This is a genomic window from Phocaeicola sp. HCN-40430, from assembly GCF_037890285.1.
Classification (GTDB): domain Bacteria; phylum Bacteroidota; class Bacteroidia; order Bacteroidales; family Bacteroidaceae; genus Phocaeicola; species Phocaeicola acetigenes.
On sequence record NZ_JBBKBS010000021.1, the window covers coordinates 1 to 57671 of the forward strand.

General features: G+C 41.1%; 38 protein-coding genes and 4 tRNA genes (1 of these 42 running past the window's edge). 21 read left to right on the forward strand and 21 right to left on the reverse strand.

Features of this window, described 5'->3' with window-relative positions:
* Positions 1–51 precede the first annotated feature (51 nt).
* Positions 52–125: transfer RNA gene (locus WKU26_RS09570), tRNA-Met, on the reverse strand.
* A gap of 55 nt (positions 126–180) precedes the next feature.
* Positions 181–254: transfer RNA gene (locus WKU26_RS09575), tRNA-Met, on the reverse strand.
* 261 nt (positions 255–515) lie between these two features.
* Here WKU26_RS09575 and WKU26_RS09580 point away from each other — a divergent pair.
* The 5 genes from WKU26_RS09580 (at position 516) to WKU26_RS09600 (ending at position 6188) form a co-directional block, all read left to right on the forward strand.
* The gene (locus WKU26_RS09580) at positions 516–896 is read left to right on the forward strand and encodes an START-like domain-containing protein (protein ID WP_269877713.1); all 381 of its coding nucleotides are present in this window, start codon (positions 516–518) and stop codon (positions 894–896) included.
* 81 nt (positions 897–977) lie between these two features.
* Positions 978–2876: an LptF/LptG family permease gene (locus WKU26_RS09585; protein WP_340321817.1), complete on the forward strand. Its 1899-nt coding sequence runs from the start codon at positions 978–980 to the stop codon at positions 2874–2876.
* A 7-nt stretch (positions 2877–2883) separates the two neighbouring features.
* Entirely contained in the window at positions 2884–4098 is a 1215-nt protein-coding gene (locus WKU26_RS09590) for a bifunctional 3,4-dihydroxy-2-butanone-4-phosphate synthase/GTP cyclohydrolase II (protein WP_340321818.1), read from the forward strand.
* A 107-nt stretch (positions 4099–4205) separates the two neighbouring features.
* Positions 4206–4907, forward strand: a complete 702-nt coding sequence (locus WKU26_RS09595; protein ID WP_340321819.1) for a Bax inhibitor-1/YccA family protein — start codon at positions 4206–4208, stop codon at positions 4905–4907.
* A gap of 87 nt (positions 4908–4994) precedes the next feature.
* Complete coding sequence (locus tag WKU26_RS09600) at positions 4995–6188, forward strand: pyridoxal phosphate-dependent aminotransferase (RefSeq protein WP_340321821.1); 1194 nt, start codon at positions 4995–4997, stop codon at positions 6186–6188.
* A gap of 155 nt (positions 6189–6343) precedes the next feature.
* On the opposite strand, the gene WKU26_RS09605 is transcribed toward WKU26_RS09600, so the two are convergent.
* The 12 genes from WKU26_RS09605 to WKU26_RS09660 form a co-directional block, all read right to left on the reverse strand.
* A complete protein-coding gene (locus tag WKU26_RS09605) occupies positions 6344–7156 on the reverse strand; it encodes a DUF134 domain-containing protein (RefSeq protein ID WP_340321822.1) in 813 nt (270 codons plus the stop codon).
* 57 nt (positions 7157–7213) lie between these two features.
* Positions 7214–8164, reverse strand: coding sequence for a hypothetical protein (locus WKU26_RS09610; protein WP_340321823.1), 951 nt, complete (start codon positions 8162–8164; stop codon positions 7214–7216).
* 6 nt (positions 8165–8170) lie between these two features.
* Positions 8171–9997, reverse strand: coding sequence for a peptidase U32 family protein (locus WKU26_RS09615; protein WP_340321824.1), 1827 nt, complete (start codon positions 9995–9997; stop codon positions 8171–8173).
* Positions 9997–10920, reverse strand: a complete 924-nt coding sequence (metA, locus tag WKU26_RS09620; protein ID WP_340321825.1) for a homoserine O-acetyltransferase MetA — start codon at positions 10918–10920, stop codon at positions 9997–9999. Before metA ends, WKU26_RS09615 begins: the two co-directional genes overlap by 1 nt.
* A gap of 68 nt (positions 10921–10988) precedes the next feature.
* Positions 10989–12686: a phosphoethanolamine transferase gene (locus WKU26_RS09625; protein ID WP_340321826.1), complete on the reverse strand. Its 1698-nt coding sequence runs from the start codon at positions 12684–12686 to the stop codon at positions 10989–10991.
* Positions 12673–13869 carry a BamA/TamA family outer membrane protein gene (locus WKU26_RS09630; RefSeq protein ID WP_340321827.1) on the reverse strand — a complete coding sequence of 399 codons (1197 nt, stop codon included), beginning with the start codon at positions 13867–13869 and terminating at the stop codon, positions 12673–12675. Before WKU26_RS09630 ends, WKU26_RS09625 begins: the two co-directional genes overlap by 14 nt.
* A 102-nt stretch (positions 13870–13971) precedes the next feature.
* A complete protein-coding gene (locus tag WKU26_RS09635) occupies positions 13972–15147 on the reverse strand; it encodes a TolC family protein (RefSeq protein ID WP_340321828.1) in 1176 nt (391 codons plus the stop codon).
* 4 nt (positions 15148–15151) lie between these two features.
* Complete coding sequence (locus WKU26_RS09640; RefSeq protein WP_340321830.1) at positions 15152–18253, reverse strand: efflux RND transporter permease subunit; 3102 nt, start codon at positions 18251–18253, stop codon at positions 15152–15154.
* Between the two features lie 122 nt (positions 18254–18375).
* Positions 18376–19533, reverse strand: coding sequence for an efflux RND transporter periplasmic adaptor subunit (locus tag WKU26_RS09645; RefSeq protein WP_340321831.1), 1158 nt, complete (start codon positions 19531–19533; stop codon positions 18376–18378).
* A 137-nt stretch (positions 19534–19670) separates the two neighbouring features.
* Positions 19671–20093 (reverse strand): DUF6769 family protein, encoded by a 423-nt coding sequence (locus WKU26_RS09650; protein WP_178266953.1) that lies wholly within the window; start codon positions 20091–20093, stop codon positions 19671–19673.
* Positions 20094–20409: 316 nt separating this feature from the next.
* Entirely contained in the window at positions 20410–21093 is a 684-nt protein-coding gene (locus WKU26_RS09655) for an FKBP-type peptidyl-prolyl cis-trans isomerase (protein ID WP_340321832.1), read from the reverse strand.
* Between the two features lie 13 nt (positions 21094–21106).
* Positions 21107–22648, reverse strand: coding sequence for a glycine--tRNA ligase (locus WKU26_RS09660; RefSeq protein WP_340321833.1), 1542 nt, complete (start codon positions 22646–22648; stop codon positions 21107–21109).
* A 138-nt stretch (positions 22649–22786) separates the two neighbouring features.
* Here WKU26_RS09660 and WKU26_RS09665 point away from each other — a divergent pair, with 138 nt between their 5' ends.
* The 5 genes from WKU26_RS09665 (at position 22787) to WKU26_RS09685 (ending at position 29169) form a co-directional block, all read left to right on the forward strand.
* Entirely contained in the window at positions 22787–24169 is a 1383-nt protein-coding gene (locus WKU26_RS09665; RefSeq protein WP_340321834.1) for an MATE family efflux transporter, read from the forward strand.
* 342 nt (positions 24170–24511) lie between these two features.
* Entirely contained in the window at positions 24512–27151 is a 2640-nt protein-coding gene (locus tag WKU26_RS09670; protein ID WP_340321835.1) for a DNA gyrase/topoisomerase IV subunit A, read from the forward strand.
* Positions 27152–27162: 11 nt separating this feature from the next.
* A complete protein-coding gene (locus WKU26_RS09675; RefSeq protein ID WP_340321836.1) occupies positions 27163–28011 on the forward strand; it encodes a DUF3316 domain-containing protein in 849 nt (282 codons plus the stop codon).
* Positions 28012–28014: 3 nt separating this feature from the next.
* Entirely contained in the window at positions 28015–29025 is a 1011-nt protein-coding gene (locus WKU26_RS09680) for a S41 family peptidase (RefSeq protein WP_340321837.1), read from the forward strand.
* Positions 29026–29087: 62 nt separating this feature from the next.
* Positions 29088–29169, forward strand: a tRNA-Leu gene (locus WKU26_RS09685).
* A 96-nt stretch (positions 29170–29265) separates the two neighbouring features.
* On the opposite strand, the gene WKU26_RS09690 is transcribed toward WKU26_RS09685, so the two are convergent.
* The 4 genes from WKU26_RS09690 to WKU26_RS09705 form a co-directional block, all read right to left on the reverse strand.
* Positions 29266–30978, reverse strand: coding sequence for a TlpA family protein disulfide reductase (locus WKU26_RS09690; RefSeq protein ID WP_340321838.1), 1713 nt, complete (start codon positions 30976–30978; stop codon positions 29266–29268).
* Positions 30979–30992: 14 nt separating this feature from the next.
* The gene (gene hflX / locus WKU26_RS09695; RefSeq protein WP_340321839.1) at positions 30993–32246 is read right to left on the reverse strand and encodes a GTPase HflX; all 1254 of its coding nucleotides are present in this window, start codon (positions 32244–32246) and stop codon (positions 30993–30995) included.
* A gap of 199 nt (positions 32247–32445) precedes the next feature.
* Positions 32446–33903 carry a RagB/SusD family nutrient uptake outer membrane protein gene (locus WKU26_RS09700; protein ID WP_340321840.1) on the reverse strand — a complete coding sequence of 486 codons (1458 nt, stop codon included), beginning with the start codon at positions 33901–33903 and terminating at the stop codon, positions 32446–32448.
* Between the two features lie 21 nt (positions 33904–33924).
* Complete coding sequence (locus tag WKU26_RS09705; RefSeq protein ID WP_340321841.1) at positions 33925–36990, reverse strand: SusC/RagA family TonB-linked outer membrane protein; 3066 nt, start codon at positions 36988–36990, stop codon at positions 33925–33927.
* Positions 36991–37206: 216 nt separating this feature from the next.
* Here WKU26_RS09705 and WKU26_RS09710 point away from each other — a divergent pair, with 216 nt between their 5' ends.
* The 3 genes from WKU26_RS09710 to WKU26_RS09720 all read left to right on the forward strand — a co-directional run bounded on the left by WKU26_RS09710 (position 37207) and on the right by WKU26_RS09720 (position 42814).
* Positions 37207–38367, forward strand: coding sequence for a site-specific integrase (locus WKU26_RS09710; protein ID WP_340321852.1), 1161 nt, complete (start codon positions 37207–37209; stop codon positions 38365–38367).
* A 150-nt stretch (positions 38368–38517) separates the two neighbouring features.
* Positions 38518–41346, forward strand: coding sequence for a SusC/RagA family TonB-linked outer membrane protein (locus tag WKU26_RS09715; protein WP_340321853.1), 2829 nt, complete (start codon positions 38518–38520; stop codon positions 41344–41346).
* A 19-nt stretch (positions 41347–41365) separates the two neighbouring features.
* Positions 41366–42814, forward strand: a complete 1449-nt coding sequence (locus WKU26_RS09720) for a RagB/SusD family nutrient uptake outer membrane protein (RefSeq protein WP_340321842.1) — start codon at positions 41366–41368, stop codon at positions 42812–42814.
* A 517-nt stretch (positions 42815–43331) separates the two neighbouring features.
* Here WKU26_RS09720 and WKU26_RS09725 read toward each other — a convergent pair.
* Complete coding sequence (locus WKU26_RS09725) at positions 43332–44186, reverse strand: Cbp1 family collagen-binding glycoprotein adhesin (RefSeq protein ID WP_340321843.1); 855 nt, start codon at positions 44184–44186, stop codon at positions 43332–43334.
* A 27-nt stretch (positions 44187–44213) separates the two neighbouring features.
* Complete coding sequence (rsmI, locus tag WKU26_RS09730) at positions 44214–44888, reverse strand: 16S rRNA (cytidine(1402)-2'-O)-methyltransferase (protein ID WP_178267075.1); 675 nt, start codon at positions 44886–44888, stop codon at positions 44214–44216.
* A gap of 167 nt (positions 44889–45055) precedes the next feature.
* Between rsmI and WKU26_RS09735 the strand changes: the two genes are divergently transcribed.
* The 4 genes from WKU26_RS09735 to WKU26_RS09750 all read left to right on the forward strand — a co-directional run bounded on the left by WKU26_RS09735 (position 45056) and on the right by WKU26_RS09750 (position 47607).
* Entirely contained in the window at positions 45056–45649 is a 594-nt protein-coding gene (locus WKU26_RS09735) for a thymidine kinase (RefSeq protein WP_340321844.1), read from the forward strand.
* Positions 45650–45661: 12 nt separating this feature from the next.
* Positions 45662–46801 (forward strand): AI-2E family transporter, encoded by a 1140-nt coding sequence (locus WKU26_RS09740; protein WP_340321845.1) that lies wholly within the window; start codon positions 45662–45664, stop codon positions 46799–46801.
* 89 nt (positions 46802–46890) lie between these two features.
* Positions 46891–46966, forward strand: a tRNA-Lys gene (locus tag WKU26_RS09745).
* 89 nt (positions 46967–47055) lie between these two features.
* Positions 47056–47607, forward strand: a complete 552-nt coding sequence (locus WKU26_RS09750) for a methylated-DNA--[protein]-cysteine S-methyltransferase (RefSeq protein WP_340321846.1) — start codon at positions 47056–47058, stop codon at positions 47605–47607.
* Between the two features lie 37 nt (positions 47608–47644).
* On the opposite strand, the gene WKU26_RS09755 is transcribed toward WKU26_RS09750, so the two are convergent.
* Positions 47645–48550 (reverse strand): nucleotidyltransferase, encoded by a 906-nt coding sequence (locus WKU26_RS09755; protein WP_178267071.1) that lies wholly within the window; start codon positions 48548–48550, stop codon positions 47645–47647.
* Positions 48551–48684: 134 nt separating this feature from the next.
* Here WKU26_RS09755 and WKU26_RS09760 point away from each other — a divergent pair, with 134 nt between their 5' ends.
* The 4 genes from WKU26_RS09760 to WKU26_RS09775 all read left to right on the forward strand — a co-directional run.
* Positions 48685–53289 carry a translocation/assembly module TamB domain-containing protein gene (locus tag WKU26_RS09760; protein WP_340321847.1) on the forward strand — a complete coding sequence of 1535 codons (4605 nt, stop codon included), beginning with the start codon at positions 48685–48687 and terminating at the stop codon, positions 53287–53289.
* The gene (gene tamL / locus WKU26_RS09765) at positions 53273–55606 is read left to right on the forward strand and encodes a translocation and assembly module lipoprotein TamL (protein WP_340321848.1); all 2334 of its coding nucleotides are present in this window, start codon (positions 53273–53275) and stop codon (positions 55604–55606) included. The genes WKU26_RS09760 and tamL overlap by 17 nt, the downstream gene beginning before the upstream one ends.
* A gap of 346 nt (positions 55607–55952) precedes the next feature.
* Positions 55953–56750, forward strand: coding sequence for a peptidylprolyl isomerase (locus tag WKU26_RS09770; RefSeq protein WP_269877774.1), 798 nt, complete (start codon positions 55953–55955; stop codon positions 56748–56750).
* Between the two features lie 6 nt (positions 56751–56756).
* Positions 56757–57671: the 5' portion of a M16 family metallopeptidase gene (locus WKU26_RS09775; RefSeq protein WP_340321849.1), read on the forward strand. The gene runs 324 nt beyond the window's last position; the window shows 915 of its 1239 coding nt (coding positions 1–915); the start codon lies at positions 56757–56759; the stop codon falls past the right edge of the window.

The following is a 57671-nucleotide window of genomic DNA, read 5'->3' on the forward strand; positions in this document are numbered from 1 at the left end:
TACACAAAAAGAAAGGGTATTCCAAAAGAAACCTGGAACACCCTTTCTTTGTAGCGGGACCCGGGATTGAACCGGGGACCTCATGATTATGAATCATGCGCTCTAACCAGCTGAGCTATCCCGCCATCTTTTAAAAAACCGCCAGGCGTGGAAGCCACCCAACGGCAATCTCTTTCTTTGTAGCGGGACCCGGGATTGAACCGGGGACCTCATGATTATGAATCATGCGCTCTAACCAGCTGAGCTATCCCGCCATCTTTCTCGATTGCGGGTGCAAAGGTAAAACAAGTTTTCGAATTAAACAATATTACGCTCACTTTTTTCTCACTTTTTTTTTAATTTTCATTCAAAATGAATCTCATTCCCTTTTAAAATCGCAAGAAAACACATTCAGGATTAACCGCTTTCCATAATTACAGAAAAGCAAATAAAAAATAATCATTTTACTATGCTATATACAAAAAATTAATTTAATTTGCCACCGTTACTTAAATTTAACAAACAAAAAAAGAACTATGAAAAAGAAAATCCAAATAGAATACCCTTTAAACCCTTCATCAGGAAGTGTTATTTGGGGAGCAATCAGTACTCCTTCCGGACTGGAAAGATGGTTTGCAGATGATGTCAGAAAAGAAGGAAAGAAATTTATCTTCAAATGGGGAAAGACTGAAAGTCGTGACGCCGAAATCATCAACAACCGTACAGAATCTTTTATTCGCTTTCATTGGACAGATGAAGAACCTCGCACCTATTTCGAATTTAAAATACATTACAACGAACTCACAAAAGACCACTCGCTGGAAGTAATTGATTTTGTAGACTCCACCGAAGAAGATGATACAAGAAGCCTATGGAATTCTCAAATAGATGTTTTAAAAAGAGTCTTTGGTATATAATTCTTTAAAAATATACAATACATAGTTTTCCTCTTCGTTTTTTATACTAATTTTGCACATTAGATAACGAGAATATAGGGAATGCTACGCATAAAAAAACTTGATATATTTGTATTAAAGAGTTTCTTATTACTCTTTTGTGGTACTTTTTTTATCTGTCTTTTTATCTTCATGATGCAATTTTTATGGAGATATGTAGACGAATTGGTAGGAAAGGGATTGGATATGAATGTGCTTGCACAGTTCTTCTTCTATTCCGGGTTAACCCTTATTCCTATTTCCTTACCTTTGGCCATTCTGCTGGCCGCTCTGATGACGTTCGGAAACTTTGGAGAACGTTATGAATTATTGTCCATGAAAGCAGCAGGTATTCCATTGTTGCGCATCATGGCCTCAGTTGTCATTTTCAGCATCTTTTTGGGAGGAATGTCTTTTTTTTTCCAAAATGTAATTGGTCCTAAAGCCCAAAAACAACTTTGGACTTTATTGGTCTCCATGAAACAAAAATCTCCGGAAGTTGACATTCCGGAGGGTGTATTTTACAGCGATATTGAAGGATACAATATCTATGTCAAAAAGAAAGATAAAGACACCGGCATGCTAAAAGATGTACTCATCTATAACTTTTCCGATGGCTTTGAAAATGCACATATCGTATGGGCTGAAGAAGGAAAACTGGAGTTGACAGCAGACAAGCAACATTTATATCTGCATTTGTACAATGGAGAGCAATTTGAGAACCTAAAATCACAATCGGTTATTTCTCAAAATGTTCCTTACCGACGGGAAACCTTCAAGGAAAAGCATACCCTCATCAAGTTTGATTCCGAATTTAACATGGTAGACGGAAGTTTCCTTGACCGACGTTCGGATATCAAAAATATGCGTGAAATATCTGTAGCAATTGATTCATTGGTTGCTTATGGAGACAGTGTAGGACGAGCTATGCATGCAGAAACAATGCAGTTTACCTACAAACCTGCCCAACTATCTTCTTCCGACTCCATCAAACTGCAAAAGGAACATATTACAGTTGTCAATGTAGACAGTGTTTTCAACTCAATGACATCGGCAGAGAAACTGAAAACTGTTTCTGCCACAAAAAACCGTTTATCTTCACTGTCCTCCGACTGGAGCATGAAAAGTTATATCACACAGAATACAGATAGTGACATACGTAGCCACCAATCGGACTGGCATAAAAAAATCACCTTGTCACTGGCTTGTGTCATCTTCTTCTTCATCGGTGCTCCCTTAGGAGCAATTATCCGAAAAGGAGGATTAGGAATGCCTGTTGTAATATCAATTATCATCTTCCTAATTTATTATATCGTAGATTCCGGTGCAACACGTATTGCCAAAAGTGGAGAAATGAATATCATGCTGGGAACCTGGATGAGTACCATCGTATTGGCGCCACTCGGGGCTTTCTTTACCTACAAGTCGAACAAAGACTCAGCAGTATTCAATGCTGATATGTATATCATGTTTTTCAGAAAACTATTTGGCATACGTATATCAAGACACATGTTTAAGAAAGAAGTGATTATTCACAACCCCAACTATAAGGAAGATTGGGAAATGTTGGAGGATATTTGTAATTCATGCGAACAATATGCCCACACACACCGTTTATTAGGTCTGCCCAATTATATTCAGATTTTCACTAACAACAAGCATGATGATGCCATCAAAGACATCAATCTGAAAATGGAAAATACGATTGAGGATTTATCAAATACCAAAGATCATATTATCCTGAACTATATGAATAACTACCCGTTCCTATCGACCACAGCCCATAAGAGCCTGTTCGATAACCGCTGGTTAAATCTGCTTGTCGGTATTGTTATTCCTGCAGGCCTGTTGGTATATCTGCATATTTGGAGGTATAGAATACGTCTGGACAAAGATCTGAAAACCATTATTAAAACAAGTAGAGATATCCAAGAACAAATAAAGAATCAACATTTATATTAAATACATTATGGACAAAGTCAAATTAAACACCATTGAAGAAGCTATTGAAGATTTTCGCAAAGGCGAGTTTGTTATTGTTGTTGACGATGAAGATCGTGAAAACGAAGGCGATTTGATCATTGCTGCCGAACTGATTACTCCCGAGAAAGTAAACTTCATGCTGAAACATGCCAGAGGTGTACTTTGTGTTCCTATTCCAATTTCACGTTGTCAAGAGCTCGACTTGCCTTATCAAGTTACTAACAATACCTCTATATTAGGAACTCCGTTTACCGTTACTATCGACAAACTGGAAGGATGCAGTACCGGAGTTTCTGCAGCCGACCGTGCTGCCACTATCCGCGCTTTGGCAGATCCGAACTCTAAACCGGAAACTTTTGGACGCCCGGGACACATCAACCCATTGTACGCTCAGGAAAAAGGAGTACTCCGCCGTGCCGGCCACACCGAAGCCGGTGTAGATATGGCACGCCTGGCTGGTTTGTATCCAGCTGCGGCATTAATGGAAATCATGAACGAAGACGGAACAATGGCACGCCTTCCTGAACTTCGCAAGATGGCCGATGAATATGGTCTTAAACTGATTTCAATAGCCGACCTTATTGCTTACCGTCTGAAACAGGAATCACTGGTAGAGAAAGGTGTAGAGGTTAATATGCCGACAGTATACGGTAATTTCCACCTGATTCCTTTCCGTCAGAAAAGCAACGGACTGGAGCACGTAGCTTTAATAAAAGGTGAATTTACCGAAGACGAACCGGTATTGGTACGTGTACATTCATCATGCGCAACAGGTGATATTTTCGGTTCTATGCGATGCGATTGCGGAGACCAGCTTCACCGTGCTATGCAGATGATTGAAAAAGAAGGAAAAGGTGCAATTATCTATCTTAACCAGGAAGGCAGAGGTATCGGGCTGATGGAAAAGATGAAAGCTTACAAGCTTCAGGAAGAAGGTATGGATACCGTAGATGCAAATATTTGTCTGGGACATCAGGCCGACGAACGTGATTACGGTGTAGGTGCTCAGATTTTAAGAGAAATCGGTATTCATAAAATGCGTCTGATGACCAACAATCCGGTAAAACGTGTCGGACTGGAAGCCTATGGATTGGAAATCGTAGAAAATGTACCTATCGAAATCACTCCTAATGAGTACAACGAACGTTACCTTCATACAAAAAAGGAGCGCATGGGACATACTCTCCACTTTAACAAGTAAATAGATACTTATATATAAGTCAAAACAGCAGGAGATAAAATCGGATAAAAACATATATTTTACTTTTAACCGGTTTTATCTACTGTATAATAAATTAACTTTCAACTATGGAAACAAATAATCTCGTAAGGAATTATACGGCAAAAACCGCTCAGGCAACTCTCCTCCGCAGTGTATATTTATGGATGACTCTTGCCCTAATTATTACAGGCTTTGTAGCTATGTATGTAGCAAAATCATATACACTGGTAAATATGATGATTCAAAACTCCATGATGTTTTGGGGAGTACTGATAGCTGAAGTAGCATTAGTATGGTACTTATCTGCCCGTATCTACAAAATGTCATTTACAACAGCTACCATACTATTTATAGTCTACTCTATATTAAACGGGGTAACTCTCTCCATTCTACTGCTTGTTTACACGGCAAGTTCCATTGCAACCACATTCTTTGTCACAGCTGGAACATTCGGCACCATGGCCATCTTTGGTTACATAACCAAGAAAGATTTAACCCGTATCGGAAGTCTCTGTATCATGGGAGTAATAGGAATTATCATAGCTTCAGTAGTCAACATATTCCTGCAAAACTCTATGATGAATATGGTTATCTCTTACATAGGAGTATTACTGTTTGTAGGACTGACAGCGTACGACTCCCAGAAAATAAAGAGATTGCTATCCGGCGATGATATCGAAGTCAACGAAGTCACCCAAAAGATAGCCTTAATGGGAGCCATGACACTATATCTCGATTTTATTAATCTATTTATCTACTTACTTCGCATTTTAGGCGACAGAAAGTAAGAAAAAGAAGCTAAATTCTTTTATATATGAAAGAATTTAGCTTCTTTTGCAAAATAAATATTCAATCTTAAAAATAAGGACAAAACAATGAATCAACTTTCAGATCGTTTGAACAGCCTGTCTCCGTCAGCGACTCTGGCTATGTCTCAAAAAAGTAGTGAATTAAAAGCACAAGGTGTTGATGTTATCAATTTAAGTGTCGGTGAACCTGACTTCAATACTCCCGACCATATCAAAGAAGCTGCTAAAAAAGCAATTGATGATAACTTCTCACGCTATTCTCCTGTTCCCGGCTATCCTGCTTTGCGTAATGCAATTGTAGAAAAGCTGAAAAATGAAAATGGTCTGGAATATACCGCAACACAAATCAGTTGTGCAAATGGTGCAAAACAATCTGTTTGCAACACTATCATGGCTCTTATTAATAAAGGAGACGAAGTGATTGTACCGGCTCCTTACTGGGTAAGTTATCCGGAAATGGTAAAACTGGCAGAAGGTACTCCAGTAATTGTACGTGCAGGAATTGAACAAGATTTCAAAATAACTCCAGCACAGCTCGAAGCAAGTATCACCCCTCGTACCAGAGCTTTGATTCTTTGCTCTCCTTCAAACCCAACCGGTTCTGTATATACACAGGAAGAATTGGCAGGACTGGCTGCAGTATTGGCTAAACACGAACGAGTAATTGTGATTGCTGATGAAATTTACGAACACATCAACTACATCGGAAAACATCAGAGTATTGCTCAGTTCAACGAAATCAAAGACCGTGTAGTTATTGTTAATGGTGTATCTAAGGCATACGCAATGACTGGTTGGCGTATCGGTTTCATTGCCGGTCCGGAATGGATTGTAAAAGGGGTAAATAAACTACAAGGTCAATATACTTCTGGTCCATGTTCTGTATCTCAGAAAGCAGCAGAAGCAGCTTATACAGGCTCACAGGCTCCGGTAGAAGAAATGCGTAAAGCATTTGAGCGCCGCCGCGATTTAATTGTGAAACTGGCAAAGGAAATTCCGGGCTTCGAAGTCAACGTTCCACAAGGTGCTTTCTATCTCTTCCCTAAATGCGACTCATTCTTCGGTAAGAAAGACGGAGACCGCGTTATTGCTAATGCAGACGACTTGGCTATGTACTTGCTCGAAGTAGGTCACGTAGCTTGTGTAGGAGGTACTTCTTTTGGTGCACCTGAATGTATCCGTATGAGTTATGCCACTTCCGATGAAAATATCATCGAAGCAATGAAGCGTATTAAAAATACATTAGCCCGTTTGAAATAATAAACTCAACCCTTATTATAAGCAAGAAGGTATATCTGATGAAGCAATTTCATTCGATATACCTTCTTTTCATTACTTTTCTAAAGTCACAAGCAACATAAAAAGTCATGCAACTTTCACATCACGCTGTAAGAAGCAAATAGAGAAATCCAGAATCAATGATGAGAGCACACATGGCCGGCTTCATGATGTCCTGCACAACCGACTCCTGAATCTTGAATTTTACCAGCCAGATAAGCTTCAGCTACCTCTAAAACAGCACCTTTACAGCCTCGTATTACCTTAATGTTGCACGATGAAAGTTTATTCAAAGCTCCTTCTCCCATATTTCCAGCCAACATTACTGTTACACCGTCTTCCTGAAGTTTGAAAGCAATATTCGATTTACATCCACAACCTTGCGGAGAAGGAATAGTCTCACTCATCACAATCTGATTGTTATCATCTACTGTAAGAATAGTATAAAACTCACAATGACCGAAATGGTCGTCTATCATTCCATTTCTGGTAGGTAAAGCTATTTTTTTCATCTCTTTATAATAAATTGGTTTTAACTCTTTATCTTCAATCTCCACACAAGGTTCCTTACACAACGGACATACCGTATGATCGAGTGTAGCACTAGGAATAATGTTGTTAAACAAAAACCCACACTTACTACAACGAAACCACCGGGCATCCATATAAGAAGTACCCCCTTCTATAATCAAACGACATGAACCAATGATTGCCTCTGCTATTTTTTTTCTAGCAGATGCATAAATGCGAGTTAAAGTAGGACGTGAGATCCCCATACTTTCTGCAGCTTCTGCCTGAGTTTTTCCCTCATAATCACATAAATAAACAGCTTCATACTCTTCAACATACAATATGATTTCTTTCAAACATAAGGGGTTGTCTAAAGGTGTAAAGCCTACAGATAGAGGAATACCTCTTACTTTTCTGATATTTTTAGGACGTGGAGACATATCTTCATCATATTACGATGCAAATATAATGAACATATGTTCATTATAAAATAAAAATTACTGATTTAACGCTCCACAATGCGAACAAATTCCTTTGGCTCTCATCTTAGCTCCGCAAGCTCCACAAGCATAAGGATAAGAATTGGACTTTCTTAATCGGGTAATACATAATACCGTATAACTCATCCAACAAAGATAAGCCAGATAAACCCATATATAAGTGAAGAAGATATAAAGAAAAATACAGCAGGAAATAAATCCTACCAAATAGAAAAATGAAATTTCCAAAGTAGCCTGATGAAACAAGTCATCAAGCATTGCAATACCTACTAAACCAATCATCCCCACACAAACAATGAACAGTCCTAAAATGAAGGGAAGTTCAAAAGGATTTAAAGTCGGATTATAATAATACTGCATCCAGGTTTGAGGAACAAAATGCAAGATACTATTATAAAGTACTGCTGATGAGGAAAGCAACCAAGACAATACTATAGGAAATACACTATCTATATCGTTGAGTCCTAAAAGTTTTATCTGCTTTTTACGAACAGCCTTCAACACCGTCCAAAGGAAAAACAATCCTACTATTATAAAGAAAACGACTGTATGTGTATTGCTGAACCAATGGATACATTTAGATATCGGATCTACAGGAACAATATTTTTCAAAAGCGTACGTTCACAAAGCCAGCCAATGGTCTCCTGATCGCGCGCCACTTTTACCCATACCGAATCTTCTTTTTCTTGCCGATGTACCGAAAATTCGGCTACCACCAAACGGTCCCCCCGAAAGACCTTTACAGAATCTGTAAAAGGAAGCTGATAGAGCCACAAAGAGTCTGCAGTGACTTCAAAATTGCTATTCAATGCATATAAACGAGGCGTATTAAGGTATAAAGAGTCTGCTCCTTTCCCTTTCTGCAAAGGAAAAGAAGCCGGATAATGACATGCTGTAATACAAAATATTACCCCCAACAACCCTATTACATACCTTATGAGCCTCATCTGTTTTTATTCTGCCAATACTTTCATCTGACAAGCCTTACAATCAAACTGTAAACGGAAACGACGTCCGTCTGCACTGACTAGAAAATAAGGTTCTTTAAAAGGAGAGCGTGTCTTATGGTGTGTAGGACACCATCCCATACTATAGCGGATACAATGTTTGCAGAACATCAATACAGCCTGTTCCGGTTGCTCCTTTTCAAAAGCCGGAAGAATACGTTTCACACCATGGTCATGATAAAAGCTCCATGCAGAGCGGTTCATCACATTTCCCAAATAGGTAAGTTCCTGCACCGGGAATGCATGCGTAGTTTCTGGCATTTTCGCAATCTCCCTACGATAATTTATCTTGCGAGATTCCAACAACTTCTCTACGGCTCTACGACGCAACTCCGACAATTCAGAAGAAGGTATAAACCAGTTATCGGATAAAGAAATGACTATTTCTCTCATCTCGAAAGGCGTATTTCCCAACTTACTCAACTGATTTTTCAGATTCTCAGCCTGAGGAGTGCGCGCCAGTTCTTTTTCTCTCTGTAAGGTAACTACGATACGATTATTATCTTCATCGGCCATTTCCAAAGCAAATCCCCAATTCGACTCTGTCAGTTCCATACGAACGGCTATTTTACGCTCTGCCGACTTTTTCTGCATCACTCTTTCAAACTCCTGGTCGAAGTTGCGATACAGTTTTGTCTTAGGTTTTAGTCTGGGCATTTCCTGAGGATACAGCTTATTGTTCTCTACCCTATTTACACGGAAGCCTTGCAATTTTCCCTGCTCATCCAAGAAGCAGAGTCCGTCTCCATTGGAAAATGGCTTTACACCTGCCACAGTCAGATAATTTCCACGCACCTCTTTCACCACTCCCATTTCTTCTCCAAGCGATTTGGGAGTATCAAAAGAAAAGATACCCGGATTACGTCCATGTACAAAATAATCAGTAAAACCACGGCTGAAACTTTTATCCAGCTGAGGAGTAAATGCCAGTTTCACCCGTCCCGATGAAGCCCGTACATATTCCTTACGGCGCTTCAGAATAGCATCCAGCTTCTGTCTGTAATATGCGGTTACATTCTTTACGTACGAAACATCTTTCAGTCGTCCTTCAATCTTCAGAGAAGAAGCTCCTGCATCAAGTAAGGCTTCCAGATTTTCACTCTGATTCATATCTTTCAAAGACAACAAATGTTTGTTCTTTGCTATTACCTTACCTTCTGAGTCAACCAAATCGAAACCCAACCGGCAGAACTGTGCACATTCTCCACGATTGGCACTACGTCCGTAACATGCCTGGCTTACATAGCACTGACCGCTATAGCTGACACATAACGCTCCGTGTACAAAAACCTCAAGAGGGGTATCAGGACAGGTCTGATGAATTTTTCTAATTTCTTCAAGAGTAAGTTCACGGGCAAGCACAACCTGGCGAAATCCGGCCTCAGCAAGAAAACGTACTTTTTCCGGAGTACGATTATCCATTTGTGTACTGGCATGCAAAGGAATAGGAGGAAGATTCAAACGAGTGATACCCATATCCTGAATAATCAGTGCATCTACCCCCGCCCGATAAAGATCCCATATCATCTCTTCTGTTTCCTTCAGTTCCTCATCGTGCAAAATGGTATTCACCGTCACATAAATACGCACATTAAACGTATGTGCATACTCCACCAGTGCAGCAATATCTTCCAGCGAATTGCCGGCAGCAGCACGGGCACCAAAGCGGGGAGCACCAATATATACTGCATCAGCACCATGATTAATGGCTTCGATACCACACTCCAGATTCTTAGCCGGAGCCAATAATTCAATAGGACGTTGCTTTACCATTATTTTATTTCATTTATATCGTATGGTGTTTCCTGATATACATAATAATTCAGCCAGTTAGAGAACAGCAGATTGGCCACACTACGCCAGCGCACCAACGGACCGTTATCCGGGTTATCTCCCACATAATAGTTCTTGGGAATATCAATAGGCAATCCTTTTGCCACATCACGGCGATACTCTGTATCCAATGTATAGGGAGAATATTCCGAATGACCGGTTACAAAAAATTCACGTCCTCCTCTTGCCATCACAATATGTACTCCCGAATCATCCGATTCTGAAATGATTTTCAGTTCCGGATGCTTCTCTATATCCTCACGGCGTATTTCTGTATGGCGGCTATGGGGAACAAAAAACAAATCGTCAAAGCCTCTGAAAATAGGTAACTGACGGAATCCTTCACAAATATGATGTTCGAAAATACCAAACATCTTTTTGTCCAACGGATACTTAGGTATTCCATAATGATAGTACAGCCCAGCCTGTGCAGCCCAACAGATATACAGAGTAGATGTAACATGAGTACGTGTCCAGGCAAAGATATCAGCTATTTCCTCCCAATAGTTCACCTCTTCAAAAGCAAGGTGTTCAACGGGAGCACCAGTAATAATCATACCATCGAACTTCTCATTCTTCATCAGTTCGAAATCCCTGTAAAAAGCTTTCATATGCTCAATAGGGGTATTCTTCGAAGTATGGCTCTTCAGCTTCATAAAGCTGACCTCAATCTGCAAAGGTGAGTTGGACAAGAGACGAATCAAATCAGTCTCTGTAGTAATCTTTATCGGCATCAGGTTTAAAATCACAATCTTCAACGGACGGATGTCCTGTGCCGTAGCCCGCGAATTATCAATTACAAAGATGTTTTCTTCTTTCAATAAATCAATAGCAGGCAGTCTATCGGGTAAATTTAATGGCATATCTTCTCTTTATTCTTTTCCATGACAAAATTAAACATTTCGGCCGGATTACAGAAATATAAAGAAGCTCAATAATCAATATTCCATTTCTTCAACAAACGAAAATCTTCGTCGTCCATCTTCATATCCTTTAGTGAGCGCGCCTCATTATGATCGTTCAGATACACACGTGGAGATTCCACAAAGTTTTGACTCGCTACAGAACAATTTTCCTTCCGGTATACAGTTTCAACTCCTGCTAAATCAAGCATAGTATGAAACAGAGAAGAACTGGAGGAAATATTTTTCAGACGGTTTGCTTCCAAAGCCTGTACTTTATCGGAATAAGCAGTCTGATATTCATCCGAAGTCCAGACAACAAAAGGTACATAAATCTGATAAGCTGAAGGAACAGGAGATGCATGAAGAAATAAACGACGATCGTCATCGTATAAATCTTCTCCGTGATCAGAAGTATAGACAAAAGCTGTTTGTGCCTGCTCCTGCTTCAAAAGTGACATCAAACGAAATAAAAAATAATCTGTATAACGAATGGTATTGTCGTAAGCGTTTTTTAAATTTTCACGATATTTGACTGATACATCCAACGGAGAATCCGGTTTGAAATATGCAAAATCATTCGGATAACGTTCTTTATAGCTAAAATGAGAACCGTATGTATGCAATACCACAAACAACTTTCTCTGTTTCTTTTTCAATTCTTTTTCTAATAACAACAGCAAGTCTTCATCCCCGGGATTGAGACAAGATTCTTTTTCTTTAATAAAATAGCTATTCTCCGCTTCTTTACCGAAAAAATCAATAAATGAATTATTATACCGCTGATTAGAAAAAAAGGCAGTATGGAAACCTGCTTCTTTAAATGCCGTCAATATTCCTTTCCGGAAATAAATAGAATCGAAGTTTTCTGCACAAATATCCGACAGCAACATCGGTACACTTTTATGAGTGGTATTCGATTCTGTAAGAACCTTCGGAAAAGCGACCAACCCGTCCGTTACAGACAACAAAGGATTTGTGTCACGGTCATATCCATATAATTGCCAATTTAATGCACGAGATGTTTCCCCCACAACCATCACATAAATTTCCCGCTCCTCTTCTGCATGGGAAGAATATGCATGAAAAGAGAAGTCTTTTGAGGTCTGGTCATACGACTCGGTCTTAATCTCCCTCTGTGCTGCCAAATATGCATTATAACACACATTTACCGGATAAAAATCGGACTTGAATTCATATTGTTCATCAGTCCAAACTGTCAAGAGTAAAGCCAGAACTCCTAAGAAAAGCCCCAATACCGATTTTTTACGCTGTCTGCGAAGGAAATCTTCGGAAACAGTTCTTTTATGTACCACGCTTATTATTCCCCAAACAATTATAGGGATATACAATAAGAACACCACCACCAATGCGGGGATTAAGTTATCTAATAATTCAAATGCTTCTGCGGAATTAGTCGTTACCAGATTCAGAAACATGTCAACAGCAATGACCGACTTTCCAAACAAATAAAGTAAGACTATCTGAAAAGCTCCCAAAAAAACAAACAAAAACAAATATCCCACCATCTTAGCACTGCTTCTCGACAATGTCATCAGCGTATAATAGCATCCAAGCGGTAACAGAATATTGGTCAGCTTCGCACCAACAGACATCTGCTCGGTGATACACAACAATATATTGGGGACAATTAAAACAAATAAAAAACAGTAAAATAAATTCCTTTGATCTTCAAACCACTTCTTCATATTGCTAAAAAGCTTCATTTATATTAAAAATAAACCCGGTCTGGTGCCTGCCAAATCCTAGATCTAACCTTACATTCACTCTTTTCTTAAACTCCCAACGATAACCGACACCATAATTGGGTAGTAAATGTTTCCATCTCAGAGCAGAAAATTCGGGAAAGACAGTACCACCTCCTACCCATACAGCTATACCATTCCGTTTCCATACATGCTGACGAAGTTCTATTTGCGCATCCATAGCACATTTATCCCGATATCTTCCTTCATAATACCCTCTCATGGAATAAGAACTTCCCAATGTGGCCATCAATCCCCAAAAAGGATCTCCATAATTCAATTGGGTATGAAACTGTCCGGCCAATATACCTCCCTTCCATACCGGTCTGTAATAGTTTGCAGTAAGTTCCGTACTACTAAAGGCGTAATCATTACCTAAAAACGAAGGACTGAATCTCTGGTCGAGACGTACATACACTCCTTTATAAGCATTAGTCAGAAAATCTCTGCTATCATATACTATAGAAAATCCGGGAGTAATGCCAATTGTTTTCTGATCCATTCCATTTAACAATTCCGGCTTTTCAAAATCATACCCCCGAATGTAGTCAAAAGCAAAAGTTGGTCCTACATAGAGATTGGAACTGACGCGGAACATAAAATCCAGTTTAACCTGAGCTTGAAAGCGTTTATATTCACTTTCGTTATCGTCATTAGCTCCATTATCATACCCCGTTCCCCAATAAAGGCTCGGAAAAGAGAAAAAATAAAGATTATAATTAAAGCGATAGCGGTCTTTCGGGAACAAATGAGTACCTCTCACTCCCAGCAAATAGAAGCCTACAGTAGAAACATCTCCGTACAAGGAAACATTGGAAGGAGGAAGAAGAGAATCTGTACGGTCTGTCCGATACAATCCGGCCGCAACCAACCCGATACCCAGTTTGGTATCAGTAGAATAATGAGGTCCTCCAATGATGCTGAAATCAAATTTTTTATCACTTTTCTCCTTGTTGGCATCATTGAAATAAGCTAGAAATTTCTTTAAGAAACCTGTTTTTTCAGTTTGTAAAGAATCATGAGCAGAAATTTCTGTCGAATCAGAAACAATCCCCCTTTTATCAACTTCTTCTATCACATGAGTTTGAGAAAACAAGTTAATAAAAGTGAGGATTGTCAGGCATAATACAGTAAATCGTAGCATAGCAATCGTATATTTATGTAAATATACAATTTATTCTACATTTAATGTTATACTACGTGGCTTTTCCATCGGAAATGCCACAAAAACCGAGAATTTTACAGCCTATAACCTGTTTTTATAAATATCAGCCATCAGTTTCTGATATTGATTTTCTATCTGAATATAAGCTTGAAGATTGCGGTATACTCCGTCTACCTCTACATAATATTCAATAATAGACAGTTGCCCAGCCATAACAGCCTGTTTCAACATATCCAGTGTTTCGTGCATCAAAGGTACATCGTATGCTTTCATTGCTTCCTGCAATTGCAGTACTTCATTATAACGGCTCTGTACCGTTGCTTCTGCCTCCAAACGTGCATTATCCAACTGTAAACGGGCTCCTACTTCCTGGGCACGGGCAATCTTCACTTTTTTCCGGTTGGAGAAAAGAGGAATACTTCCTCCAATAAGAAATCCGTTACTCTTTTCATCCAAAGAAGTATTCCGGCGGTAGCCAACCGAAAGCTTAGGCAACCAGTTTTGCTTGTTTACACTTACCTCTTTGGCAGCAGCACGAGCAGCCGCATCCGAAGCCAGCAAATCGGCATCAGTCAGCATAATTTCATCGTACAACGCATTGTAATCGCTTATTTTTTCTATCTGCGGATAAGTATCAGCAGTAAACTCCAAAGGCAAGTTACCGTTCATTGCCAACAGCGACTGTAAAGCGGTACGGTGTGCAGCATTATTTTGAGTAACCTCAGTCTGCACATTCATCCGTTCCATTTTTATTTTATTGACCTCAAGTATTCCGGCATCCCCTTCCTGAAGACGCTTTTCGAACAAAGCAAGAAGTTCATCGGCATTTTTCTTACGGGCATCCAGCAGGGCTTTCTCCTGATTCAGACGTATCAAATCCAGGCACAGATTTTTGGCATCCAAAAGTATGGTACGACGGACAGCCTGTTGCTGTCTGTCCAATACTTCCTGTTGCAATTTTCCCGACTGCCTGCGTGCCGCATACAGAGTAGGAAAATCAAATTCCTGTGAAACAACCAGCTCCGAACTGGCTACTCCATCTACTCCTTTTGCAAAAAACGGACTATAATCTATCGTTGGATCCGACAGACTGTTCTGTGTCTGAACTTCCATCTTTGCAGCTTCTGTCAGTTGCAACTGCGCCTGCAGTTCTTTATTGTTACGCTCAATACTCTGCAAGACATCTGCTATATTCTGAGCCTGCAAACTGCCGGCAAGAAACAGTCCCACAACCCCAATCATATATTGTTTTCTCATAACATTATTTTTTTACAGTTGACTTTTTCCGATTCATTAACTCATATACAATAGGAATAATAAAGGCATTCAGGAAAGTAGAGGTCAGCAGACCACCCAGAATAACCTTTGCCATCGGACTCTGTATTTCATTTCCCGGCAAATCTCCACGCAAAGCAAGCGGAATAAGTGCCAATGCCGATGACAATGCCGTCATCAGGATAGGATTCAGACGATCCAGCGAACCGTGTACAATACTTTCACGGATTCCCATATGCTGCTCCTCACGCAACAAATTGTAATGGCTGATCAGCAACATACCATTTCGGGTAGCAATGCCAAAGAGAGAGATAAAACCGATAATAGCCGGAATACTCATTTCTCCCGTAGTACACAGCAGGGCAAATACACCTCCAATCAACGCCAGCGGAAGATTCAGCAAGATAATTCCACTTTGAGCCACATTCTTAAACTGTATATACAGCAAAAGGAATATCACTACAATACTCATCAGCGAAGTAAGCATCAGAATACGACTTGCAGCCTGCTCGCTTTCAAACTGTCCGCCATATTCGATATGATAGCCTTCGGGCAAACTGATTTCCTTATCCACCCTTTCGCGGATATCGTTTACCACACTGCGCAAATCGCGTCCGCTTGTATTGGCAGAAATTACAATCTTACGCTTTACATTTTCCCGATTGATGGTATTAGGTCCCATAGACGATATCACATCTGCCACATACGACAAAGGAACTTTATTTCCTTTTCCGGTATCAATCATCAGGTCTTTCACACGTTCTATTTCTCCTCTGTCTTCTTCTGCCGAACGGACAATCAGATTGAACGCTTTTCCTTTTTCATATACTTGCGATACCACTTCACCTGCCATGCAGACTGTGACAAACTCATTGAACTGTGGAAGCGACATACCGTATTTGGCCAAAGCCTCACGACGGGGAACAATCTTCAACTCCGGACGTTCAATCTGCTGCTCTACATTCAGGTCGGCAACACCTTCCACGTCACTGATGGCAGCCTTTATCTGATTACCTAAGGCAAACATCCGGTTCAAGTCGTCTCCAAACAGTTTGATGGCAATGCTGGCTTGTGTACCACTCAGCATGGCATCGATACGGTGACTGATAGGCTGTCCTATTTCGATATTGGCTCCGGTAAGTACAGAGAGCTTATGACGAACTTCCTCCAGCAACTCTGCATGCGAGCGATCCTTTAATTCAAAAGGTGCTTCTATTTCGGAAACATTTACTCCCAATGCATGCTCATCCAGTTCTGCACGACCGGTCTTACGAGCTACGGTCTGAATTTCAGGAATTGTCATCAGCAGCTCTTCTGCCCGGCGACCTATCTTATCCGATTCTTCCAATGAAATTCCAGGCATTGAGCTTACGTTAATCGTAAACGAACCTTCATTGAACGGAGGCAAGAAACTGCTTCCCAATGTAAAGAAACAACCCAATGCCACCATAAACAAGGCACCGGTAAATCCAAGTACAGCTTTCTTATGTTCCAATGCCCAGCACAAACTTGCCTCGTAATGCTTCTTCAACCAGACTGCAAGAAAAGCCTCCTTCGGCAACCCTTTTTCCAAGGTCTTACCTCCCAGCAAATAACTGCACAGAACAGGAGTCAAAGTAAGAGCCACTACAGTAGAAGCAAACAAGGATACAATAAAGGCAACTCCCAGCGGAACCAGCATACGTCCTTCCATTCCACTCAGGAAAAACAGAGGAATAAAGCTGACTATAATAATCAGAGTAGAATTCAAGATAGGCATACGTACTTCACGGGAAGCATTAAACACAACTTCACGCACCGGACGGCGCTCTGCCACCGGCAGCATTCTGTTTTCACGCAAATGCTTCCATACGTTTTCTACATCCACGATGGCATCATCGACCAGCGAACCGATAGCAATAGCCATACCTCCCAAACTCATGGTATTGATACTAAGTCCCATGTAGTGAAGTACCAGAATAGCTACCACCAAAGCCAAAGGCAGTGTTACCAAAGAGATAAGTGTAGTACGCGTATTGGCAAGGAACAGGAACAGTACAATCACTACAAAGATGGCTCCCTCGTACAAAGAGCTCTGTACATTGCTGATTGAGTTTTCGATAAAACGAGACTGGCGGAATATGTCGGTAGAAACCTTCACATCGGGCGGAAGATTCTTCTGCAGATCCTTCAAAGCTGCCTCCAGTTGTTCGGTCAGTTCAATGGTTCCGGTATTAGGCTGCTTGGTGACTGTAATCAGCACTGCCGGTTTACCCTTTTCGGAAGCGAGTCCCAGTTTAGGTTGCTGTGCACCAATCTGTACATCAGCAATGTCTTCCAGCATGACAGGATCTCCCTCCACGTACTTCACCATAGTACGCTTCATCTTCTGAATCTCATCGGTAGAAATTACTCCGCGTACAATGTATTCATTGCCGTATTCGTAAATTACACCCCCGTTTGTGTTCTGGTTCATCGAGCGGGTTACCTCCATGACTTCTCCCAAAGTCACTCCATAATGACGCATACGCTCCGGATGAATCAGAATCTGATATTCCTTGATATCTCCTCCCAACACAGCTACCTGCGCTACACCTCCGGTAGACAGCAAACGGGGACGGATGGTCCAGTCTGCAATTGTACGCAAATCGAGCATTGAGGTACTGTCTGCTGTAAGTCCTACAATCAGCAACTCACCCAGAATGGAAGACTGGGGACCTAAAGTGGGATTTCCTACATATTCGGGTAAACTCTCACCCACTGCAGCTATCTTTTCCGACACAATCTGACGGGCAAGATACACATCGGTATCCCAGTCGAATTCTACCCATACCACAGAGAATCCGGTAGTAGACGAAGAACGCACACGGCGTACCCCCGTTGCCCCGTTTACAGCTGTCTCGATAGGGAATGTAACCAACTGTTCCACCTCTTCGGCTGCCATACCTCCGGCTTCAGTCATGATAACTACGGTAGGAGCATTCAAATCAGGAAAGACATCCACTTCTGTATGAAAAGCCGTATAGGTTCCCCCTATCAGCAACAGCACAGAAGCAACCAACACCAAAAGTCGGTTATGCAATGAAAAATGTATAATCTTATTCAGCATAAATATTCTGTTTTTAGTTTTTTTTGAGCGTGTAAGTTTATGAGTTCTGTTTATGCTCCTACAAAGAGAAGCACGCGTAGCTCATCCACTCACCTACTCCAATCAATTGCTTTCCCTAATCATTAATGATTATGAGTATGTCCTGGAATTGCATTCGAAGCCGAAGCCAGTTTCACATGAATGGCACCTTTTGTCACAACCACATCTCCACTCTTCAAGCCGGAGAGTATTTCTACACGCTTGCCGTTGGTTGTACCCAGTTTCACTTCCTGTTTTCTGTAGCACTCCGCATCCATACGGACATAGACAAAATACAATCCTTGCTCCTCGGTCAGTGCACTCTGAGGAATACTGATGACATCAGGTATTTCATTGGAAAGAAGGTAAACTTCTACAAACGAACCGGGAAGAATATTTCCCTGATTGTTGAATTCAAACGTAACCGGAATATAAAAAGAAGCATCGCCCAGCGACTTGCCATAAGTAAGCAGACGGCCATCCATTTTATCCAGCTCAAACACACGGTCGTTATAACAGGTCTTGAAGTTGGCAGAAGAAACGGAACTCAACTGCGGGTAATAACGTTCGGACAAATCAGCACGCAGTCTCAGACGACGGGTTTGAGTAATACTCATCAGCGGCTGACCTACCGTTACATAATCCCCTTCTTTTACCTGACAAGTTTTTACATAACCTGCCAGCGGAGCCAATACAGCTACTCCTTTTCCTTTTTTATCGGGAGAAAGCGCTTCATAGGCAATACGGGCATTCTCATACTTTTCACGGACAGCCTCAAAATCTTTCTGCGACACAATCCGGTCTGCTACCAACTTTTGAGCACGTTCGTACTCTTTCTGTGCAGTTTCGTATGCTACCCGTGCACGAGTAACCGGATCACCATCCTGCACATTACGTGCCGAGATACTCATCAGCTCTGCTCCTTTTGCCACCTGCACACCTTCGGCTATATTATGCGTAAAGGTCACGATACCCGATACTCCTGCTACCACAGTTGCCTCATCGCCTTGTGCAGCCAGAATCTGTCCGTGCGTCAGAATACTCCGGCGGAATGGTGCAGGCTGTACTGTGTCCACTTCTACACCGGCAGCCTCAGCCTTTTCGGGAGTTAATACAATTTCATCGGACTGATGTTCGTGTGCAGCCTCTACTTTTTCCCCCTCATGTTCATGATCGTGATCATGATCGTGTGACGCATGGTGCATACAAGAAGCCGACAGGCATACCATCAGCATCCCTCCTAAAATATGTTTCTTTTTCATAGATTATAATACAATTAAATTCAATAGAAAACGATATACGCATCCGAGCCTGCAATCTCCAATAAGAACGCAAACACTCAGAATAAAAAATGATTTGAAATACAGAGAGACATAAGACTCTGTATCGAAATTAATGCTTAAACAAGTACAGCAGGAGGTGCACGAAGCCCCGTACTACGCACAAAAGCGCACGTATACAGGCTGTTTACATAAGAGAAGACTGTTTTCTCAGGTTTTCTGTTCGCCCAGGGAGCCAGAAGTTCGGCACAGTCTAAAAATGAATAAAAAAGAAAATAAAAAGAATGATCGGGTGCAATATGCACAATATCTTTATTCGAAACCGAACATTGGAAATTCGCAATACAGTCGGCTCCGCATGTATGCCGGTCGGTATCATCGGAGTGATGCATGTGGTCGGCACAAGTTTCTGTACGGGCCGCATGTACCAGATCGGGAGCCAGACAATAATAACCTGCATGATGATGATGCGGAAAAACCTCGGCCACTTGCATCAGGATGCAAACGGTCAGCAAAATATAGGCCCACATTCTTTTCTTCATACTTCGGTATCTTATTATTTTTTCACACGCAAAGATAAGACTTTCATTTTTGCCCTCCAAATAAAAACCATGCAACGGGGTTGCAATGTGCTGAAATATCCAATCAAATACCATCTGTTTACGTGACTTGTATCGTGAGGCAACGTGACTTGTATCGTCAGCTCTCGATACTTGTATCGCAAGCCCACGATACAAGTCACGTTTTTTACCTTCAAGAAGGTTTCAGACAAAAGACAAGAATCCGGTTTTCCTCTTTTCCTTTCCTCGACAGGAAAAAGAGAAAAACCGGATTCTTATTATTTTATCAAAGTGAGTATTACTGTTTGTCTTCGTCCGACACGGCAGCTTTCAACTTCCGGTCGTCCGGTCCTTTAGGATGACTTATTCCATCCAGATAAAGATCGAACACCAAAGTGGTATAGCCCGGGATATCACCTTGTCCATAGATTCCATATCCCATTGTATAAGGAATATACAATTCGGCTCTTGTACCTACGGGCATATAAATCAGTGCTGCAGCCCATCCTTGAATCAAACCGGAAAGTGCCATAGTAGTAGGCTCTGCTATTTCCGGATTAAAGTCGCCGGAATAGTTGCTGTCGAAAACCTCTCCAGTTACATACATACCCTTATAACTGATCTTTACAGAATCTGTATACAACGGATAAATACATTCCTGAGGATCCTCACGATAATCTTTTATCCATTTGATATACACCTGCTGCAATTTGTTAGGGGTAAAAGTAAGATCTTCTTCCGGTTGGACAGCATAGCTCTTAATACTCCACTTATCCTTTTCTATGGTTGTCACCTTACTGTTGTTCAAATCTCCAGGCAGTCTGTTAGCCTTTGCTTCGGCAGCGATAGAATCCAGATAATAGTCATTGAACAAAGCCCATTCACTATTAGAATCCGGAGTTTCGTCATCGTTGTTGCATGCCACAAAGCCAAAAGAAAGCATGAAACATAGTACAACAAATCCAAAAATCTTCTTATTCATGTTGCAGTATCAATTATTGCAATGTTTTCAGCAGACTGGTAATGCTTACCTTGTCGGCAATAATATTATTCAAATCGGCAATAGCCACACGTTCCTGCTGCATAGTATCGCGGTTACGCAATGTCACGCAGTTGTCTTCCAGTGTCTGGTGGTCGATGGTAATACAGTACGGAGTACCGATTGCATCCTGACGACGGTAACGTTTTCCGATACTGTCTTTTTCATCGTACTGACAGTTGAAGTGGAACTTCAGGTCGTTGATGATTTCACGTGCTTTTTCAGGCAAACCGTCTTTCTTTACCAGCGGCATTACGGCCAATTTCACCGGAGCCAATGCTGCAGGCAATTTCAAAACAACACGGCTTTCTCCGTTTTCCAAAGTTTCTTCTGTATAAGCAGCGCTCATCACACTCAAGAACATACGGTCTACACCGATAGAAGTTTCGATTACATACGGAGTGTATGATTCGTTGATTTCCGGATCGAAGTATTTGATGCTCTTACCAGAGAATTTTTCATGCTGGCTAAGGTCGAAGTTAGTACGGCTATGGATACCTTCTACTTCCTTGAATCCGAATGGCATCAGGAACTCAATGTCGGTAGCAGCATTGGCATAGTGAGCCAGTTTTTCATGGTCATGGTAACGGTAGTGGTCATCCCCGAAGCCCAATGCCTTGTGCCATTTCAGACGAGTTTCTTTCCATTTCTTGAACCATTCCAGTTCAGTACCCGGTTTTACGAAGAACTGCATTTCCATTTGTTCGAACTCACGCATACGGAAAATGAACTGACGGGCCACAATTTCGTTACGGAAGGCCTTACCAATCTGTGCAATACCGAACGGAATCTTCATACGTCCAGTTTTCTGTACGTTCAGATAGTTCACGAAAATACCCTGAGCTGTTTCCGGGCGCAAGTATACTTTCATTGCACCATCTGCAGTAGAACCCATTTCTGTAGTAAACATCAGGTTGAACTGACGTACTTCTGTCCAGTTCTTAGTACCAGAAATAGGGCAAACGATTTCTTCATCAAGAATAATCTGACGCAACTCATTCAAGTCGTTTGCATTCATTGCAGCCGCAAAGCGTTCGTGCAACGCATCGCGTTTCGCCTGGTGTTCCAACACACGAGGGTTGGTTGTACGGAACTGCTGTTCATCGAATGCTTCACCAAAGCGTTTCGCTGCTTTCGCTACTTCCTTATTTATTTTTTCATCATACTTTGCAATCTGGTCTTCAATCAAGACATCGGCACGATAACGTTTTTTCGAATCACGGTTATCAATCAATGGGTCATTGAATGCATCTACGTGTCCGGATGCCTTCCAAATAGTAGGGTGCATAAAAATAGCCGAATCAATACCTACGATGTTTTCATGCAGCAACACCATGCTTTGCCACCAATATTGTTTGATATTGTTTTTCAGTTCCACACCCATCTGTCCGTAATCGTATACAGCACCTAGTCCATCATAGATGTCGCTTGACGGGAATACAAAACCATATTCTTTACAATGTGAAACCAGCTTTTTAAAAACGTCTTCTTGTGCCATTTTCTTAGTTTTATTTAATTTCTTATAGTTATTTGTCTATGTAGTAGGGCACAAAGATAAATATTTATAAGTAAATAAAAGATGTTAGTCTCTTAATTTATCTTTTTTTCCTACTTTTGCAAGTAGAAAAACGATCTTATGAAACAAAAAAACATCGATAAATACACATTGATGACTACAGCTCCGGTGCCCCGCCTGATTGGTTCGCTTGCTGTTCCCACCATCATCAGTATGTTAATCACCTCTTTTTATGTAATGGCCGATACCTATTTTGTAGGAAAAATCAATACCCAGTCTACTGCTGCAGTAGGTATTTCTTTTTCTGTGATGGCCATTATCCAGGCTTTCGGATTCTTTTTCGGACACGGTTCCGGCAACTATATCTCACGCAAACTGGGTGCACGCGACTACCAGAGTGCAGAGAAAATGGCTTCTACCGGTTTCTTCTGTGCGTTCATAGCCGGTACACTCATCACTGTGTTTGGACTGATTTTCCTGAGTCCCATCTGTAAAGCCTTAGGTTCCACTTCTACCATTCTTCCCTACGCGGAGACTTATTTAGGTATTATTCTGTTAGGTGCTCCATTTATGGCATCTTCGCTGGTATTGAACAACCAAATGCGTTTTCAGGGTAATGCGGTATATGCCATGATTGGAATTATCGTAGGCGCTGTACTCAACATCGGACTGGATCCGCTTTTGATTTTCGTCTTCGATATGGGAATTGCCGGAGCCGGCATTGCTACTTTGGCAAGCCAGATATGCAGTTTTATTATTCTACTCTATATGGATAGAAAAGGAGAAAACATCCGGATACGTTTCAGTAATTTTACTCCTAAACTTTCTTTATTGAAAGAAATTCTATATGGAGGAAGCCCTTCCCTCTGCCGTCAGGGGCTGGCCAGTACAGCTACAATTTTACTGAATGTAGCAGCAGGAAGATATGGCGATGCGGCAATTGCCGGCATGTCTATCGTAACTCGTATCTGCATGTTTATCAACTCTTTTGTCATCGGATTCGGACAGGGATTTCAACCGGTATGTGGTTTCAATTATGGAGCAGGATTTTACACTCGTGTACGACACGGATTTTGGTTCTGCATTAAGCTTGGAGTGATTTTTTTAAGTATCTGTTCCATCATCGGCTACATCTACGCTCCGGAAATTGTATCGTGGTTCAGAAAAGAGGATGCACAAGTGATTGAAATTGGCGCCCGTGCTCTACGCTGGCAACTCATCACCCTCCCCTTAGGCACATGGGTTATTCTTTGTAATATGTTGTTGCAAACCATCCGTAAACCGGTACGTGCCGTAATTCTGTCATCGGCCCGTCAGGGATTGTTTTTCATTCCATTTATACTGATACTTCCTTACCTTCTTGGCTTGCAAGGAGTTGAAATATGTCAGGCTGCAGCCGATTTATGTTCATTCCTTCTAGCCATTCCACTCACCATAGGAGTATTGAAGGGAATGAGAGAGGATCATCCGCAAGCCATACAAGAGAATGTGGAAGGAAAATAAAAGTGTAGTCTGTAAACACATCACAATTCAATTACAAGCCAAATACAAGAACAAAAATGCTGTTATAGCTTTTAGTTATGAATTGCAAACTATATCCAGCGTCGTCGAATCATAATCCGCCGACGCTGATTATATAATCGGCGAGGTTGATTATACAAACGCCGCCGTCAATTATAGAAGACAACTAATACAATTGATATATTACATTAAGATAGAGTATAATTCACATTATAAGACCACTATCTACAACTTAGCACATCACAACTTTCTTCAAAAAAATTCGTCCTACTCTTTGTTTTTCTGTATCTTTGCTTGAACTTATATTTTTTGAGCAGATATTTTATGAGCGAAGACATATTGGATAGAGAAGAAACAAACACACCTGAAAAAGAAGAACATTCAGATTACAAGCCGGTAGACCAGACAGACGAAAACGTAAAACATCAGTTGAGCGGAATGTACCAGAACTGGTTTCTCGACTATGCATCGTATGTGATTCTGGAACGTGCAGTACCGCATATAAACGATGGTCTGAAACCTGTACAACGCCGTATCCTGCACTCTATGAAGAGACTGGATGACGGACGCTATAATAAAGTGGCTAATATCGTAGGTCACACCATGCAGTTTCATCCTCATGGTGATGCCTCCATCGGAGATGCGTTGGTACAGTTAGGACAGAAAGAGTTACTGATAGACTGTCAGGGAAACTGGGGAAATATTCTCACAGGAGACAGCGCGGCAGCTCCCCGTTACATTGAGGCACGTTTATCGAAATTTGCATTGGATGTGGTCTTCAACCCCAAAACTACGGAATGGCAGGCCTCGTACGACGGCCGAAACAGAGAACCGGTTACTCTCCCTGTCAAGTTTCCGCTCCTGCTCGCTCAAGGAGTGGAAGGTATTGCCGTAGGTTTATCTTCCAAAATTCTGCCTCATAACTTCAACGAACTGTGCGAAGCAGCCATTGCTTATTTGCACGGAGAGTCTTTCCAACTTTATCCGGACTTCCAGACAGGAGGTTCCATTGATGTATCACGCTACAATGACGGAGAACGAGGAGGTGCGGTACGTGTACGTGCCAAGATTTCAAAGATAGACAACAAGACATTGTGCATCAGCGAAATTCCATACGGAAAGACAACTTCTTCACTCATCGACTCCATATTGAAAGCCATTGAAAAGGGTAAAATCAAGGTACGTAAAGTAGATGACAATACAGCCGGAAAGGTAGAAATTCTGGTTCATCTGGCTCCCGGCGTGTCTTCGGACAAGACGCTGGATGCCTTGTATGCCTTTACCGACTGTGAGGTGAGTATCTCCCCCAACTGTTGTGTGATAGACAATAAAAAACCTCACTTTCTTTCGGTGAGCGATATCTTAAAGAAATCGGTCGATAATACCCTCGACCTGTTACGCCTGGAGTTGAACATCCAGAAAGGAGAGGCTCTTGAAACCTTACATTTCGCTTCGCTGGAAAAGATTTTCATAGAAGAACGTATCTACAAGGATAAACGCTTCGAACAGGCGGAAAATATGGATGCGGCTTGCGAACACATTGACGAACGACTGACTCCTTTCTATCCTCAGTTTGTACGTGAGGTAACCAAAGAAGATATCTTGAAACTGATGGAAATCAAGATGGCACGTATTCTGAAGTTCAACAAAGATAAAGCTGACGAACAAATTGCACGACTGAAGGCTGAGATAGAAGAAATCGATAATCACCTGACTCATATCACGGAATATACCATCGACTGGTACAGACGGATTCAGGAAAAATATGGAAAGAATTATCCGCGCCGTACCGAAATACGTAACTTCGACACCATTGTGGCAACCAAGGTAGCAGAAGCCAATGAAAAACTGTACATCAACCGCGACGAAGGTTTCATCGGTACAGGACTGAAAAAAGACGAATTCGTATGCAACTGCTCGGACATAGACGACGTCATTATCTTCTATAAAGACGGAAAATATAAAATTGTACGTATAGCCGACAAACTGTTTGTGGGCAAAAACATCTTGTACGTTAATGTGTTCAAGAAAAACGACAAACGTACAATATACAATGTAATCTATCGGGATGGAAAAGATGGTTTCTACTACATCAAGCGATTTAACATAACTTCTGTAGTACGCGACCGCGAATACAATCTGACACAAGGAACACTTGGTTCGAAAATTGTCTACTTTACAGCCAACCCTAACGGAGAAGCCGAAGTCATTAAAGTGATGCTTCGTCCTAATCCCCGCATCAAGAAACTGGTATTCGAAAAAGATTTCAGCCAGGTCAGCATCAAGGGAAGACAGACAATAGGGAATAAGCTTACCCGTTTCGAGGTGCATAAAATCACGTTAAAGCATCGGGGAGGATCTACCTTGGGAGGACGTAAGGTATGGTTCGACCATGATGTATTGCGACTGAACTACGACGGACGCGGACAGTTCCTTGGTGAATTCCATAGCGACGACCGCATCCTGATAGTAATGAAGAACGGTGAGTTCTATACTACAGACTTCGACTTGAACAATCACTATGATGCCAACATACAGCTCATCGAAAAATTCAATTCGGAAAAAGTATGGACAGCTGTTATTTATGATGCTGACCAGCAGAACTATCCTTATCTGAAACGTTTCTGTTTTGAACCGGTCATCAAACGTCAAAATTATATCGGAGAAAACAAGCGTAACCGACTGGCATTCCTGTCGGGAGAAGCTTATCCACGTGTAAAGGTTGTATTTGGAGGAGAAGACAGTAACAAGCAGCCGGTAGAATTCGAAGCAGCAGAATTTACTATCGTAAGAAGCTTCAAGGCTAAGGGTAAGAGAGTCACCAACTTCTGTACAGAAAGTATTGAAGAGCTGGAACCTGTCCATACACCCGAACCCGAAGAGGTTATAGAAGAAGAAAACAATACAGCTCCGGAAAACAGCGAATATCCTGCCGAAGACAACGGACAAATGAATTTATTTTAAGAACTATCTGCATGAAACAGTCTTTACTTACCTTTATATTAGGATTACTTTTCTGCCTTCCGGCTCATGCCCAGGAAGACAGTTTGCAGACTACCCGCTACGTTATGCGTTCTACACTTTTTGGAGCTGGATATAACAATGTACTGGACACTTATCTCACTCCACTGGAATATACAGGCCCGGAAATTCGTATTATGCACGAACGGATGAGAATGACCCGCTTAATGAAGGGAAACGTATCTACACAAAGCATCTTTCAAGTCCAAGCCTCATATACGGAAAATATTTCCCAGACAGCCAAAATGTATTACGGACTTATTAACTGGAGTTATGCCCTGCATTACCAGTTCCGTATCAGCGATCAGTTCAAGATTCTGGCAGGTCCCATGATCGACTTGAACGGAGGAGTCATCTACAACGAACGCAACTCCAATAATCCGGCTCAGGCCAAAGCATATGGAAGTATTGCTGCATCCGGAATGGCCATATACAAATTCCATATCAGACAATACCCTTTTGTATTACGCTATCAGGCTAATCTTCCTTTGATGGGTGTCATGTTTTCACCGGAATATGGAGAATCGTACTACGAAATATTTTCACTGAATAATGGAGGGAAGAATGTATTGTTTACTTCCCTGCATAATGCCCCTTCGCTCCGACAGCTCATCACACTCGACTTCCCGATACGGAAAACCATTATGAGGGTCGGTTACCTGTGCGACATTCAGCAATCTAAGGTAAACAATCTGAAGACTCACTCCTACTCACACGACTTCATGATTGGCTTCGTACGCAACCTTTACTTACTGAAAGGAAAAAATAAAATAAGCATGCCCGAAAAAGTAACTCCTTTTTAACTTATGAAACATATATTGCTCCTATTTATATTCGTATCCGGAATGTTTTTCCCTTCATGCATTCGTGAAGATGTATCCGGTAATACTCCGGAATCTAATTTTGAATCGCTTTGGAAAATCATTGACGAACAGTATTGTTTTCTTGACTATAAAAATCAGGAATATGGATTAGACTGGAATGAAGTGCATAGCCGCTATGCACAAAAAATCACTCCTTCGATGACTTCTGCCGAGTTGTTTGAAGTACTCTCGGATATGGTGAACGAATTACGCGACGGCCATGTGAATCTGAGTTCCGCACTGGCCACTTCGCAATACAGAGCCTGGTTCGACAGCTATCCCCGAAATTTCAGCGACAGTATACAAAGCGTCTATCTGAAAAAAGATTACGTAAACTCTTCCGGACTGACTTATCAAATACTGGAAAACAACATAGGCTATATTTATTGCTCAAGTTTTTCAAACGGAATAGGAGACGGTAATCTGGACCAGACTCTATACGAACTCCGCTTATGCGACGGACTGATTGTTGATGTACGAAACAACGGAGGGGGTAATCTGACTACTGCCCAAAAGTTGGCCGCCCGCTTCACCAACGAAAAAACATTAGTAGGCTATATGTGTCATAAAACCGGTCCTGGCCACAATGATTTTTCAACTCCTAAAGAAGTGTATATAGAACCATCCAACGGAATACGCTGGCAGAAAAAAGTGGCCGTTCTGACAAACCGCAGATCGTATAGTGCTACGAATGACTTTGTGAACTCCATGAAGCAATTTCCTAATGTCACCATAATCGGCGACAAAACAGGAGGAGGCTCCGGACTTCCCTTCAGTTCCGAAATCCCCAACGGATGGTCTATCCGCTTCTCTGCAAGCCCAATGTTCGATCCTCAAATGAATCAGCTGGAATTTGGTATCGACCCTGATGTAAAAGTAGACATGACTACGGAAGATATACAACGCGGGAAAGATACAATTATAGAAACTGCATGTAATTTACTAAAGAAATAACCTAAATATTTGGTAAAAATAAAAATATCATCTATATTTGCACTCGCAAAAGAGAATTTCTAGCGCATGTGGCGTAATTGGTAGCCGCGCCAGACTTAGGATCTGGTGTCGTGAGACGTGTAGGTTCGAGTCCTATCATGCGCACGAATTTCAGATAAAAAGAAAAATCCTAATAAACAATTGTTTATTAGGATTTTTCTTTTTCACCCCATATATAGTTTATAAAAAACGCTTCCAGCTTTACTGGCCGGAAGCGCGCAACAAATCTTTTCGTAATACATCCACTCCGGGAAATCCTACGTAACGATCCTGTAATTTCCCATCGTAACTGATAATGATATAACCGGGAATACCTTTTATACCATATGCCCGACATAAATAGTCCCACTGACTTTGTGTCAATCTATAATGTACACCTTTTATCTCCGTAATCGCTGTTTTCCAAATATCTTCCGGAGAAGAGGGACCTGTAACATACACATATACTACATCCTTAGAAATCACATCCTTACGCAACGAACGCATCGCCCACATGCTTCTCCTACAGGGTCCACACCATGTAGCCCAAAAATCAATAAGAACAGCTTTTCCTCTATAAGAAGATATAATAGACGGTAAAATATCTGCCCCAGAGACCAAAGAATCAAGTTCCGCTATCACATATCCATCTTCTGCTTTATTCTGACGGGTGATAGATTCTATGATTTCTGCTTTCTTATTAATATAGGTACACAACTCTGTCTGATGAAACCCTTTCATCACCTTTTTATCAGATGATTCTAATTTACGGTTTTTAATCAGATTACTGCATACCGATTTAGCCAAAACCACTTCCTTCCACATTTCAGACTGGGGTTGTCTATTATTATACAAAAGAGAAGCATAATCAGCATAGTCATATCCATACCATGCATAAGGAGACACAACTTCCTCTTTCACCTCCCCCTGCTTTGTTCCACGAATATAACTATCGAGCAGAAGATTCGTCTCCACATACTCCTTATATCCTTTTCCGGCCTCCTTATGATGATGAAGAGAAGTCAACAATTTATTCATATGTTTGTCAGAATCGGCCACAAGCGGATATCCCCATCTAGCCAATTCGGTATTCAAATTTTTCTCTCCGCCATCAAACCAGGCTTTCTGCTTGTCACGATAAAGATGCGACAGAACCCGGGATGCAGACATACTCAAACGAGGCAGATGGATATACACAGTCATCTCCTCACCCGGTACAAGAAACAAATCCAGCTGAGCGCGATTGATTTGCAACCTGGCACCACCTGCCATCAAAAGTTCTGCTTCAATATGGAAAGAGCCATCCTGACGTACTTTCACATTCCTTCCCCAATCATTTGGAAAAAGCCAGTCGGCATGACGGAAGACTACCTCCATTTCCATCTCTTCCGAATAGCCCAAAATATATCCATTGATAATCGTTCTTCCAGGCTGCAAACGAGGTTCCGGCAAAGAGGAAGTAGGAGTTAAATTTTGTGTTTCCAGAAAACTGGGTACATATACATAAGGTTCCGCTTCGTTCAACTGTATACCCCATATCTTCCATCCCTCTTGTTTCGACACAAAGTCGACAATCTGTACATCTCCCGGAATCGGCTCGAAAAACAAAGTCACTTCCATTCTCCCCGATTCAGGAATCCGCTCCGGCTCAGTCTGTCCGTCAATAGACAAACAATCAGACTCCCGAAGCATAAATTTTTGTGTTCCAGACGTCAAATAAGTATCTGATGAAATCACCGCCACCTCTCCTGGGGTTCCATAAAATACGGCATCTGCCTGAGTCTGCTCCTCAGTCAATACCAGACGCTTGAATTCTATGCGCGAGGTATTTGCCGTTACAAAACAAGGATTGTCTATATCACGCTTACGGTAAATCCCAGCCTGTATATGTAAACAAATCAGGCAAAAGACACAACATATCCAAGCCCATTTCATAGCCTTAAATAAAATTATTCTTCGTCGTACGTCTGATAAAGAAAGTCATTGTAAGGATACTTCTGTACATGAAGCTCACGTACCTTCTTATAAAGAACACTTCTCAATTCTTCAATATTTGTCTTATTGCGTGCCGAGATGAAGATACAGTTATCATTCATTCTTGCCATCCAGGTATTCATCAACTCTTCCAAAGTAATGTTTTCCTTCGTTTTCGGAGTCAAATCATCCTCCGCTTTTTCCACATATGTGTATGCATCAATTTTATTGAAGACAATCATAGTCGGCTTGCCTCCGGCTCCAAGATCAGCAATTGTCTTGTCCACCACCTGAATCTGCTCCTCGAAATCCGGATGAGAAATATCAACCACGTGCAAGAGTAAATCAGCCTCACGCACTTCATCCAATGTCGACTTGAATGATTCTACCAAATCTGTTGGAAGTTTACGGATAAATCCTACTGTATCGGAGAGCAAGAAAGGCAAGTTTTCGATAATCACTTTTCTGACTGTAGTATCGAGTGTAGCAAAAAGCTTGTTTTCTGCAAAGACCTCACTTTTTGCCATCAGATTCATCAGTGTAGATTTTCCCACATTTGTATAGCCAACCAAAGCCACACGAATCATGCGTCCGCGATTCTTTCTTTGCGTAGACTTCTGCGTATCAATCTCTGCCAAGCGTTGTTTGAGAAGAGACATACGGTTCAGGATAATACGACGGTCCATTTCCAGCTGAGTTTCACCCGGACCACGCAAACCTACCGAACCTTTACCTCCACCTGCACCGGAACCACCTCCCTGACGTTCCAAGTGGGTCCACAAGCGCTGCAAACGAGGCAACATATATTTATATTGTGCCAGTTCTACCTGTGTCTTGGCATTGGCAGTCTGCGCACGCATGGCAAATATATCCAGAATCAATGAAGTACGGTCCAGTATCTTTACTTTCAATTCATTTTCGATGTTTCTAATCTGCTTGGCAGATAATTCATCATCGAAAATCACCATACCAATTTCATTTTCTTCCTCTTCCTGAGCAAGCAGATATTCTTTTATTTCCTGCAATTTACCTTTTCCGACATAAGTTACAGAACTGGGGGTATCCAACTTTTGAGTAAAACGCTTCACAACCTCCGCTCCGGCAGTTTCTGCAAGAAAAGCCAGTTCGTCCAGATATTCATTTGTTTTACGTTCATTTTGGGTTTGAGTAATCAAACCAACCAACACAGCCTTCTCGGTCTGTGCTTCTGATATCACAAATTCTTTCATTCAGTTTCTTGTATTTCTTTGTCTTGCAAAGATATAATTTTTTCTTTATACAATCATCAAACGTTACTTGTATCGACGATTCACAATAGAAGTAACGTTTTTGATATTTGTATAAGCATAAAAAAGGAGTTAAAGTAGTCAGAGTATTTTTCAACTCCAACTGCTTTAACTCCTCCTATATTATTAATTCCCTATTCTATTAGAATCCAGGATTCTGTTTCAATGCTCCGTGAGAAGTATTGATATTAGCTTGTGGGATTGGGAACACAGCATTATAAGCACCTGGTTTAACCTCTTTTGCAACCGGGTTATTAATTGATTTTCCATTACGCCACATATCCCATGCCATGTGTCCTTCACCATTCAACTCCAGACGACGTTCTGTCAAGATATCATCCAAAGTTACACTGGTAGTAGTTCCAGCTACATAGTCTGCGATACGTTCCTTGCGCAAATCATCAATATATTTAGCAGCGGCTGTTCCATCATTAGTTTTGAATGCAGCTTCTGCAGCGATCAAATACATTTCAGACAAACGGAACACTCTTGCATTGTTTACATAAATCTGACCATCACGACCCGGATATTTCTGAGTATAGAAAGCTTTGTTTTTAGTTCCATCACTTTCTTCTTTAATCATACCTGTGCTTACACGAATATCCTTTGCATAATCCGGATTTTTCACAAAATCATCCACAAAAGAGTCACTCATTGCAGCTTCAGCATAACCAGTTGGGTCTGTATAATACCCCAACGAATTACGCTGTGGGTTATACTGCGAAGTAGTCTGGAATTCAAAAATGCTTTCATCTGTAAATTCTTTAGCCCATACAGAAGTATAATCTGCATATTTGTACAATGAATACGGACCTTCTTCGATAATTTTCTTTGCATCAGCCAAAGCCTGTTTGTTATGCTCAGTTGTACCATACACATTCACATCATCCAAATACAGGTTGACACGAGCGCGCAATGCCAAAGCAGCCCAATAGTTCATATGACCAGTTGTGCTATTCTTATCGTGTGTACTTTCAATAGGCTCCATCAGTTTAATGGCTTCATCCAAATCAGCCAAGATAGTTTCGTAAGTCTGCTTCAAAGTCGCACGTTCCGGTACAAATGTATAATCAAGAGTTTTTGTGACCAATACGATACCCATATCATCCATGCTCTTTGCTACAGTAGGAAGCTGTGCATATACACGAGCCACGTCGAAGTGGAATAAAGCACGTAAGGCATAAAGTTCACCCATACATGCATCTACCTCTTCACCAGTAAGACCAGCTGCCTTTGTCTGTTCCATTACCTTGTTTACACGAGCAATCGACTTATAGAACAATTTATAAATTGCTTCAGGTAAATTTCCAGTTGCTGTTGCCATATATTTTGAAATCTCAGTAGCTTGATTATTATTACCTACGCATTTATAATCACTACCTTTCATATCAGCAAACAAGCCAAAGTCGCCTGTATAGTTACCAAATTGACTTACAATACCTGTTTGAGTTGCATACACACCGTTTACGGCATATTTCAAGTCACTCACAGTCTGAATGGCAGAGCTTGAATCCCAAGAATCAGAAGGCTGCTTATCCAGGATGTCGCAAGAAGACAATGCCACAGCAAATGCAAATGCTGCTATATATTTAAATTTCATAATTTCTGAACAAGTTTAAGATTAGAATTCTAAGTTTACACCAAATACACAGCTCTTCAACTGCGGAGTATCTACCTGACGGTAACCGTTGATTGCCACATCCGGATCAACATTGTCTGTTTTCGCCCAGATTAGGAATGGGTTATTTGCACGGAAGTACACTCTCAGGCGGTTGATGTATTTCTTCACTGGAATGTTGTATCCTACAGTCACTTCACGCAGACGGATATTGTCTGTAGACTTCACCTGACGGCTTGAGAACTGGTCTGTACGACCCTGAGTAGACAGAGCTGCATAAACAGGTTTCGGATTAGCAGCGTTATCACCCGGTTTAGTCCAATAATCAGCAGCATCAGCTTCAGGAATAATACTTCCTAAACGAAGACCATCATTGTGAGTAAAATAGCCCGGATAATCGAACATATCACCACCGAACTGATAAGAAATCAGGAACGACAAGTCAAAATCTTTATAAGTAAAGGTGTTAGTCAAACCACCCATTACATCAGGTAATGCCTTTCCTACGATACCCCATCCAGCTTCTGCATATTTATTGGTAGTACCTTTCGAGTGGTCTGCTGGATCAACATACCACAGTCCTTCTCCGTTATCAGGATTCACCCCTGCCCATTCCGGTAAATAGAATGAATACATTGATTCACCTTCACGGTGGATGTACATCTGACCGTCACCGTACTGAATGTCCTTACCTTCCGGCAATTTATCAACAATTGCACGCTGATAAGTCAAGTTAAAGTTTGTAGTCCATGAAAAATCTTTTGTGGTAATATTCTGTGAGTTCACTTCAATTTCCACACCGTCGTTTTTCAACTGACCCAAGTTATTCCAACGGCTTGAGAATCCTGTTTCAAAGGCAGTCGGAACCTGAAACAACAAGTCTGTAGTATTCTTCAAATAATATTCAGCAGACAAAGTCACTTTACCGAACATATTCCATTCGAAACCTACGTTCAAGTTATTTGATTTTTCCCAAGTCAGTTTGCTGTTAGCCAACTGTGACCAATAAATAGCAGGGTTATTTCCATAACCAGCACCTGCATAAAGGTCCATATAACCATAGTAACCAGTAGGCAAGTTACCGTTTGTACCGTAAGAAGCCTTCACTTTGAAGTCTGTAAACAACGGCATATCTTCCATGAAACTTTCTTTGCTCAAACGCCATGCACCTGATACAGACCAGAAGTTAGCCCAACGGTTGTCTTTACTCAAACGAGAAGAACCATCGCGACGGAATGAAGCAGAGAAATAGTATTTGTCATCGAAGTTATAGTTCAAATTACCGAAGTAAGACATCATTGCAGAACCGTAATCATAACTTGAAGCGTTGTCTGGCTGCCCGTTTGACAATTCCGGCAAGCTGTTAGAATAGTTCTTAGCAACAGTAATAATCTGCAGCAAATTCTGGTCTTCCAACTCAAAACCTCCCATTACAGACAGGTTATGTACATCGTTGAAAGTGTCAGTATAAGTCAAAGTATTTGAACTTGTCAATGTAGAGTTCTGGAAGGTATAACGAGAACCCATACCACCTACAGAAGCACCGTTCACACCGTTACGATCCCAATACTCGAAGTGTTTGTTGTCGATATAGTCGTATCCGAAGATAGATTTGAAGAAAATCTTATCCAGGAAATGTAAGCTCAATTCAGCGTTTGTCAAGCTACGGAACATCTTACTCTGAATCCATTCCATTGCAGTATCGCTATCCTTACCACCCAGCATCAGGTGAGGGTTGCTTACCTGGCCATAACCAGCATTTGCATTGTATGTACCGTCTTCATTCTTTACTGGAGCAGTTGGATCCAAAGCGAACAGGATACCAAGCGGAGAACTTGTACCTAAACCTTGAGCCTGGTCATTCTGGTCACGGAAACCGTTCTGTGTAGTAGAAGCGATCATCTGTTTTACAGAGAAATCAGCCCAGTTATTGATTTTCTGGTCTACGTTTACACGGGCAGAGATACGCTGGAAATCACTTCCCAATACAATACCTTCGCTCTTGTTGTAACCTACACCTGCATAGAATTTAGTACTCTGGTTACCTCCGTTCAATGAAACCTGATGATTCTGAGTAACTGCTGTACGGTAGATTTCATCTTTCCAGTTTGTATTGGTATTACCTGAAGGATCGTTTACAAATGCAGCAACATCACCTTCCGATTCAACCAAAGCATAAGCATCATCTTTCGAAGAAGCATATCCATTTTCCAGATAGTAGTTAGCTACAGACTCACGGACATATCCGATATAGTCTTGAGCGCTCATTAAGTTGTACTGGTCAACAGCCATCTTGTTCCATCCCACTTCACCGTTGTAAGAAACACGAGTTTTACCGTCTTTACCGCTCTTAGTAGTGATGATAACCACACCGTTTGCAGCACGTGAACCATACAGAGAAGCAGCAGCCGCATCTTTCAACACAGTCATGCTTTCGATATCGTCTGGATTCAATGTACTCAATACACTCTGAGACTTTCCATAATAGTTCATATCACCATCCGATTTCATAACTACACCGTCGATTACATACAACGGAGATTTAGAACCGTTGATAGAACCCACACCACGGATATTCATTTCACCCATAGAACCCGGGTCACCAGTAGCAGAAGCTACACGCACACCGGCCATTTTACCAGAGAAAGCCTTATCCAAAGATTCTTTAGAACCAGAAGTAATCTGTTCAGCCTTGATAGTAGAAGCAGAACCGGTGAAAGAAGACTTCTTTGCTGTTCCGTAAGCCACAACCATTACTTCGTCCAACATTTCACTATCAGATTTCAAAACAACTTTCATAATAGGCTTGATTTCAAGCTCTTGAGTCTGCAAACCGATAAATGAAACCACCAAAGTTTTTGCTGAACTTGGCACATTAGTCAATGTAAAATTACCATCCAGATCGGTAACAGTACCAACAGTAGTACCTTTTACCAATACAGATGCTCCCACGATAGGTAAACCGTCTTCTTCAGAAGTAACAACACCTGTTACTTTAGAGACTTGTGCGTTTACCAGACCTATTCCTATCAACAGGAAGGTCATTAACAGCATCAATTTTCTTTTCATAAAAATCTCTCTTAAAGTTTAACCTTACAATTAATAATTATTGTTTTACTCTAAATCGAGTGCAAAAATAATAATAAAAATTAAATATCTTGCATTTTAAAAGCAAATCATGGCAAAAAAGCTGCTTTTTAACACTTTTACCACTGAAATAAGTATAAATAATTAATATTTATTGAATAAAATATAGACTTATGTAAAGGAGGAAAAGATATGTCAATGTATAAAATTAAGTATCGTATTGTATATAATCGTAAAAAGGTATTAAATAAGAAAGGAGAAGCACTTATCCAGATAGAAGCATATCTTGATAAAAGAAAAGTGTATTTTTCCACACATATTTATATATCTCCCGAACAATGGAATGCTCAAAAAAGAATTATACAAAACCATCCTCATCAAGAGGAATTAAATCGTATGATTGATGAATTTATCTTAAAGTTACAATGGAAAGAATTGGAGTATTGGAAAAAAAATATACCTATCACATTGGCAATATTGAAATCGGAAATCAGCAAATCCCATCTTTCCTCGGAATCATTTATTACATTTGGTAGAAAATGGGTAGAAAGTTCTTCAAAAAAGGAAAGTACTAAAAACAACTTGAAAACAACCTTAAATTTATTGCAAACCTATACACACTCTCTCAATTTTTCTGATATAAGGTATTCTTTTTTATTAAACTTTGAACATTATCTAATTAAACAACACTATGCAATAAATACGATAGCTAAACATATGTCACACTTGAAAAGCCTGATTAATGAAGCAATCAAACAAGGATATTTATCCCCAGAAGATTATCCTTTCCGGAATTATCATGTAAAAACAGGCCCTACCAGACATTCATATTTATTACCAGAAGAACTTGCGGCATTAGAGAAACTCACCATTCCATCCCAATGGAATCATCTTTCACACACACTGGATGCTTTTTTATTTTGCTGTTATACAGGGTTACGATATTCAGACTTCAAACAGCTGACTCCGAAAAATTTCATCTTTTTAAACGGAGAGCATTGGTTGATATTCCGCTCCATAAAAACGAAAGAAGAAATAAAATTACCTTTAAATTTACTATTTCATGGAAAAGCACTTTTAATAATAAAGAAATATAAAAATAAAGAATCTTTTTTCAAATTAAGGCCTAACCCTACGATAAACAAAGAATTGATACGATTGGGGAAAATGGCTCATATAAACAAGCACTTCTCTTTTCATACAGCTCGTCACACAAATGCTACATTATTAATATATAATGGAGTACAAATAACAACTGTACAAAAACTGCTTGGACATCGAAATATAAAAACAACTCAACAATATAGTAGTGTTTTCCCTGAAATGATAGTTAAGGACTTAAAACGCTGGCAAAAGTAAAAGATCTTAATTAAATAGAAAACAGGTAGAAACCTATATCAAACAACCTTCTCACAAAATACAAGAAGTAAGGTTATATAAATAGAAAAGACATACATATACCCTAATAATCAATAGATTAACAATATATAAAGTTCAGCAAAAACTTTGGTGGTTTCATTTATCGGTTTGCAGACTCAGGAAGTTGCAATTAAACCGATTATGAAAATTACATTAAAATCCGATAGCGAAATGCTGGACGAAGTGATGGTTGTAGCCTACGGAACTGTAAAGAAAGAATCTTTTACCGGTGCAGCAGCAGCTATGAATGCCGACAAGGTTCTAAAAGATATTCCCGTAACTTCTTTTGAACAAGCATTACAAGGTAGTGCACCCGGAGTTACTGTAAATGCCTCAAGTGGACAGCCTGGAGCAGGTTTGAGTATCCGCGTACGTGGTACAGGATCTATGAATGCCTCCAATGACCCTTTGTATGTCATTGATGGAGTACCTGTCGTTTCTGGCGATATTGCTGTTTCCGGCATTAGCGGAGACTCTAAAGCCTTCAATGTCATGGCTTCTTTAAATCCTGAAGACATTGAATCAATCACTGTATTGAAAGACGCAGCAGCAGCTTCTTTGTATGGTTCACGTGCCGCAAACGGTGTCATAATGATTTCAACTAAAAAAGGAAAAGAAGGCAAAACCCGCATTAACTTCAAAGCTACTGTCGGATTCTCTGACTGGGCTGTAAAAAACCGTGAAACTGTAAACGGAACACAACAGCGCGAATTGGCATACGAAGCTTATTACAATGAAGGCAAGCTCTACAAAAACATGAGTGATGAAGACGCAGCGGCATATGCAAAACAGTACACTGATGTTTATACTCCAGAATTAGAAAATTACGCAGACTGGAAAGGAGCCATGTTCCGTGACAACGGCTTTTCACAGAACTATGAATTCTCTGCTCAAGGAGGTAATGAAAAAAACACATTCTATGCTTCTTTATCGTATAAAAACGAAGAAGGAATGGCCTACAATTCAGGGGTAGAAGGTTTTAATGGACGTTTAAATTTAATTCACAAATCATCAGATAATAAATTCCAAGTTGGAGCAAGTGTAACTTTTTCTAAGCTTTTTTCTGAAATGGCTATGGAAGGCACCAGCTACAACAACCCATTCTGGATTACAAATACATATGTTACTCCTAACATCCCTATTTATAATGAAGATGGCTCATTCAACAGCAACATGCTTTTGCAGAACCTGAAGAATCCAGTAGAAAACAGAGGCTTGGAATCAAATACTTCTGATGTATTCAGAACAGCGAACTCATTGTGGGCTCAATACGAATTTATCAAAGGTCTGACTTTGAAACAAACCGTCAGCTACGATTTTATCCTGAACACCTCTGAAACCTGGTGGCCAAGCAATTCTCAGAATGGTTCAAACAACAACAAGAACGGTCTGATGATTAAAATACCCGATCAAAGACAAAACTTGTACTCTTCTACAGTATTAAACTACGCTCAGTCTTTTGGCAAGCACTCTTTCGATGTGTTAGCAGGATGGGATCTAGACATGCGTCATAGAGAATATGTACAGGCTGTCAATCAAAATTATCCTACCGATAAACTACCGGAAATGACAAACGCATCAAATCCTCAAGTAGCTTCTTCTGGATATGATAACGACCGCATGCTTTCATTTCTCTCACGAGTGAATTACGATTATGAACATAAATATTATGCTTCTGTTAATTACCGTCGAGACGGATCTTCACGTTTGGGAAAGAACCAGCGTTGGGCTAACTTCTGGTCTGTATCCGCTGCTTGGAGAATTTCACAGGAGAGTTTCATGAAAAATCTTTCATTTATTGATGATTTGAAACTACGTGCTTCTTATGGTGTGAACGGTACATTACCTACTGATTTGACCGGACATATGCAACTAATTGGCTACGGATATAACTATATGAAAAATCCAGGTTCATTACCAGTTCAATTAGCCAACCCCGATTTATCTTGGGAAAAGAACTATAACTTTAACATAGGTTTTGATGCCCGTCTATTCAATAGAGTTGGCATTACATTCGATTTCTATAACCGTAATACAAAAGATTTGCTTCAGGAACTTCCTGTTTCTTATGTAACCGGATTTAGCTCTATTCTAAAAAACGTAGGAGAAATTAACAATAGAGGTGTAGAAGTAGATATCAATGTAGACATGCTGAAAGATTGCCCAGTCGCATGGAATATGGGACTAAACTTGTCGCATAATAAGAATGAAGTAAAAAAACTGTATGGCGGCAAAGATATAATCGACGGAACTCATATTACTCGCGAAGGCGAATCTGTATATGCATTTTACTCTCGTGAGTGGGCTGGTGTAGATCCACAAACCGGTGAAGAAATGTGGGTACTTAATACTACAAACGAAGATGGCAGTCTGAACAAAGAATTGACTAAAGATCCATCAAAAGCTCAGCGTATTATTGTCGGTAAAGCAGACCCGACCATTATTGGTGGATGGAGAAACTCTGTTTCATGGAAAGGACTGGAAATGAATGCACTTTTCACATTCTCTTTAGGAGGTCATCTTTGGGATGAACAAACCCTGCTGTATACATCTACAGACGGAGCCACTCCTTATCTGGCACAAAGTGTAGATCAGTTAGACAGATGGCAGAAGCCGGGTGACGTAACAGATGTACCACGCCGTATTGCGAACTACGAATATTCACGTTACGGAAGCAGTCGTGTAATGGAAAGTTCAAATTACCTGCGTTTAAAGACATTAAGTATCTCATACTCATTGCCATCAAAATGGGTACATAGTGCAAAAATGAACTCTGTTCGTGTTTTCTTCTCAGGAAACAATCTGTTGACCTGGAGAGCTTATGATAACATCGATCCAGAACAGCCTGTTAATGGTTTTGTTTCTTGGGCATTCCCTGCATTGAAGACATTTACTTTCGGTATCGAAATAGGATTGTAAACAGAATAAAGCTAAACATATGAAATTAAAATCTATTATACTATCAACACTGCTATCGTCTATATTATTGACATCTTGCAGTGATTTCTTAGATGTTACACCTGATAGTGCACTTCCACCCGAAGAAGCTATCACAGAACAAAAAGACCTTGAAACAGCTCTAAGAGGCTTATATTATCAGTTGACTGATACAGGTATGTTTGGAAGTTATTTGCTGGTAAGAGGAGAAGTAGGAGGAGACGACACACAGACAATCAATTCCAATGCCAGCCGTACCGATAATTATTACCGTTTTATACATCGCGTGAATAACTCTCCTACAGCTATGTGGAGCGAGCCTTACAAAGCTTTAAATGCAGCTAATACTATTTTGGCTGCTATCAAAAATGTACCGGCATCGGAAGCACGCAACAATGCCGAAGGAGAAGCGTTGGCAATCCGTGCATTGTGCCACTTTGAATTGCTTCTCACTTATGGAGTTCCATATATGAAAGACAATGGAGCTTCCTACGGTGTTCCTTTGGCAACAAAAGTTTTCGGAGCTGAAGAGTTGCCAGGACGTGCTACCGTAGCTCAAGTTTACCAGCAAATTATTGACGATTTGTCAAACTCACTTAATCTGCTAAGTGAAGAAAAAAACTATGGACACATCAATCGCTGGGGAGCAAAAGGTTTGCTGGCACGTGTATATTTGTACAAAGGAGACTGGGATAATGCATTTAAATATGCTGATGAAGTAGCTCAAAAAGGTGGATTCAAACTTATTACCCGTGAAGACTATGTCAATGTATGGAGCCAGAAAGAAAATACCGAATCTGTATTTGACCTTGATGTAGACGATACAGAATCAGGTAATCTTGAACGATTTGGTTACGTAGTAGGTCCAAAAGGATACGGAGAATTCTGTACAACGAAAGCATTTATGGCTTTATTGAATGAAAATGAAGATGATATTCGTTTACAGTTGCTTACAGATGTAAACACAACTGATACTGAAGGAAATCCGGTAAAAGAAAAACGCTTCATGAACAAAGTCCCCGGCTACAATGGTGCTACTTCTGTAAATAATATCCGCGTAGTCCGTTTATCAGATATCTACCTGATAGCCGCAGAAGCTGCGCTGAGAAAAGCAGATAAAGATCAGGAAAAAGCCGATTTCTATTTGAATGAGATCATCAAGCGCGCTATTCCTTCTGCACAAACTGTTACTGCAACAGTAGAACTTGTTTTAAAAGAAAGAAGAAAAGAATTAAACATGGAAGGACATCGCTTCTATGACGCTATGCGTTTGGGATTGAAAGTTGAGCGTAAAACCACTGAAGGTAACGGTATTATCGATCATCACTTAGGCTCTACAGATTTAAATACCGTTACATGGGATGACTATCGCATAATTTTAGCTATTCCACAAGCTGAGATAGATGCCAACCCGAATTTAAAAAAACAGCAAAATCCAGGATATGAGTAATTTTATCTGAATATCATATTCAGATACTTTCTAACACTACTTCAAATTAAGAACCGAAATTTTACCCAAGATTGCATCATATTATGCTATCTTGGGTAATTTTATTTTATGAATACAAAATAGCAAACTTATCAAAAAACAGCTAAAAGCCATGATGCCCAAAAAACCTTAATGCCTCTTTACTCATATCTAAACAGCCATTGAAATAATACAGACTCCTATCAATAGCCTCACCATCCACTACTTGTGACTACTCCTCATTAATAACAACTGCAGTCCTTACCTGAAAAAACTCGATTTTTTTCAGGTAAGGACTGCAGTTTTACCATGTAAGGATTAAGCAAAAATAAAAACAAATGTACCGGATATATTCCTTACCTTAAGGAAATGAAAAGAAAGACTCTGCTGCAACAAGTAGTATAAGAGAATACAAACAGAAGTTTGAATAACAAAAAACCTCCTGCAACCCTCAAAAGGGTTACAAGAGGATCTGCTTAAACACTATAGTGATGAAAAGTTATTTCACCTGGATAACCAAATAACGGGATACGCTCCAGAACTGGTTGGGATTAGTAATTTTTAAAGTCAACTGACCTTTATTGTCTTTAACCAATTCATATGATCCTGCCGGATGAGAGGTCAACAACTCAGCGCGTTTAGAAAATAATTTAATTTCCTTTTCTGTACGGATATCAATTTGAGTGAAGTACTCCTGATTGAATTCTTTATCTTTCAACACATCACCCTTCTTCAGAATTTTCTGATCTTTCAATTCTGACTTTGTACCAAATACATACCATGCTGCATTCAGGGCCTTATCCTGTGCTGCCACAGTTCTTGCCTTAACTTCATTTTCTGCAGTCAGTTCGTCTACATTCTTATTCAGTCCTTCTACAGCCTCATCCAGTTCGGCAATACGGATATTTTTCGAAGCAAGTTCAGTCTGCAAGGTTTCAATCTGACGCTGCTTAGAGTCAAGTTCGGCTGTCAGATTCTTGATAGCCTTCTGCAGCTGAGCAGACTTATACCCACTGTTTTTCAGTTGAGCTTCCAATTTAGCAATCTGTTCCCGATTAGATTTCAACTTCTGACTGATAAACTGTATATCTTCTTTTATCTTAGCAGCATTCGATTTACTCTCAAGGCTTCCTCCTTGAAGGTCTACACGGTTTTCTGCCTCATTGATTTCACGAAAACCTTCCTGTATTTCATTGAATGAGCCCATAATTTCATCCAGTTCTGCATCTCGATTGGCAAGTTCCAACATCAAAGAGTCATTTTGAACCTGCAATGCATCTTTACTTTGTGTACCACTATTACATGAAGCTAAAAAAACTGCTCCACATAATGCTAAAAATACAACTTTCTTCATAAAGCTTAATTATTTATAGTTTAAAATTCAATCTTCTTTACCTGCCAAAATAATCACAATCTCTCCACGCGGTTCCGTTGCTGTAAAATGTGCCACAACTTCCTGTAAGGTTCCCCGTACACTTTCTTCGTGTATTTTGGATATTTCGCGACATACTGATACCTGACGTTCAGCACCAAAAATCTCCATAAACTGTGTCAGTGTTTTCAACAGACGATAAGGAGATTCATAAAAAATCATAGTACGTACCTCCTCTTTCAATGCGTTGAGACGAGTCATTCTTCCTTTTTTCTGCGGCAAGAACCCTTCAAAACAAAAACGTTCGTCAGGAAGTCCTGAAGATACCAATGCCGGCACAAAAGCCGTAGCTCCCGGAAGACATTGTACCTCAATGCCATTCTTCACACATTCACGCACCACCAAAAAGCCTGGATCGGATATTCCCGGTGTACCGGCATCCGAAATCAGAGCTATAGTCTCTCCGGCTTTCAGTCTGTTCACAATTCCCTCTACTGTTTTATGTTCATTAAATTTGTGATGAGACATCATTGCATTCTTTATTTCAAAGTGCTTCAGCAAAATACCAGAAGTACGTGTATCTTCTGCCAGTATCAAGTCTGCTTCCTTTAAAATACGTATTGCACGAAATGTCATATCTTCCAGATTACCCACCGGAGTAGGAACCACATACAGTCTTCCCATATACATTTTTTATGTTAATAAAGCAAAGATAGAAAGTTTTTGATTTGGCCGTCTACATCATTCCAATATTTAACAGAAGTTGTATCTTTCTTTTCCAGTATTACACAAATACATTTGTTTTTTACGTACATTTGCAACCATACAAATAAATATCAATACAAATCAATATGGTTGTTTTTTCAGAAGATCACAAACAGGAAACCTGTCGGAGAGGACGTATCGAAGTTATTTGCGGATCCATGTTTTCCGGCAAAACAGAAGAGCTTATCCGCCGCTTGAAACGTGCTACTTTCGCCAAACAGAAAGTAGAAATATTCAAGCCGGCCATTGATACCCGATATTCCGAGCAGGCTGTGGTTTCACACGACAACAACTCCATCCAGTCTACTCCGGTAGATTCTTCAGCCAGCATACTCCTGTTCAGTTCTGAAATAGACGTAGTAGGCATTGACGAAGCACAATTCTTCGACGATGGTCTGATAAACGTATGCAACGAACTGGCCAATAGAGGTATACGAGTAATCATCGCAGGACTTGATATGGATTTTAAAGGAATACCGTTTGGACCTATTCCAGCACTTTGTGCCATAGCTGATGAAGTGACTAAAGTACATGCCATCTGCGTGAAATGCGGAAACCTTGCCTATGTATCGCACCGTACTGTAGCCAATGACAAGCGAGTGCTTTTAGGAGAAAAACAAGAATATGAGCCTTTATGCAGATGTTGCTATCAGCAGGCTTTGCAAAAGGAACACAAATAAGCCTATAGTATTATGCTTACCCAAAAGAAAATTACCTTCGACAGCTTTATCAGAGGTATTTTAAGTGGAGCTGTCATCATAGGAATACTCTATCTGTTAAACAGATTGAGTGGAGCGCTGCTACCCTTTTTCATCGCATGGCTGATTGCCTATCTTACTTACCCTATGGTATTGTTTTACCAGAACAAATTGCATTTGAAAAACCGGGTTGTTTCTATTCTTGCAGTCATGCTTACACTGATTATTGTAATAGCAGCAGCTTGCATGCTCTTCATTCCACCTATGATAGAAGAAGGCATCAAGTTAAAACATCTGCTCGAAGTTTACTTTATAGAAGGAGAAAACCATTCCTCTATCCCGACTGCAATAAGCGAATTTATACGAAATAACATTGACATAAACTGGTGGGAAGAAACACTAAGCACAGAAAATATGGTAAAAGCAGCACAAAAGCTGATACCACAGGTATGGAACTTACTATCTACTTCATACAACATCGTGCTGGCTATACTGACAGGCTTTATTATTCTCTTGTACTTTTTCTTCATTCTGCTGGATTACGAACAAATAGCCAGCGGGTGGATTAATCTGGTACAAGCCAAACACCGCGATATGGTTATCCGTATCACCAACGATATAAAAGACAGCATGAACCGCTATTTCAGAGGTCAGGCTTTGGTTGCTTTTTGTGTAGGAGTTCTGTTTAGTATCGGTTTCTTAATTATCGATTTTCCTTTGGCAATTGGATTAGGTATGTTTATCGGACTACTCAATATGGTTCCTTACCTCCAAATCATAGGATTCATTCCCACAATTTTGTTAGCTTTATTAAAAGCAGCCGATACAGGACAAAACTTCTGGTGGGTTCTCGGACTGGCTTTATTGGTATTCTGCGTTGTACAGCTTATACAAGATACCATACTCGTTCCTAAAATCATGGGAAAGATTACCGGATTGAACCCGGCCATCATTTTACTATCTTTATCTGTTTGGGGATCTCTGATGGGAATGTTGGGTATGATTATTGCTTTACCTTGTACTACCTTACTGCTTTCCTACTATCAGCGTTACATCCGCAAGAAAGATCTTGCATTTTTATCAGAATCATACAGTTCTGATAATAAAGATGATACATCAAAAGAAGAAAAATAATTTCAAAAAAGTTATTGCATTATTTGGTAGTTTCATAAAAACATCATACCTTTGCACTCGCAATCAGGAAATGACTGCAATACAGGTCTGATTCGCTAGCTCAGCAGGTAGAGCACAACACTTTTAATGTTGGGGTCCTGGGTTCGAGCCCCAGGCGGATCACCAGATAAAGAAGAGTTACTTTTTAGTAGCTCTTTTTTTGTTTTACCCCCTTTCATCCAAATTCATTTAATATTGCCTTCTACCTTATCTATATGTTTTACATTTACTATTACACATCACCCATCGGTAAAATAACATTGGCAAGCAACGGCACACACCTCACCGGATTATGGATGGAAGGACAAAAATATTTCCCTTCGTATTTGCCTACAGACCATACCGCAATCTCACTTTCGGTCTTCAGGCAAACTCAAGAATGGCTGGACGCTTACTTTAAAGGAGAAAATCCTGACTACCTCCCCAATATCGAACTAAAAGATACTCCCTTCCGACTGGCTGTATGGGAAATACTGAAACACATTCCTTACGGAGAAACGGTAACCTATAAAGATATAGCCAAAGAAGTAGCCCGCCAAAACAACTGGCAAAGCATGTCGGCACAAGCCATCGGAGGAGCTGTAGGACATAATCCTATCAGCATTATCATACCTTGCCACAGAGTGATAGGAAGCAACGGAAGCCTGACCGGATATGCCGGAGGAATAGAACGAAAAATTACCCTATTGAAATTGGAGGGAATTGATACCGGAAAATTTACACTTCCTCCATCAAAAGACAAAAAAATCCTCTGCGATAAGCCGTAAGACATCATCACAGAGGATTATAGAATTATATTATTACTTAAAACAATTTGCTTGGATATTCCCCAGCATCTACCAATGCCTGAATCTTATCTACTACACTCTGACGGTCGGCAGCATAAGTCACACCAAACCATTTTGAAGTAGTATCCAACACTTTTACTGTAGCTGTTCCATCGTTAATCAACTTATTTACCATCAACGGAATAAAGTATTCAGCCTTAATATTCGAACCGTTTTCTTTCAGGAACTCTACAAAGTAGTCTTCCGAATAACGGAAATAGTCCGGAGTAAAGCCCCACATGTTCATTGAAACAGGAGTATTGTCTTCTACAGCCACCCATTCCCCCTGTTCGTCTTTATAGCTTACCGCACCATTGATACGCATAATTTCTGTACGTTCTACTACCGTTGTCAGATGGTCATTTTCGTCTGTAGAACAGATACCACGAGCTACGGTACCACTTTCAGACAAAGTATTACCTACACGGAATCCTACCATACAATAGTCGTTTTCTTTTCCTTCTGGAAGTTCCGACAAATATTTTCCGATTACCGCAAAACTGTCGCGACCATAAAAGTCATCTGCATTAATCACGGCAAAAGGTTCCTTGATTACATCTTTTCCCATCAATACAGCATGGTTGGTTCCCCAAGGTTTTACACGTCCTTCCGGGCAAGTAAAGCCTGCAGGCAATTTATCGATTGACTGGAATACAACTTCTACCGGAATATGATTTTCATATTTGCTGATAATCTTTTCGCGGAAATCCTGTTCAAAATCTTTACGGATTACAAAGACGATTTTTCCAAATCCTCCACGAATAGCATCAAATATAGAATAATCCATGATGGTTTCTCCATTTGGGCCCAAACCATCCAGCTGCTTCAGACCACCATAACGGCTTCCCATACCTGCAGCCAATACGAACAAAGTTGGTTTCATAAGTTTTTCAATTTTAATTAAGTATGCGCAAAGGTAAAAAGAATTATTATCTATACACACAGTTGACAAACAAAATGCTTCCAATATCGGTTATTTTATGTATATTCGCAATAAAACAATCATAATACCGAAATATGAAAAGAAGCGTCAAATGGGGAACAGCTATACTTCTGTCACCCTTTGTCTTATTTATTATACTATGTATTTTTATATACATACCTCCTATTCAGAACTTTCTTGTACAACAGGCTACTCGATATGCTTCCGAAAGCACTGGCATGCATATCAGTATCAAACGCATTTCTCTGTCTTTCCCACTCGACCTGGTAGTACACAATACACTTGCCGTTCAAGGACAAGACACGATACTGCAAGCCGAACAGCTTACGGTAAAAGTACAATTACTTCCTCTGCTGAAACAACAGATAGAACTGGACGGGTTAGAGCTGAAAAAAGCAACAGTCAATACATCAAACCTGATTGAGGGCATGCAGTTGAAAGGAGACTTGGGAAAGTTGTTCATCTCCTCACATGGAGTAGCTCTTTCTCCGGAAACAGCTATCGTCAACAAGTTCTTACTGGAAAACACCCATGTAACATTATGCCTGAACGATACTACTCCCACTCCTCCCGATACTACCTCCAGTGCTCCGATGTACTGGAAGATTATGCTGCAGAAAATTAATCTGCAGAATGTATCTTTCCACATGCAAATGCCCCTCGACAGCATAGACATGCAACTGCAACTGAATAATGCATCGCTTTCCGACGGATTGATAGACTTGCATCAGATGGCTTATTCTGCCCGACACTTCGAAATAAGAAAAAGCAAGATAAACTACAATACCGGCAACCAGCCTCAGACAGTGGGACTGGACCCCACGCATATTGCTGTCACCAATCTGAACCTGTCTCTCGACTCACTTTATTATGCCGGCAACGACATGAAAGCTCTTATCAAGGAATTCGACCTTGAAGAACGTTCGGGGCTGAAAATTACTTCGGCTCAAGGAAGACTTGTTTCCAACGACAAGACACTGAGTGTACCATCGCTGCAAATCAAGACGACCGATTCTTTCATCGAGTTTACAGCCAATATGGACTGGGGAGTAACAGATACAAACTCTGAAGGTAATATGCATGCCCGTCTGATGGCTGATATAGGAAAAACAGACCTGTTCAGATTATTGCCGGATATGCCGGAAGAGTTAGTCAAGTACTATCCTTCTGCACCACTGCAGATTCGTGCCGGCATAGATGGAAATCTTAACCAACTGAACCTGACCAACTTGACCGTCCGCATTCCGGAAGTTTTCCAAAGCAACATTTCGGGAAGTATCACGAATCCGCTTGACAGTATCTATCGGGATGGTTCACTTTCTCTTTCTACACAAACCCAAAACATGCAATTCATCTCACAAATTGCAAAAGGAATTGCTGTTCCTTCCGACGTGATACTGGAAAGCAAAAACCTGATTAAAGGAACGTTACTCCAGACAACGACCACACTGACGCATCATACCGACAGCATATTCCTGTCCGGAGGTTATAATCTGTCCACTCAGGAGTACGCAGCAAAACTGGATATCAAAGAAATAGACCTGCATAAATTTATCCCACAGGATTCTTTATATGCCCTATCTGCATCTGCCAAAGTACAGGGAAAAGGATTCGATATCTTCTCACATTCCACATCAGCCCAACTTGAAGCAGAATTGAATCATCTGGAGTACGGTTCCCGCTTTTTCTCTGGAGTACAAATGGATGCAACTGTTGCACAAAACAAATTATTGGCACACCTCAATGCCAAAGACAATGCAATAGACATACAGACTACCATAGAAGGCTTGTTTAAACCCAAGCAGATAGATGCAACTGTTAATGCCAGCGTCAACCAGCTGGATCTGTATGCCATGCAACTGACTCCCAATCCACTGAAAGTATCACAGCAAATCAGTGTTACGCTACAGACAGACATGAAGCAAACCCACAAAGTACGTGCAGATGTAACAAACAACAAACTGATTACTGCAGAAAAAACATTTTCGACAAAAGATTTACATGCGGGCCTGGCGCTTACAAAAGACTCTATCCGGAGTTTTGTAAATGCCGGCGATCTGACTTTCCTTTTCAAATCACAGCAAAATCTTGATAAACTGACAGCCAGTCTGAACAAGATTTCCAAAGAACTGGACTCTCAGTGGAAAAAGAAATACATTGATCAGCCTCTTATCAAGACACTATTACCTACTGCTCACATCAAGATTATATCCGGAAAAGACAATCCGATAGCCAATCTTTTGTCGAGTAACCACATCTACTACAACCGGCTGTTAATTGACTTGAATACTTCTGCCCAAACCGGACTGAATGGTTCAGTCAATCTGTATGGATTACACACAGACAGCCTGTCTCTCGACAGTATTTATTTCACGGCTCAACAAGACACTGCCGAAATCAATTTCCACAGTGGTATAAAAGCATTGGCTAACCCTCATCAAGAAGCTTTTGATGTATCCCTAAACGGTTATGTAGGGGCAAACGATGCACAAATGATGATTGAATACCTGAACGGACAAAAAGAACGGGGGGCTTATATCGGCTTCAATGCCAACTTAAGAAACAAAGGCATCAGCTTACATATCATACCGGAAGAACCCACATTGGTCTATCGCCCGTTTAAGGTAAATCCACGTAACTATATTTACCTTAGCGACAAAGGTAAATTTTTCGCTGACATGAGTCTCTACGACAAGAATCATACCGGAATGCATCTCTATTCGGCTCCCGACTCTACTGTACAGCAAGATATTACCTTCATGCTCAACAAGATAGATATTGCTGAATTTCGAAGAATCATTCCTTATATGCCCGATGTAGCCGGATTCATCACAGCAGAAACCCACTATGTACAGAATGAATCCGAGTCGCAAATAGCCCTTGAAACAACTGTTGAGGAATTAGCTTATAACAAACAGCCTTTAGGGAACTGGTCCATAAGTACAGTATATTTACCCAAAGAAAATGGAGAGCATAGTATCGATGGTTTCGTTATACACAATGAAGAGGAAGTCATAACCTTAAATGGTTCTTACTTCAGTTCTCTTACCTCTAAAGATACTGATAAGATAATAGCCGATATGGGAATTCATCATTTCCCACTACCTGTTGCCAATGCATTCATTCCAGATAAAATGGCCATGCTAAAAGGAGACATTGATGGCAATTTATCCATATCCGGCTCTACCACCCAGCCTCTTTTCAATGGAGAAATAGGATTGGACAGTGTGGCTATTGACATTCCTCAGGCATCGCTTAACTTACGCTTCGACAACCGGCCTGTTAAAATTACAGACAGCAAACTGGTTTTCAAAGACTTCAGCATATTTACTGAAGGGAAAACTCCTTTTGCCATCAATGGAACTGTGGACATGAAAGATATGGCACAGATACAGATAGACCTCAAAATGAATGCGCATAACTTCGAATTGCTGAATGCCAAACGTACTAAAGAAGCACTCGTATACGGCAAACTGTATGTAGACCTAAATTCTACCTTGAAAGGTACTCCCGATGCCCTTGCAATGCGTGGAAATATGAATATATTGGGAAGCAGTAACTTTACCTATGTATTGAAGGACTCTCCACTCACAGTCGAAGACCGGCTGAACGAAACAGTTACTTTTGTCAACTTCAGTGATACAACCCAAATTACACGTCACCCGGTACAGGCCATGACATTAGGAGGTATTGATATGCTGATGACACTCCACATAGACGAAGCAGTGCAATGCCGCGTAGACCTGAACGAAGACGGAAGCAACTACATGCTGCTGGAAGGAGGAGGAGATCTTTCTTTCCAATACCAGCCTGACGGAAACATGCTGCTTAACGGACGCTATGCCCTGATGAGTGGAGAAATGAAATATGCCATGCCTATTATTCCACTAAAAACCTTCTATATACAAAGTGGCAGCTATATAGAATGGACAGGAAATGTAATGAACCCGAATCTGAATATCAAAGCATCCGAGCGAGTTCGTGCCTCTGTTACACAAGAAGGACAAAGCTCCCGCATGGTTACCTTTAATGTGGGGGTAAGTATTACCAACCGATTGGAAAACTTAGGTTTTACATTTACGCTCGAAGCCCCCGAAGACGGTACCATACAGAACGAGCTGGCTTCCATGTCGGCAGAAGAAAAAAACAAGCTGGCAGTAACGATGCTTGTTACAGGTATGTATCTGAGCGAAAGTAATATGGGGTCCGGAAAAGCATTCAATACAAACAATGTACTCAACTCTTTCCTGCAAAAGGAAATACAGAGTATAGCCGGAGATGCCCTGAAAACGGTCGATATCAACTTTGGAATGGAGACTACAAACGAAGAGGAGACAGGAAGCAGCAGAACAGATTATAACTTCCAGTTTGCCAAACGCTTCTGGAACAACCGCTTCCGGGTTGTCATAGGCGGAAAAATTTCGACAGGAAACGATGTACAGCAAGACGAATCGTTCATCGACAATGTATCATTGGAATACCGCTTAGACAACAGTGGTACCCGGTACATTAAACTATTCCACGACAAGAACTATGAAAGTATCCTCGACGGTGAAGTCATAGAAACCGGAGCCGGTATTGTTCTACGAAAGAAAATCAGTCGTTTGGGAGAATTATTCATATTCAGAAACCGAAAAAAGAATCCTATTGAAACACAGACAAATGAGAAGGAAAAGTAACACCCATATTATTCTGTATATATTCCTGTTTATGCTCATTTTTACAGGATGTTCTACCACCAAGAATCTGCCGGCGGAAGAAGTGCTATATACCGGAATCAACGACATTACCGTGCAGAATGAAGACCTCAATGCTGCAGGAAAAAGAACTCTGGAAGAAGTGGAAGGAGCCATCAGTGTGGCGCCCAACAACTCTTTTTTCGGTAGTCCGACCATGCGTATTCCTTTCCCGTTAGGACTATGGATTTACAATGGTTTCGAACGGTACGAAAAAGGTATCGGCAAATGGATATTCAAGAAATTTGCTGCTGACCCAGTCTATCTGTCAAAAGTAAATCCCGACACACGTGTCAAAGTAGCAAGCAACCTTCTCCACGATTATGGATACTTCAACGGGAAAGTTACCTACCAGGTAGATAGTACCAAAAATCCAAGGGCTGTGAAACTCAGTTACCACATTGACATGGGACGCCCTTATTATCTGGATTCTATCATGTACGAGGGATTCTCCCCAAGAGCAGACAGCCTGATCCGTGCTACCCGAAACGAACGTCTTTTGCACCGGGGAGATAACTTCGATGTAACCAGACTGGAAGCAGAACGCCAAAGAATTGTCGATTTGCTGAGAGATAACGGATATTATTATTGCCGGAATGAATTTATCACTTTCCTGGCCGATACACTGATGCGTTCGGGATATGTCAACTTGAAAATTGTACCCAGAAAAAACATCCCTCAAGAAGCCTTACGCAGATATCATATCGGCCATACTTCTGTTTATCTGACCGGATACAACGGAGAACGACCAACCGACTCACTCCAGACACGTAATTTTACCGTCCACTATTCGGGCAAGAAACTGGGCATCCGTTATGGAGTGCTCCGTAAACGGTTCTTGTATCGCTCGGGAGAGTTATACTCACAAAGCAGACAGAACTATACTCAGGAAGCATTGTCCCGTTTAGGCGTATTCAAGTACAATGAAATGCGATATACCCCCCGTACAGAGAACAGTGATACACTTGATGTACAGGTGAATGCAATGTTCGATTTGCCTTACGACAGTGAGCTGGAACTCAATGTCACCACCAAAAGCACCAAGCAAACCGGTCCGGGAGCCATATTCAAGCTGTCGAGAAAAAATTTCCGTGGCATGGGTGCCTCGCTCAATCTGGAAATGAAAGGTTCGTACGAATGGCAGACCAGTTCTACAGTCGATGGAGAAAGTTCGGTCATGAACTCCTATGAACTGGGCGCGGGGCTGTCGTTAGAGTTTCCACGACTGGTTCTCCCCTGGATTCGCGACCGTGTAGACCCCTTCCGTTTCCCGTCACAAACCAACTTCAAAGTGTATGTAGACCAGGTAAACCGTGCCCGTTACTTTAAGATGCTATCGTTTGGCGGTAATGTATCCTACAGCTTCTACCCACGTCGTGGAATGAAACATACCGTAACCCCCATACATCTGGCATTCAACGTTCTGCAACACCGTACAGCGGCTTTCGACTCAATAGCTACGGCCAATCCGATGCTGTTCCGAAGTCTGGACGACCAGTTTATTCCTTCGCTGACCTATACATTTACCTACGACAACTCGTGGGAACAAAAACGAAACCGGATATGGTGGGAAAACTCCATCACTTCTGCCGGAAACGTTACTTCGCTTATCTATGCTGCGTTCGGACAGAAATTCAGCCAACAGGATAAAAAACTGCTGGGAAATCCGTTTGCCCAGTTCCTGAAAGTTTCTTCGGAAATGCGTCATCTGCTAAACCTTAGCGACAAACAACAACTGGCTACCCGAGTAATGGCAGGTGTCATTTGGGCATACGGAAACAAGACAATTGCCCCTTATAGCGAACAGTTCTATGTAGGTGGAGCCAACAGCATCCGTGCCTTTACGGTCCGTTCCATTGGTCCGGGGCGTTTTCATCCGGCGGAAAACTCACGCTACTCTTATGTCGACCAAACGGGAGACATCAAATTGGAAGCCAACCTGGAATACCGATTCCGCATCTTGTCTAAGTTTTTGGGAGGAAATCTGAACGGAGCAGCCTTTCTCGATGCCGGAAACGTCTGGCTGATGCGAAAGGATGAAGCACGACCGAATGCAGAATTCAGCCTCAACAGATTTTTCGACAGCATTGCACTGGGTACAGGTATCGGTATCCGTTACGACTTGTCGTTCCTCATTCTCCGTCTCGACTGGGGAATTGCCCTGCACGTACCCTACGACACCGGCAAGAGCGGATACTACAACATTCCACGCTTCAAAGACGGAATGGGTATCCACTTCGCCATCGGTTATCCATTCTGACGATACGGCATCACTCCAACCGACAGTAAATCATCCGATTCAAGACTATTTATACAATGCGATGATTTACTGTCGGTTGCTTATATTGTTTTATAATCGACGACGTCGGATGTACAAACGGCGTCGCCGGCTATAAAACCAACGGCGTCAACTGTACAGCCAACGGCGCTGAATATACACTGTTTCTTTTCTTTTTTTCTGCCAATACTTTTGCAGCAGCCCGACATCTGCTACAGAATGCCGCCATAGAATACAGACTCACAATCATTTTTTTTGTACTTTTGCAATCTAATTTCTTTACTTTATGAAAAAAGCAACAATTGTATTAACCCTGATGGCCTGCTGCATGCTTTCGTGTACAGGAAATCAAAAAAAGACCACACATATGGAAAAAGGCAATGAAACACTGGTTTGCATGGAAACCACAATGGGAAACATTACCGTGAAACTGTACAACGAAACTCCGAAACACCGCGACAACTTCATCAAGTTGACCAAGGAGGGCGTGTACGACAGTACCTTGTTTCACCGCGTCATCAAGAACTTCATGATTCAGGCAGGCGACCCGCAAAGCAAGACTGCAACCGATACAACCACGCTGGGCAACGGTGATGTGGGCTATACCATTCCTGCAGAATTCAATCCTAAATTCTTCCACAAAAAAGGAGTATTGGCCGCAGCACGTCAGGGCGATGAAGTAAATCCGGAAAGAGCTTCTTCAGGCTGTCAGTTCTATATTGTAACAGGCCGCAAATTCAGCGAAGCACAGATGGTAAATATGGAAAACCAGATGAACGATGCCCGTTTGGAAACCGTATTCAACACGTTGGCCCGCAAACACATGAAAGAAATCTATAAAATGCGTAAGGCAGGCGATACCGACGGACTGATGGAACTGCAAGATTCACTGGAAGCACAGGCACGTGCAGAAGTTGCCAAAGAACCTGCACTGAAATTTACCCGCGAACAGATTCAGGCTTATACTACTGTAGGTGGTGCTCCTCATCTGGACGGAGCTTACACCGTATTTGGAGAAGTGGTAGACGGTATGGACGTAGTAGAAAAAATAGAAAACGTAGGCACCAACCGTGCAGACCGTCCGAAAATAGACATACGTATTCTTAAAGCAACTGTTATCGAATAACCCTTTATGATTCATATTAACCGTCATATTTTATCCAACGGCTTACGCATCGTACACAATGAAGACAACTCCACCCAAATGGTAGCACTCAACATTCTGTACGATGTGGGTGCCCGCGACGAAGATCCCGAACACACCGGCTTTGCCCATCTGTTCGAGCATCTGATGTTCGGCGGGTCTGTAAATATTCCCGATTATGATACCCCCGTACAAAATGCCGGAGGAGAAAACAATGCCTGGACCAACAACGACATTACCAATTACTACATTACACTTCCGTACCAGAATGTAGAAACCGGATTCTGGTTGGAAAGCGACCGTATGCTGAGTCTCGATTTTTCACCGCAAAGTCTTGAGATACAACGTCAGGTAGTAATAGAAGAATTCAAACAGCGTAACCTGAACCAGCCATACGGAGATGCTTCTCACCTTCTCCGCGAAATGGCTTACCAGAATCATCCTTACCGCTGGCCTACCATCGGCAAGGAAATCAGCCACATAGCCCAGGCCACATTGGAGGAAGTAAAAGATTTCTTCTACCGTTTTTATGCTCCCAACAATGCCATACTGACCGTGACGGGACACATCTCTTTTGAGGAAACAATCCGACTGGCAGAGAAATGGTTCGGCCCGATTCCTGCCCGTTCTATACGCAAGCGGGAACTTCCGGCAGAACTTCCACAAACTGCCATCCGGCGCAAAAGCGTAGAACGGAAAGTTCCGGTAGATGCCATTTACATGGCGTTTCATATGTGCAACCGCCACCATCCGGAATATTATGCCTTTGATATGATTACCGATATCCTGTCGAACGGCCGTTCTTCCCGCTTTATCCAATCGCTGGTGCAAGAACAGAAACTCTTCACTGCACTGGATGCCTACATTGCAGGAAGTCTGGACGAAGGTTTGCTGCATATCACC

What these genes read in the sequence shown, in the direction of transcription:
- WKU26_RS09590 (WP_340321818.1), top strand. Translation starts at nt 2,884, where the DNA reads ATGGACAAAGTCAAATTAAACACCATTGAAGAAGCTATTGAAGATTTT.
- WKU26_RS09665 (WP_340321834.1), top strand. Translation starts at nt 22,787, where the DNA reads ATGAAACAAAAAAACATCGATAAATACACATTGATGACTACAGCTCCG.
- WKU26_RS09625 (WP_340321826.1), bottom strand. Translation starts at nt 12,686, where the DNA reads ATGAAGCTTTTTAGCAATATGAAGAAGTGGTTTGAAGATCAAAGGAAT.
- WKU26_RS09770 (WP_269877774.1), top strand. Translation starts at nt 55,953, where the DNA reads ATGCTTTCGTGTACAGGAAATCAAAAAAAGACCACACATATGGAAAAA.
- WKU26_RS09700 (WP_340321840.1), bottom strand. Translation starts at nt 33,903, where the DNA reads ATGAAATTTAAATATATAGCAGCATTTGCATTTGCTGTGGCATTGTCT.
- WKU26_RS09760 (WP_340321847.1), top strand. Translation starts at nt 48,685, where the DNA reads ATGAAAAGAAGCGTCAAATGGGGAACAGCTATACTTCTGTCACCCTTT.
- WKU26_RS09595 (WP_340321819.1), top strand. Translation starts at nt 4,206, where the DNA reads ATGGAAACAAATAATCTCGTAAGGAATTATACGGCAAAAACCGCTCAG.
- WKU26_RS09690 (WP_340321838.1), bottom strand. Translation starts at nt 30,978, where the DNA reads ATGAAATGGGCTTGGATATGTTGTGTCTTTTGCCTGATTTGTTTACAT.
- WKU26_RS09615 (WP_340321824.1), bottom strand. Translation starts at nt 9,997, where the DNA reads ATGGTAAAGCAACGTCCTATTGAATTATTGGCTCCGGCTAAGAATCTG.
- WKU26_RS09725 (WP_340321843.1), bottom strand. Translation starts at nt 44,186, where the DNA reads ATGAAGAAAGTTGTATTTTTAGCATTATGTGGAGCAGTTTTTTTAGCT.
- WKU26_RS09650 (WP_178266953.1), bottom strand. Translation starts at nt 20,093, where the DNA reads ATGAAGAAAAGAATGTGGGCCTATATTTTGCTGACCGTTTGCATCCTG.
- WKU26_RS09680 (WP_340321837.1), top strand. Translation starts at nt 28,015, where the DNA reads ATGAAACATATATTGCTCCTATTTATATTCGTATCCGGAATGTTTTTC.
- WKU26_RS09610 (WP_340321823.1), bottom strand. Translation starts at nt 8,164, where the DNA reads ATGAGGCTCATAAGGTATGTAATAGGGTTGTTGGGGGTAATATTTTGT.
- WKU26_RS09660 (WP_340321833.1), bottom strand. Translation starts at nt 22,648, where the DNA reads ATGGCACAAGAAGACGTTTTTAAAAAGCTGGTTTCACATTGTAAAGAA.
- WKU26_RS09675 (WP_340321836.1), top strand. Translation starts at nt 27,163, where the DNA reads ATGAAACAGTCTTTACTTACCTTTATATTAGGATTACTTTTCTGCCTT.
- WKU26_RS09605 (WP_340321822.1), bottom strand. Translation starts at nt 7,156, where the DNA reads ATGTCTCCACGTCCTAAAAATATCAGAAAAGTAAGAGGTATTCCTCTA.
- WKU26_RS09740 (WP_340321845.1), top strand. Translation starts at nt 45,662, where the DNA reads ATGCTTACCCAAAAGAAAATTACCTTCGACAGCTTTATCAGAGGTATT.
- WKU26_RS09640 (WP_340321830.1), bottom strand. Translation starts at nt 18,253, where the DNA reads ATGCTGAATAAGATTATACATTTTTCATTGCATAACCGACTTTTGGTG.
- metA (WP_340321825.1), bottom strand. Translation starts at nt 10,920, where the DNA reads ATGCCATTAAATTTACCCGATAGACTGCCTGCTATTGATTTATTGAAA.
- WKU26_RS09630 (WP_340321827.1), bottom strand. Translation starts at nt 13,869, where the DNA reads ATGCTACGATTTACTGTATTATGCCTGACAATCCTCACTTTTATTAAC.
- WKU26_RS09600 (WP_340321821.1), top strand. Translation starts at nt 4,995, where the DNA reads ATGAATCAACTTTCAGATCGTTTGAACAGCCTGTCTCCGTCAGCGACT.
- hflX (WP_340321839.1), bottom strand. Translation starts at nt 32,246, where the DNA reads ATGAAAGAATTTGTGATATCAGAAGCACAGACCGAGAAGGCTGTGTTG.
- rsmI (WP_178267075.1), bottom strand. Translation starts at nt 44,888, where the DNA reads ATGGGAAGACTGTATGTGGTTCCTACTCCGGTGGGTAATCTGGAAGAT.
- WKU26_RS09585 (WP_340321817.1), top strand. Translation starts at nt 978, where the DNA reads ATGCTACGCATAAAAAAACTTGATATATTTGTATTAAAGAGTTTCTTA.
- WKU26_RS09750 (WP_340321846.1), top strand. Translation starts at nt 47,056, where the DNA reads ATGTTTTACATTTACTATTACACATCACCCATCGGTAAAATAACATTG.
- WKU26_RS09670 (WP_340321835.1), top strand. Translation starts at nt 24,512, where the DNA reads ATGAGCGAAGACATATTGGATAGAGAAGAAACAAACACACCTGAAAAA.
- WKU26_RS09755 (WP_178267071.1), bottom strand. Translation starts at nt 48,550, where the DNA reads ATGAAACCAACTTTGTTCGTATTGGCTGCAGGTATGGGAAGCCGTTAT.
- WKU26_RS09720 (WP_340321842.1), top strand. Translation starts at nt 41,366, where the DNA reads ATGAAATTAAAATCTATTATACTATCAACACTGCTATCGTCTATATTA.
- tamL (WP_340321848.1), top strand. Translation starts at nt 53,273, where the DNA reads ATGAGAAGGAAAAGTAACACCCATATTATTCTGTATATATTCCTGTTT.
- WKU26_RS09580 (WP_269877713.1), top strand. Translation starts at nt 516, where the DNA reads ATGAAAAAGAAAATCCAAATAGAATACCCTTTAAACCCTTCATCAGGA.
- WKU26_RS09635 (WP_340321828.1), bottom strand. Translation starts at nt 15,147, where the DNA reads ATGAGAAAACAATATATGATTGGGGTTGTGGGACTGTTTCTTGCCGGC.
- WKU26_RS09705 (WP_340321841.1), bottom strand. Translation starts at nt 36,990, where the DNA reads ATGAAAAGAAAATTGATGCTGTTAATGACCTTCCTGTTGATAGGAATA.
- WKU26_RS09735 (WP_340321844.1), top strand. Translation starts at nt 45,056, where the DNA reads ATGGTTGTTTTTTCAGAAGATCACAAACAGGAAACCTGTCGGAGAGGA.
- WKU26_RS09645 (WP_340321831.1), bottom strand. Translation starts at nt 19,533, where the DNA reads ATGAAAAAGAAACATATTTTAGGAGGGATGCTGATGGTATGCCTGTCG.
- WKU26_RS09655 (WP_340321832.1), bottom strand. Translation starts at nt 21,093, where the DNA reads ATGAATAAGAAGATTTTTGGATTTGTTGTACTATGTTTCATGCTTTCT.
- WKU26_RS09710 (WP_340321852.1), top strand. Translation starts at nt 37,207, where the DNA reads ATGTATAAAATTAAGTATCGTATTGTATATAATCGTAAAAAGGTATTA.